Raw genomic sequence first — 56,638 nt, forward strand, 5'->3', positions numbered from 1 at the left:
ACCTCCTCTCGAAGCCGTCGATCAGACCGCCGTAGTTGGCCCAGTCACGCGGAAGCGCGATCGCGTTCAGCGCGCCTTCCTTCTTCGCCGCGGCGATCAGTTTGTCCATGCCTCCCGCCTCCTGCGCCGAGGTGGCGACCGACGGCTTCACCGGCGTGCTCTTCGGCGTCTCGGCGCAGCCGCCGAGCAGCACGAGGGTGAGGAGGCCTGTGGCGGCCGCCGTTCGGACACGGGGTGCGGTCACGGTTGCTCCAGGACGCGGGGGACGGGAACGAGCGGATCGGAACGAAGGAGACCGGGCACGAAGGGGACCGGGCACGAAGCGGTCCGGAAGCGAAGCGGTCCCCGGCGCGAGCGGTCGTCGCTGGGCGGGTCGGCCCCGCGCGGGACGGCAGGCACGTCCCCACCGGCAGGCACGGTACCGTCCGGGGGCAGGTCCTCGGCCCTCCGTACGCGGTGCCGGCGGCGGCGTCCGGGCGGGCGCGGGACGGCCGGGCACCGGCTGTTGCGATGCCCCTCACCGCGCCGGGCCGTCCTCTCCCGAGTCCTCGCCGGACAGCGGCTCCTCCTCAGCGAGCAGCAGCTCGGCGAGCCCTTCCACCGACGGGCCGGCGCCGCCGTGGAGGGAGAGTTCGGCCCAGATGACCTTCCCGGTGGGCGTGTAGCGGGTGCCCCAGCGTTCGGCGAACCGGGCCACCAGGAACAGGCCGCGGCCGCCCTCGTCGGTGACCTTCGCCCGCCGCAGTCGCGGCGAGGTGCTGCTGCCGTCGGACACCTCGCAGATCAGGGTCCGGTCGCGGACGAGCCGCACGGTGATGGGCTCGGTCCCGTAGTGGACGGCGTTGGTGACGAGTTCGCTGAGGACCAGTTCGGCGGCGAAGTCGATGTGCCCGAGGCCCCATTCCCGGATCCGGCGGACGCAGGCGGCGCGAACGGGGGAGACCGCCGCCGGATCGCGCGGCACCTGCCACTCGGCGATCCGGGTGGGGTCGAGCCGGTGCGTGCGGGCAACCAGCAGCGCGATGTCGTCGCGGGGCCGGTCGGGCATCAGGGCGTCGACGACCGCGGCGCAGGTGGCCTCCGGGGAGCGGTCGGGCCCGGACAGCGCGTCGCGCAGGGCCGCCAGGCCGACGTCCAGGTCGCGGTCGCGGTCCTCCACCAGCCCGTCGGTGTAGAGCACCAGCCGGGATCCCTCGGGCACGGTCAGTTCGGCGCTCTCGACGGGAAGTCCGGCTCCGAGGCCCAGCGGCGGGGAGACCGGCAGCTGGGGGAAGTGCACGGTGCCGTCGGGGTGGACCACCGCCGGCCCGGGATGGCCGGCGGTGGCGACCGCCAACTGCCCGGAGGCGGGGTCGTAGACGGCGTACAGGCAGGTCGCGCCGGTGATGCCCTGGCCTCCGTCGTCGGCTTCCTCGTCGCTGTCGATCTGGGCCACCAGTTCGTCCACGCGACTCAGCAGTTCCTCGGGCGGGGCGTCCAGGACGGAGAAGTTGTGCACGGCGGTACGCAGCCGGCCCATGGTGGCCGCCGCGTGCAGACCGTGGCCCACGACGTCACCGACGACCAGCGCGACCCGCGCACCGGACAGCGGGATCACGTCGAACCAGTCCCCGCCCACGCCTGCCCGGGCGGGGAGATAGCGGTAGGCCACGTCCAGGGCCGTCTGCTCGGGCACCCGGCTGGGCAGCAGGCTGCGCTGCAGGGCGACGGCCATCGTGTGCTCGCGGGTGTAGCGGCGGGCGTTGTCGATGCACACCGCCGCCCGGGCTCCCAGCTCCTCGGCGAAGGACACGTCCTCCTCCTCGAAGGGCTCGGAGTCGTCCGCCCGCCAGTAGTGGGCCGTTCCGAGCACCACCCCCCGGGCGCGGAGCGGCACCACGATCAGGGAGTGGATGCCGTGCTCCAGGACCCGGCGGGCGCGGTCGGGATCCTGGGCCTGCCAGCCCTCGGAGGCGCTCAGGTCCTCCACCCGTACCGCCCGGCCCTCGGCGGCGCCCGCGGCCGTCGGGTGGGCGGGGACGAAGCGGATCAGACTGCCGGCGGGGTAGAGGAGGTGGTCGCCCTCGAGGCCGACGACGGCGGTGCGGCGCATCTCGGTGCTCGCGCCCGAGGGTTCCTCGCCGTGCAGGACGGGGTCCAGGAGTTCGACGGTGACGACGTCGGCGAACCGGGGCACAGCGACCTCCGCGAGCTCCTCGGCGGTGCGCGTGACGTCCAGGGTGGTCCCGATCCGCACGCCCGCGTCGTAGAGCAGTTGCAGCCGCCGGCGGGCGGTCTCGGCCCTGCCGGAGAGGGCCTGCAGCTCGGTGGTGTCCCGAAGCGTCACCACCCGGCTCGCCGGCCCCTGGGCGGCGGTGAACCGCTTGTTGACGGCCAGCAGCCGGTCACCCGCCAGGTGTACCTCGTCGGTGGCCGGGCGACCGGACGTGAGCAACTCGGTGAGCTCGGCGTTCAGTCCCAGCGCGCCCACAGGGCGGCGCTCCGCGTCGTCCGGCAGGTCCAGCAGTCGGCGTGCCTCGTCGTTGGCCAGCAGCAGCCGGCCGTCGCCCCCGACGATCAGAACTCCCTCCCGCACGGCGTGGAGGACCGCGTCGTGGTGCTCGTACATGCGGGTCATCTCGGCCGGGCCCAGGCCGTGGGTCTGTCTCTGGAGGCGGCGGCTCACCAGTGCCGACCCGCCCGCGGCGAGGGCGAGCGACCCGGCCGCCACGCCGAACAGCACCGGCAGTTGCTGGTTCACCCGGTCCTGCACGTTCCCCACCGTGACGACGGACGAGACGATGGCGACGACCGAGCCGCCGGTGTCCTTGACGGGGACGGCCGAGATCACGGAGAGTCCCAGGGCGCCCTGGAAGGTCCTGGTGAACGTCTTTCCCGCCGCCGCCTCCGCGTACGGGCCGATGACGTGCTTTCCGATCTGCTTCGGGTCGCTGTGCGTGAGGGTGATCCCGTCCGGCCGGTACACGATGATGGCGTCGACCCCGGCGGCCCTGCGGACCGCCTCGGCGCCGGGCTGCAGCGACGCCGTGGGGTCGGGGCTCTCCAAGGCCTCGTGCAGTCCGGGGGAGTTCGCGAAGGTCTGGGCCGCGGTGAGCGTCCGGTGCCGGGCGTCCGCCATGCTGTCGCGGCGCGCCTGGACGACGAGGGCCACCAGCGCGGCGAGGACGACCAGCACGACGACCGCCAGTTGCAGGAGGAACACCTGGCCGGCGAGACTGCGCACGCTCAGCCGGGAACGCAGGCGCCGTAGCGGCCCCCGGGCGCTCCACCGACCGGACACATGATCACTTCCGGGCGACTTCGGCGATCTGCGCCTTTTCCGCCCAAAAAATTGCTGCATGGAGCATTTCTATCGGTTTATGCCGCCGGTGACGGGGTGATCGGCGAGTGGGCCGCTGACGGGCAAGCCGTCGGGCGTTTCGGCACGCCGGACCCGGACGGCCGTTCCGCTCCCGGACAGGGCCTGGGAGGCGGCGTCGGGACGGGGCGGGTGCCAGCGGGGTGCGCGTACGGTCCGGATCCGCGACCAACCCTGCCCGGGGAAGGGGCCGTTGACCGTCCCGGCAAGGCCGCCGCGCGCGGACCGGCCGGTTCCGGTCCTGATCGACGCCGGCGGCGGCCGCTCGCGTCGCGGACCTCCCGGGTGATCCGTGCCGCTGCGTCTGGTCGTGCGTTCGACCCTGCGCGGCGGGCCCCGCCGCCCGATCGGCCGCGGGGCCCGCCGCAAGGCTCTCTGGTACGGGCGCGGTCACGGGAGGAAGCCGGACACCGGTGCGCCCTGTGGCGCGGAACGTCAGTCCCGGTCGACCTCCTCCCTGCGGAACTCGCCGGTGACGGCGTCGACATCGACGGTCGTCCTGCTCCAGTCCTCCTGGTCGACGATGTCGACCGACCAGATGAGCGCGCCGTCGTCGCCGTCCAGGTGGACGTCGGTGACGGTGCCCTGCTTCTTCCCGGTAGCCGTCGCCACGGCCTGTTCCGGAGTCACCTTGGCGTTGCGCAGACGCTCGGCGACCTCCTGCTTGTCGTCGGCGTCCTGTCCGGATTCCTGACGGGACCTCAGTACCTTCCCGGTCACCGCGTCCACACGGACCCTGTGCACGGTGCCGTCGTCGGTGGCGACTTCGGTCTCCCATTCGGGGGTGCCCGGGCTCGGGGCGGGACTGGCACTGCCGCCCTCGTAGCGCGTGAGGCCGATCTCGAGCAGCCGGCTCCCGGCGACCTCGCCGGTCGCCGTGCCGGCGGCCTTGTCCCAGGTGACCTTGGCCGCGGGGACGAGCGCCCTGCGCTCGGCCTGGTCGTCGGTGAGTGCGCGCCCGGTGCCCGTGGGGCTCGGCGAGCCGGCGGCGTTCCCCGTACTCGTGGGGCTGACCTTGGGGTTCGCGGCCCCCGCCGAGACCTTGGTCCCCTCGCTGCCGCAGGCCGTGACCGACAGGGCCGAGCAGACGACGAGGCCGGCGGTCAGGGCCGCACGGACACGACGGAGAGCGTGAGTCGATACGTTCATGTCGCCACGCGTAACCCCTGGTCCGGGGACGCAGACCGACCGCCCGGAAGATCACCCGTTCGCGGGGTGTGCCGCCGCGACGGCAACGGTGCGACGAGCGGTGCACATGGCACGGGGCACATGCCGCCGGGGCGGGGGCGCCTCCCGGGGCCCGCGTACGCGGGTGGTTTGGTGGTGGACACGCCGACGCCACGGGGGCGGCAGCGGCCGCTCGTCGTGCGCCGTGCCGCGGTCGACGCGCGCCTGGCCCGCGGCCGACACGCCGTCGGGCCGGGCGCCTCGACCGACGGCCGCCGGAACCAGTGGTCGGTCGGCCGCAGAGGAGGAGTCTGAGCAGGGGTCGCCAGGACCCCGGCCAGGACCGCCGCCGGCACCGGGGCGCCGCAGAGCCGTGCGCCGGCCGCCACGGCCACGCCCGCCGGCAGGGTTCCGTCGAGGTCCGTCCAGCGGGGGCCGGTCGGGGCCACCACCAGGCCCGCGAGGAGCGAGGGCGCCGGCAGGGCGATGACCGACTCCGCCTGCTCCGGCAGCCGGCGATCGCCGAGCAGGGCCGGGCCGAGCGCCTTGTAGGAGAAGCTGACGGCAGCGGCGGCCAGAATCGCCCACCACACGGTGGTCATGTCATGGCTCGTTCCTCCCTGTACCGGGCCGCTTCGTCCGACGTCGCCTGTTCAGCCCGAGCAGTGCCCCGGCCGTCGAGCCGACCAGCGCCACGCCCGCGGGTACGGCGAGCACCAGCGCGGCCGCCAGCGCCGCACCGAGGGCCCGCGGCCGCACGCGCCCGGCGAAGGACGCGCCTCGTCGAGGAGCAGCAGGAGGAAGAAGGCGGGATGGACGACATCGAGGCCGAACGTCCCGACCAGCCCGGGTGACGGTGCCAGCGCGGCGCCTAGAGCGGTACCCGCCACCCCGCCGGGGCCGGTGCGAGGGTCGCGCCGAACAGCTTTCCGCGGTCGAACCGGCCCTCGCCCTCGTGTGCGATCACCCACGACGCGTCGATGACGGCCTGGCGGAGGACGATCCGCCGGGCGCGGAGAGCGTCCTGCGCCGGCTGCGTCGGGTACGGGAAGTCGTGCACGCACTCCTCGACGCCGCCGCCCATGGGCACCCACCCGCGGAGGAGGACCTCCGGTCCTTCCACCGCCTGTCACTCGACGCCGCCCGGCACACGCCGTACGCGCTCTCCCTGCCGCTGTCGCGGCGGCGCGCCCCGTCCACCTTCGGGGACCTGCTGGACCAACTCACGCTCGCAGCCGAGGAATTTGCTGGCCGCTGACGAGGTGCTCGGTGTCCGGCTCTGCCAAGGGCCGGGCTGCGGCCGGCTGTTCCTCGACCGCAGCCGCAGCCACTCGCGGCGCTGGTGCAGCTCCGGCGACTGCGGCAACCGCGTCCGTGCCCGGCGCCACTACGCCCGTACGAGGCGTGCGGCGGGTGCCACCGACGGGCAGGGAGCGGGCGCCTCTCCCGCCCGGGCAGGAGATGCGGCCGCGGGCGTCAGCCCGCGTCGGGCACGTCGATGATCCTGCCGTTCCCGTCGAGCGTGTGCGTACGCCAGTAGACGTCCCACTTGTCGTCGACCTGCTTCGGCACCTTGCCCTCGGGGTACCGCGCCCAGCCCTCCGGGGGCTGCTCCCCGTCCGGCACACAGGCGGAACCGGTGTTCCCCACCGCCAGGACGGGGTACTCGCCGTCGCTGCAGATGTCGTCCCGGATGGAGCATCCGGTGAGCGCGGCCGCTGCCGTCACGGCCGTGAGAGCGACGGCCGCGGCGGCGCGCCTCCTCCGGCGTGCGGTGGCGGTGCCGGCGGGCCGGCTGATCGTGCGGGACACGGGCATGTCGGTCTCCTGTCGTCGGTCTGCGCACCACTGTCGTCGAGGGCGATCGTCGTGCCTTGAGTACGCCTACTCAGGAACACGTCCGCGCATACTCAACGGACCCCGCATACCCAACCGGCCGTGCGTGCAGGGGACATGAGCGCGCTCGGCGCGGTGCACGCGCGACGGGGGCGCGTTCGCCTCGGTGGGAGGGACGGGCTCGGCGGAAGGTGCCGGGCTCGGCGGGACTCCCGGGGCCCGATGCGGGGCGCGCAGGGCCGACAGGCGGCGCGTCCACCGCGAGGAGCGCCTGCTCGACAGTTCGCGCTCCGCCCGCGCTCCACGGCAGGCCGGTGCAGATCGCGCCCGGGTCCGGAGGTGTTCCGGCGGCTCAGCCGCCGTGCGTCAGATCGCGTTTGGTCGCGGACACCAGGTGGTGCCGCGTCACACGGGCGCATTCGTGCCAGAACGGCACGGCGGTCAGATACGCGCCGAGCGCCGAGAGGATGCCGAGGGAGACGTCCACGCTGAGGCGCCCCTGCTTCGTCCAGTACACGTCCTGGAGATCGAGGAGCAGGGCGAACTCGTCGGCGATGAGGGCGGTTCCCGAGCCGTAGGCGGCGGCGACGGCCGGGTGGCCGACCGCGCGTTCGTCCCCGCGAACGGCGACGAGACCGACGCCCGCCAGCGTCCCGATCCCCAGGTTGTAGTGGTGGAGGTGCCGGCCGGCCGCGGTGATGTTCCCCCAGGGCAGCCACCCGTCGCGGATGCCGTGGGTGATGAGCCGGACCGCGCCCCACGTGGCGCCGAAGGCGATCCACGTCACGATCAGCGATCTCTTGGTGGGAGTCAGGTGCCGATCCCCCGACTCCCGCCAGCGTGCGATGAGGCCCGGCCGCGGCCCGCTCCGCCGTCGGATGGCGTCACTGCCCATGAGGACGCAATTCCGGATCCGGCGGGGCGAGATCGACGTGCTGCTGCACGGCTCCTCCTCCGGTGGCTCCTCGTCCGGCGGCGGCACGGCCACCGGGTGCACGGGGGCCGGGACGGAAGGCCATGGCGACGGCGTTCATGCAGTCGCGGCAGTACTCGTCGCGGTCGTTCCCGGTGTCCGGTGTCCACACCGCCGTACCGCTGACGATCCGGGCGCACAAGGCGTCCCCGTGGCGGTCGAGGGCGTGCCACAGGAGTGTGGTGCCGTCCTCCGTCGCTGTCCGCTCGGCGCACATGCTGTACATCGGCCACCTCCGCGCCGGACGCCGTTGGGTCCGGTTCCATGAGAGTCCCGGGCTCTACGGGCTGCCACTCAAACGCCACCGAACGGGTGAGGGGCGCGGTCGGGCCGGTACGGGCCGTCCGACGCGAGCGGAACTCACCCGGGCGGGCGCCGCTACCGCCGTCCCGAGCGCCGGGACCCTCGCTGAGCAGGCCGGATCCGGACGAGGGTCGGTGAACCTCCGGACTCCGCGCCGGGACGTCCCGCGCTCCTCCCTCCCCCCCGATCGGAGGATGCCGGTGCGACGGGTGTTTCAGCCGCCGATCGTCGGCGACCCGAAGGGGGACGGACGAACATCCGCGAACGGAGGAGGCGCTCCAAGTGGAGCACGAGAACTGGCGTCACGAAGCGGCCTGCCGCGACGAGGACCCCGATCTGTTCTTTCCCATCGGCAACACCGGACCCGCGTTGCTGCAGGTGGCCGAGGCCAAGGCCGTCTGTGCGCGCTGTCCCGTCCGGGAGCAGTGCCTCGAGTGGGCCATGGCCCACGGCCAGGACGCCGGGGTCTGGGGCGGTCTCGGCGAGGACGAGCGCCGCGCGCTCAAGCGCCGGACGACACGTCAGCGGCAGCGGGCGCAGCACGGATCCGCCTCGTAGCGGCGCGCGACACCCTCCCGTCCCGGTCGGGCACGGCGGCTCGGCGGCCGCCCGGCGCGCCGCCGCCCGGTCGGTTCGCCGGTCGTCCGGACACGCGCTACCGGTCCGGCCGGCCGGGCGCGCCGGCCGACAGCAGGAGCACGGCCGTCAGCAGGACGACCGGCAGCAGCGGCGCGGCCGCCCTGGCGGTGACGACGACGAGCGCGCCGAGCGCCGCCCCCACCGGGATCGCCGCGACCAGGGCCGCCCTGCTCCAGTCCGGTCGCCGGCGCGCCAGGACATCGGTCAGCAGGGTCGTGAGCAGCCCCGTCATGTACGTGGTGGACACGCCGGGTGCCGTCGCCCGGATCGTCGCGCTCTGGCACCCCATCGCCAGGGCCGCGGCCCCCAGGAGGACGGTCCGGAGGGGCGCGGCGGGACTGCCGTCCACCGGGAGCCAGCCCGCCAGGACCCCGCACAGCAGCAGCAACTCGCCGAAGAGCAGGGCCCGCACACCGGAGCGGTTCCCCCGGGCACAACGCTCGCAGTACCGGGCGCCCAGCAGCACACCGGCGATGTAACCGGCCAGTGCGACGGCGGAGTTCCCCGCCAGTTCGACGTCGGAGCCCCCGACGGCGATGCCCACCAGCGCGAGGTTGGCCGTCATCACACTGACGAAGACCCCGCCGAGGGCCAGGAAGCTGATCGCGTTCAGCGCCCCCGTCACCAGCGTCAACAGCAGGAACACGGCCCGGGAGCGCGGACTTTCCGGCCTCGCAGTCGACGTCGCGGACCCCTCCATCGCGGCACCTCCCTGGAATTCGCACGTGCCGCGCGGGCGCGGGATCCTGCTGCCGGCCCCCTCGGCACCGGCGCGTCTCGACGGTCAGCCTAAGGGCTGTCCCGTGATCCCCAGCGGGCGCACGACGACAGCTACGGCACCTCGCTGCGTTGTCGGATCGCCCGAATACACCCAGTATGAGGGCGGCCCTCCGCCTGACGATGCACCGCATCTGACGCCGCGCGCTGATCCACCGGTGATCACGGGACAGCCCTTGGGGACGATCGGCGGTGAGTCGGGGGACGGCGCATGGGCTGCCCGGAGGATTCCGGGCGGGCGAACGGGGGGCGCACCGGCGGGGCGTCGTACCGTTCGCTCCCGATTCGGCACCGAGCACCGTGCCTGCCGTCCCTGTCCCAGCGCGGTACCTCTGCCGGGAACGTCCCTCCGGGCGGACGAGCGGGGAGCACGACCACGAACTGCCCGGTACAACGGCGGCCCTCACCGGGGAGAGCCAGAAGGCGCAGAACCAGGGAGACCGGCCTCGTGGACGACCTCGGACGGGCAAGGGACCCCCCTGCGCTGATGCACGGGATCCGGAACGGGACGCAGCCCCGATGCGTCCGGGGAGGACAAGGGGCCCTGCTGACCACCCTGGCTCCCTCGCACCGGGCCGCCCTGAACCGCTTCTGGCCGCTGCCACCGGTCGCCCTGATGCTCGCCGCCGGGGTGCGCCTGGCCTCCTGGTGCAGCCGCCGCCTCTTCGCTCCCCCGGACGCAGCCGGCGAGGCAAGCGACCGGTCGCACAGGACGGCACCTGTCACGGCCGCTTGCCGGAGAATTGCGGGCCCGCATCCAGCGTGCCGCAGCGTGGCACCAGGCCCTCACGCGCCCAGGAACTCCGACAGCCCCGTCACCAGCCGGTCCACGTCCTCGGCGTTGCTGTACGGCGCCAGGCCGACGCGGAGGCCGCCCGTGTCGCCCAGGCCCAGCCGGCGGGAGGCCTCCACGGCGTAGAAGGAGCCGGAGGGTGCGTGAATGCCGCGTGCGGCCAGGAAGCGGTACGCGTCCGTCGTGCTGCGGCCGTCGAGCGTCATCAGGAGGGTGGGCGTGCGGTCCGCCGCGCGGGAGTGCACCGTGATGCCGTCCAGCGTGGCCAGTCCCTTGTCGAGCCGGGCGCGCAGCGTCTCCTCGTGTTCCTCGAGGGCCGCGAACGAGGCCGTCAGTCGCCGGCGGCGGGTCCCCGACGCGCCCGTGGCCAGGCCGGCCAGGAAGTCGACCGCCGCGCGTGTACCCGCGAGCAGTTCGTACGGCAGGGTGCCCAACTCGAAGCGCTCGGGGACGGCGTCCGAGGAGGGGAGGAGCTTGTCCGGGCGCAGGGTCTCCAGCAGCTCCGGCCGTGCGGTGAGGACGCCGTGGTGGGGGCCGAGGAACTTGTAGGGGGAGCAGACGAAGAAGTCCGTGCCGAGCTGTTCCACGTCGACCGCGGAGTGCGCGGTGTAGTGCACGCCGTCGACGTGGAGCAGCGCCCCGGCGTCGTGCACGAGGCGGGATATCTCCGCGATCGGCGGCCGGGTGCCGATCAGGTTGGAGGCCGCGGTGACGGCGACCAGGCGCGTGCGGTCGGACAGCACGGCGCGGATGTCGTCGGCGGTCAGCTCACCGGTCGCCGGGTCGAAGTCCGCCCACCGGACGGTGGCACCGGCCCGCTCGGCGGCGCGGATCCAGGGGCGGATGTGGGAGTCGTGGTCGAGGCGGGTGACGACCACCTCGTCCCCGGGCGACCACGTCGCGGCGAGGGTGCGGGAGAAGTCGTAAACGAGCTGGGTGGCGCTGCGGCCGAAGACGACGCCGGACGGCTCCGTGCCCAGCAGGTCCGCCATGGCCCGGCGGGCCTCGACGACGATGGCGTCCGCGTTGCGCTCGCCGGGCAGGAGCTGTCCGCGGTTCGACAGCGGGCGGGCGAGTGCGTCGGCGATGGCCTCGATGACGGGCAGCGGCGTCTGGGTGCCGCCGGGGCCGTCGAAGTGCGCGGTGCCGGTGGCGAGGGCGGGGAACTGCGCGCGGACCGCACTGACGTCGTACGTCACGAAAGGCTCCTGGGTGGCGTCGGGGCTCCTCGGGGCAAGTTAACGCCGCGGCCCCGAGAGTGCCGGCAGTGTTCCGGTATTCGGTCATGACGTGTGCGTCCGGCCATGTGCGGATCGCGCCCGGTGCCCGTGTCGACATTGCGACATGTCCCATCCCTGCCACGGCAACTCGGTGACAGGCGTTCCCCGCTCACCGGATTCTGTCCAGCGCGAGAACACCCTTTCGCGCTGAGAGGAAGGCTTGAGTCGGATGAGACGAATCCGCCTGCTGGCGGCGACGGCACTGGGGCTCGCGCTGAGCGCCGCAGCCGTCCCGCCGGTGTCGGCACGGACGACCGACGCCGACGCGGCCGCGTCCGGGGCCGCCGCCATGGGGAAGACCGCCACCGTGCGTCTGATCACCGGTGACCGGGTCACGGTCACCACGGACGCGGCCGGCAGACGCAGCGCCTCCGTGGAACCCGGCACCGGGCGGCGGGGAGTGCTGTTCCGCACCTACGAGCAGGACGGGCGGCTGTCCGTGATCCCGTCGGACGCATCGGACCTCGTCGCCACCGGGCGGCTGGACCGTGAACTGTTCGACGTGACCGCGCTCGTGGCCCAGCGCTACGACGAGGCGCACACCGACGCCCTCCCGCTGATCGTGGAGCAGGGCAGGGGTGCGGCGGAGGCCACGGTCCACCGGCTCACGGGCCTCGCCGAGGACGGCTCGGCCGCCCGGCCGCTGAAGAGCATCGGGGCGCAGTCGCTCCGCGTCGACGGCGACGACCTCGGCATGTTCTGGAAGCAGCTGACGTCCGGGTCCGGAACCTCGCGGCCGGGCGCCCGGGCCGCGGCCACACCGAAGGTGTGGCTCGACAGCCGCGTCCGGCCCTCACTGGACCGCAGCAACGCCCAGATCGGCACGCCCGCCGCCTGGGCGGCCGGGCTGCGGGGCGAGTCCGTCAAGGTCGCCGTCCTGGACACCGGCGCCGACGCGTCCCACCCCGACCTGGCGGGCCGGATCGCCAAGGCCGAGGACTTCTCCGGCAGTTCCGGCACCGGTGACGCCTTCGGCCACGGCACCCACGTGGCCTCGATCGTCGCCGGCAGCGGCGCCGCCTCCGAAGGCACCCGCAAGGGCGTGGCGCCCGCCGCCGACCTGCTCGTCGGCAAGGTGCTCGGCGACGACGGCTACGGCACCGAGTCCCAGGTGATCGCCGGCATGGAGTGGGCGGCGGCGCAGGGCGCCAAGGTCGTCAACATGAGCCTGGGCGCCGAGGGTTCGAGCGACGGCCAGGACGCGATGAGCCTGGCCCTGAACGAGCTGACCGAACGCACCGGCGCCCTCTTCGTGGTGGCGGCCGGCAACGCGGGTGAGCAGGGACAGAGCACCGTCGGCTCGCCCGGCGCCGCGGACGCGGCCCTCACCGTCGGCGCCGTGGACCGTGACGACTCCCTCGCCCCGTTCTCCAGCCGCGGCCCGCGCGCCGGGGACAAGGCCGTCAAGCCCGACATGACCGCACCGGGCGTCGGCATCGTGGCGGCCCGCGCCACCGGCACGACGATGGGCCACCCGGTCGACGCGCACTACGTGGCGGCTTCCGGTACGTCGATGGCCACCCCGCACGTCGCGGGCGTCGCCGCCCTCCTCGCCCAGCGGCACCCGGACTGGGGCCCGCAGCAGCTGAAGGACGCGCTGGTCAGCACCTCCCGCACCGTCTCCGGCCAGAAGGTCACCGAACAGGGCGGGGGCCGCGTCGACGTCGCCGCCGCCGTGCTGGGACCGCTGAGCGCCACCGGCACCGTCGCCCTCGGCACGTACGAGACCGGTGCGGGTGCCTCCGCCACGACGAAGCTCCGCTACACCAACCACTCCACGGAGGACCTCACGCTCGAGCTCGACGTCCGGCTGGCCACCACCGGCGGCCGTGAGGCGGCCGAGGGCGCGGTGCGGCCAGGCGCGGACTCCGTGCGCGTCGAGGCGGGCCGGACCGTCGAGGTGCCCGTGACGGTGGACCCCGCCCGTCTCGGGCGGGGCGCCTACTACGGCTATGCGACCGCCACCTCGGCCGACGGCCGGGCGAAGGTGCACACCACGCTGAGCCTGCTGGTCAAGGGCCCCGTCCACCGGCTGACAGTCACCTCGATCGACCGCGACGGCAAGCGCTCCGGCGCGCTGCCGTCGATCTGGGGGACCGACGGGTTCGTCCGCTACACCGACCCCGACAGGGGAGTCGCCGAGGTCGAGGAGGGCACCTACCAGCTCGACCTGCCCTCCATCCCGTCCGACGGCTCGGAGCTGCGCCATGTGATCCTGCCCGAGGTGAAGGTGACCAAGGACAGGACGGTCACCGTGGACGAGCGGAAGACCACGAAGGTGGAGATCCGCACCCCGCGTCCGGCGGAGCAGCGCGGCATCATGCACTACCAGGTGCACCGGGTGATCGACGGCGTCGGCATCACCCAGGGCGTCATGTACTTCGACAGCGTCCAGAGCGTCCACGTCAGCCCCACGGCCGAAGTCACGGACGGCACGTTCGAGTTCGCCTCACGCTGGCAGCTCGTCGCACCGCTCCTGCGGGCGGAGGTCCCCGGTTCGGACATCGACCTGCGGGGCTACTACATGCCCCAGTCCCCGCTCCTGCCCGAGCGCGGACAGCGCCTGACCGCCGTCGCCGCCGGTGACGTCTCCGCACCGCGGTTCGACCGCGCCCGCGGCAAGCTGGCCGTGCTCACGAACCGCGACAACGTCCCCGAGGCGTCGGTGCTCGCGACGGCCGCGAAGGCCGGTGTCGCGGCGGTGGCGCTCGTCCACTTCAGCGACCAGCCGTGGACCCGCTGGGAGCCCGACACCGAGCGCTGGGCGCTGCCCACCGTCCGGATCGGCGCCGACGCCGGTGCCAGGCTGCTGGAGCGCATCAAGGACCGCACGACCGAGGTGCACTTCACGGGCACGGCGCGCAGCCCCTACCTCTACGACGTCATGCAGGTCTCCCGGCAGCACATCCCCGCCAAGGTGGTGCACACCGTCTCGGAGGCCAACAGCGCCGTCATCCGCACGACGTACGCCGACAACGGCGGTCTTCCGTGGGCCTCGGAGCAGCGGTTCGCCCGCCGCCCCTACCAGGACTTCACGTGGCTGCAGTACGCGCGGTACGTGCCGACCGGCTTCGAGCGCACCGAGTACGTCTCGGCCGGCGACACCGCCTGGGAGCACAAGGTCCACCACGAGACCTTCAGCCAGGACCGCGAGCTGAACGTCGGCATGCGGAACGCACCGCGCACCTACCGCGCCGGTGAGCAGCTGACGGAGACCTGGCAGGGAGCGGTCGTCCGGCCGTCGATCCCGCGCGGTGCCGGGCTCGCCTCCGTCCGGGACGGCAACGTCCTCGCCCTGCGCATCCCGGAGTTCACCGACTCGGGCGCCGGCCACTGGTCGCCGAAGATCGAGGGTGCCTCGGAGGGCGGTCCCGGTGTCCGGAAGCCGGGCGCCGGCGCGGCCCAGTCGGGCGACACGGTCAAGGCGGTCCTCTTCCGCGACGGCACGCAGATCGCCGGCGCGGGCAGCTCCTGGACGAACTTCGAGGTGCCCGCCGAGGCGGCGGACTACCGGCTGGACGTGTCGACCGCCCGGGCCTCGGGCGAGTGGGCCTACGGCACCGCGACCGACACGTCCTGGTCCTTCCGGTCCGCGGCGGCCGGCGAGGCGAGGCTGCTGCCACTGCTCCAGCTCGACTACACCGTGCCGGTGGACCAGCACAACAAGGTCGGGCCCGGCCGTACCCACGGCGTCCGGCTGGCGGTCCGCGCGCAGGACGGGCTCGCCGCGCCGAAGGGCGTGGTCATGCAGGTCGAGGCGTCGTACGACGACGGCCGCACCTGGAGCAGGGCCCCGCTGCGCGACCGAGGGGCCAACGCGTTCGAGGCCGACGTCAAGCGGCCCTCCGGCGTGCGCGGCGACGCGTACGTGACGCTGCGGGTCAGCGCCCGGGACGCCGCGGGCAACAGCGTGCGGCAGACCGTGACGCGGGCCTACGTGCACCGGGGCTGACCGCGGGGCCCGGACGCCGGTGACCGTCCGCCCGCCCTGGTGCGGTGCGGGCAGACGGCCCGGCGTGCGGCCCGCGGTGACCCCGGGAACCGGGCGGTGTGGGTGACGTGATCGCCTTCCGTGGGGGTTGGGCATCACGGCACCGCCCGGAGGTGGTGCGGTCGGCAAGGTCAGCCGGCCGCACCACCGACGTCCTCGGCCGCCGCGCTCAGATCCAGTTGCGGCGAGCGGCCTGCCAGCCCAGCTGCATCCGGGTCGCCACCCCGGCGATGTTCATCATGTGCTGGATGCGGCGCTGCACGGTGCGTCTGCTGATGCCGAGCTGTCCCGCGATCGACTCGTCGGTGATGCCGGCGACCATCAGGGACAGCAGGTGCTGGTCGTCGGCCGTCAGCGCGTCGGCGTCGGCCTCCAGGCCCGGCCCGCCGATCTGCCCCTCCGCGGTCACCCGCAGCGGAGCCCCGATCTCCCAGTAGCGCTCGAACAGGGCGACGAGCGCCTCCACCAGACTGCTGCCGCGGACGACGGCCGCCGTCACCTCGCGCGGATCACCCGCCGGACCGGCCGCCGCCAGCGGGCAGATCGCGACAGACCGGTCGGCGATCGCCATCCGCAGCGGCAACGCCGGTACGGCGCGCGCCGCTTCGCCCGCCCGTACCGCCCTGACTACGTTGTCAACGGAGCCGGAGTCGTCGAAGAACGCCTGCTCGTACAGGACCCGGTAGCCGACGCCGCGCGCCAGGGCGTCGAACTCGGACCGGTTCGTACCGGACGGCATGGCGACGTACTGGGCCCTGCAGAACCACAGCAGCTCCTCGCGCGCGCTGTCCTGGACCTGCTGCAGCCGCTGGCGCAGCGCCCCGGCCCCGGTGATGAGTTCGATCACCTCGCTCGCGTCCCGGATCCAGGCGTTGCGCCGGTAGGTCTCCATGAGTTCGGACACGGCGGCACGGGCCTTGTCCAGCTCGTCGGCGTGACGCTCGATCGTGGGGCGCAGGGCGAGGTCGGGCGGGTTGGCCGCGAACCGTCCCGGCACCCCCTCCACTCCGCGGGCCAGGCCCTTGTCCTCCAGCGCGACCAGCAGCCGCCCGGCGGTCCCTGCGTCGAGGCCCGTCGTCGTGGCCACCTCGCCGGCCGACGCCGTGACGGCGGCGACGAGCGCGCGGTACACGTCGGTCTCGGCGGCCGACAGTCCCACCGCCTCCAGCATGTTGTTCCTCCCCAGCCCTTGCCGGCCTTGCCGGCGTCACACTGTCACTGCCCCCGCAGACTTCGACACCACTGGTCGGGTGTTGCCTTCCCCTCGCACCGTCCCCCTGCCGGATCCCTTGTGCGGGAGCCGGCGCGGGAGGTGTGCGGGTCGAGCATGGCATGGTGGCACGGGTTCCGGTTCAGCAGGCCCGGTCCGGTTCAGCGGGCCCGGTCCGCGGGCGGGATCGGGAAGTTGTTGCGGAAGACGTTCCCGGGGTCGTACGCCGCCTTGACGTCCCTCAGCCTCCGGAGCGTGTCCGGCGGGAAGGCCCTGCCCAGGACATGGGGCCCGGTGCGGGTGTCGAAGCTGAGGTAGAGGCCCTCGCCGAGGCCGTCCCAGAGCGCGTCGGCCCGTTCCTCGTGCGGCTCGCGGCGGAGGCCCGTGCGGGGAGGGCGACGGCCGGGCGGGCGCCGTCCGCCGGGCGGCCGTCGCGCTCCCTGGCGGCGGCTTGTGCGCCTTCACCGCGGCCGCCGACGAGCTGACGCTCCAGTGGCTGAAGGACGGCCGTGCCGTCGGGGCGGACGCCGTCGTCGCGGCGCTCGTCGAACTGCTGGAGGGCGCGCTCCGCAGTGCCCGTGCCCTCGCGCCGGAGCTCGAACTGGACGCGGTGCTGGGCCGGCTCCGGGGCTGAGCGGGCCGGGGCAGCGGGCGGAGTGAACCCGGCGGCGGCGTGGAGCCCCGGGGCTGCGACGGCCGTCGTCGCGCCTGGCCTCAGCCGGCCGCCGACGCGTTGCGGTAGTCGCGCGGCGATACGCCGACGACGCGTTTGAACGCCGTGCTGAGCGCGCTCTCGGAGCCGTAGCCCACCTCACGCGCGATGGACGCGACCGTGCCGCCGCCCTCCCGCAGGTACTTGGAGGCGAGTTCGAGACGCCAAGCCGTGAGGTACTCGAGCGGCCCGCGGCCGACCGTGCTCTTGAAGCGCGCGGCGAGGGTCGAACGGGACACGGCACCGCGGCGCGCGAGCTCCGCCACCGTCCACGGGTGCGCCGGCTCCGCGTGCATGGACGTCAGGGCGGCCGCCACCACGGGGTCGCCCAGCCCCGCCAGCCAGCCCGAGACACTGCGCGGCTCGCGGGCCAGGTGCAGCCGCAGCACATGGACGAGCATGACGACCGCCAGATGCTCGGCCACGAGCGTCGAGCCCATGCGCCCGTCCCGCACCTCCTCGTCGATCGTGGCGAGCGCCCAGCGCACGGTCCCCGCCTGGCTCGACGCGGCCGGTACGTGGACGACGGGGGGCAGCGCGTCGAGCAGGAGTTCCTGGGCCCGGGCGCCGAACGAGAAGCGGCCGCCGATCAGCAGCACGTCGTCCCCGTCACCGGTCCTGGCGACGCCGTCCTCGGCCCTCGCGAAAACGGGCCCGGCGTCGACCGGGACCACCCCGGGACCGCTGCGGAGGGTGAAACCCCTCGGGCGGGTGAGGAGATAGCAGTCGCCCTCCGACAGCCGCAGCGGCTCGTCCGCGCCGTCGACTTCCAGCAGACAGCGGCCGCGCCGGACGGCGTTGAACTTCACCCCGGAGGGGGCGGCGAACCTGACGGCCCATTCCCCGCCCGCCAGCAGGTTCGTGGACAGATGGCTCCGCGTCTCCAGCAGGGCCAGTACGTCCTCCAAGGGGTCCACGGGTGCTCCTCCCCGACGGGGGCGCCCCTACCCGAAGGCGCCGGCGAGGGCGTTCGGGGACGGAGACACCGAGACGGCTGGACGATGCGCAGAGAATGGGACGGTGTCCAGAGCGCTGGACGATGAGTAAAGAACAGCGGACGTCCAATTATAGAACGTCCGGGAATGGCGGCCTACGGTCGGACCCATGACCGCATCCTCTCGACCGGAGTCCCGTCCGGCGCACCCTCTCACCACCCCTTTCCCCGCCCACGCCACCGCCGCCGAGGTGATCGACGGCGTGGACCTCTCCGGCCGTCGCGCCGTCGTCACCGGAGGGGCCTCCGGCCTCGGATCCGAGACCGTACGGGCACTCGCCACCGCCGGGGCCGAGGTGACCGTCGCCACCCGCCGCCCGGCGAGCGCCGAGCGCCTGGTGGCGGAACTCGACGCCGTTCCCGGCGCGGGCCCCGTGCGGGTCGCGGCACTGGACCTCGCGGACCTGTCCTCGGTGGACGCGTTCGCGCGCGCCTGGCAGGGCCCGCTCGACATCCTCGTCGCCAACGCCGGGATCATGGCGCTCCCCGGCCGGATCCTCGGCGAAGCGGGCTGGGAGATGCAGCTCGCCACGAACTTCCTGGGGCACTACGCGCTGGCCCGCGCGCTGCACGGCGCCCTTCGCGCTTCCGGCGCGGCCCGTGTCGTCTCCGTCAGTTCCGGTGCCCACCTCCAGGCGCCCTTCGACTTCGACGATCCCCACTTCGCGCGGCGCCCGTACGATCCGTGGGCCGCGTACGGCCAGTCCAAGACCGCCGGTGTGCTGCTCGCGGTGGGCGCCCGCCGCTGGGCGGGCGACGGCATCACCGCCAACGCCCTCAACCCCGGGTACATCCTCACCAACCTCCAGCGGCACCTCGACGACGACACGATGCGTGCGTTCGGCGTGATGGACGACGAGGGGAACCTCACCCCGCTGCCGTACTACAAGACCCCGGCGCAGGGCGCGTCGACCTCGGTGCTGCTCGCAGCGTCGCCGCTGCTGGACGCGGTGACCGGCCGCTACTTCGAGGACAACCAGGAGGCGGCCGTCGTCGGGACGGCGGAGGGAGCCCGGGGCGGCGTCGCGCCGCACGCACTCGACCCGGAGGCGGCCGACCGCCTCTGGGAATACGCCGGGAACGCCGTCCGGGCCCGGACGGCGTGAGGTAGGGCGACGCCGCCGGATGCCGGATGCCGGCGCGGTCAGCCGGCGGCCGGTCCGCCGGGACGGCGGTACACGCCGTACCAGTAGCCGGTCGCCAGCTCACGGGCGACGGCCGCGTCGTCGCCGCTGTCGCCGCCGGACACCTGCTGGGCGACGACCTGGGCGCCGCCGTGGACGATGACGGTCGCGGCGAGCCGGGGATCGACGTCCTCGGGCGTCCGTCCCTCCCGCTGCTCCTCCTTCAGCACCGTCACCAGGTGCTCCACGAAGCGGTCCTGTTCCGCGGTCCAGGTCTCGCGCACGACCGGGTCGTACGCGGCCACTTCGTTGATCGCCGACAGCAGGGTCGCGTGCTCGCGGTAGTGCCGCATGATGAGCTCGTAGGTGCGGGCCAGCCCGTCGAGCCCGCCGCCGGGGCCGCACGGCCGCCACGCCGAGGCGATCGCGTGGCTCTCCGACTTGAGCGAGCCGCTCAGCCGGAGCAGCACGTCCACCTTGTCGCGGAAGTACAGGTAGAACGTGGAACGGGAGATGCCCGCGGCCTGGGCGATCTGTTCCACGCTCAGCTCGGTGTACGTCACCCCGTCGCGCAGCAGCTCCTCGATCACGGCGAGGATCCGCTTCTCGAGTGCGGCCCGCCGGTCGGCCGCGCCGGAGCGTCGTCGGGTGGTGGAGGCCATGGGGTCATCCTAGGGAACCGGCGCCGGAGGTCCGGTCCGCCCGTTCACCTCCGCGGACGTCCGCGGAGGTGAACGCGTACGGCACGCAGCCGCCCCCTCACACCATGAGGCTCACCCGCTCCCCGGTGCCCAGCAGGGACTTGCCGTAGACCTCCAGACCGACCGCCGGGACCAGGCCGGCGTGGCGGGCGGCCGTGTTCGCGTCGCGCCAGATGCGCTGCAGCGGGCTGGCGTCGGCGAACCCCGCCGAACCGTGGGCGTCCAGCAGGATGCCGATCGCCCCGACCACCTGCTGCGCCGCGAAACCGGCACGGGCCCTGACGCGGGCGCGGGCGTCGTAGTCCAGGGGCCGGCCCGCGGCCGCCGCCCGGTCCACCTCGTCCACCGCGTGACGGATGTGCAGCTCGGCCGTCTCCAGCTTCAGTGCCGCCTCGGCCACCTGTATCTGGACGCCGACCGAGTCCGCCTGGCGGGCGTGGACGGTGAACGACAGGGGCTTGGACGCCGCCGCCTCGACGACCACGTCCAGCGCCGCCCTGCCGAGACCGAGCAGCGGACCGGCCAGGCACAGCAGCAGCATCGGCCCGAACGTCGCGCCGTACAGCGTCTCGTCCGGGTTCGAACGCGGATAGAGCCCTTCGGTGGCCGCCGGCACCGACAGCACCCGGTGCTCGGGGACGAGGACGTTGTGCCCGATCAGGGTGTGGCTGGCGGTGGCCCGCATGCCACCCGCGTACCACGTGTCCTGGACGGTGAGTTCGGACGCGGGTACCAGGACGAGCGCCTGGTCCTCGACCGCCCCCGCCTCGTTCTGCAGCAGCGCCCCCACCGCGGCCCATGTCGCGTACGGGGCACCCGAGTTGTACGACCAGCGGCCGGTGACGCGCCAGCCGCCCGGAACCCGCTCGCCCATGCCCGTCGGCGCCGCGACACCGGTCACGCGTGCGTCCGGGTCGGTGCCGAAGACCTCCTCCTGGGCCTTCTCGGGGAAGAGGCAGGCCAGCCAGTTGGTCACGGCGATGATCATCCCCACCCACGCGGCCGAGCCGTCGCCCTTCCCGAGCGCCGCCGACACCTCGGTCAGCGTCCGCAGGTCCGTCTCGTGACCGCCGTACCGCCTGGGTGTCAGCAGCCGGAAGACCCCGGCCCCGGACAGGGCGTCGACGACCTCGGGCGGGACGGCGCGGTCCGCCTCTCCCCGTGCCGCCTGGTCCCGCAGCAGCGGCCGAAGGGCGGCGGCGCGCGAGACGAGGCGCTCCCTGAGCCGTTCGCGGGAGATCTCTTCGGGCGGGGACTCTTCTCGTGAGGTCTCCTCGGGCGAGGACCCTTCTCGGCGAATCTCTCCGGGAGAGGGCGTGGCCGGGTCGTGCTCTCTGTGTGCGGCGTTCAATGCGGTGTCCTTGTGCGTGGGTCGGTGGGCGGTGCGCGCGCGTCGGCGGCGGGTACGTGTCCGGGCGCGGTGGGGGAGAGGAACGGAAGGGGGTGAGGGGAGGGCCGGGTCAGCCGTCCGCCCCGAGGCCGATCCTCCCGAGGAGGGCGGCGAGTTCCGCCGGCCTCGACAGGAACGGCGAGTGGCCGCCCGCGATGCGGTGGACGGTGCCGGACCGGGCGGCCATCGCCTCCTGGTTCCGGGCCGGCAGCGCCTGGTCGTCCTCGCACACGACGTACGTCGAGGGCACGCCGCGCCAGGCCGCCCGGGTGAGCCGGTCACTGAAGGACCTGCGGCTCTGGGGCACCAGCCGCCGGGCGGCCGCACGGGCCTCGGACCGGGGGACGTCGCCGTAGAACATCGGGACCGGATCGCCCGGTACGGGCTCGAACCCCTGCGGTTCGTCCGGCTCGGGGGCGCCGTAGTGGCCGAGGAGGTTCTCCCCGACATCGAGCTGGAACGCCGACAGGTACACGATCCGCTCGACGTTCGGGGCCTCGGCCGCGGCCTGAGTCACCGGGATCCCCCCGTAGGAGTGGGCGACGACGACGACCGGGCCGTCGATCCGTGTGAGCGCGTCCAGCACCACTCCGGCGTCCTCGTGCATCCCGGCCTCGCGGCCCGCGCTCGGCAGGTCGACGGTCTCCGTACGCCGGCCCTCGGCCCGCAGCGCCGAGCTGAGCGGCGCCCAGCACCAGGAGCCGTGCCAGGCCCCGTGCACCAGGAGCAGTGTCGAACGGGAATTCCCCTCACCAGTCACGATGTGTGCCCTTTCAGGATCGGTGTGCGGGGCGCCCGGGTGGCGCTCCCGCACGAGCCCCGAACTTTATCGGACACAGTGTCCAACGTAGTGTCCTGTGATGATGCTCAGCGCTCGACGTCGACGAACAGGGCGACGTCCCGCCAGGCGGCGAGGATGTCCGCCGTGCCGGCGAGCTTGGCCTCGATGTCCTGCACGGTGACGGCGCCGAGCGGGAGCCGGACGGGCAGGTGCGGCCCTCCGACCGCGGTGACCACCGCCTCGGCAGCCTTGACCGGGTCCCCGGGCTGGGCGTGGTTCGACGAGTCGGCCCAGGCGCGGGAGGCGCCGGCCGTGTCCGCGTAGTCGTCGATGAGGGCGGCGGCGCGGTGCAGCGACGAGCCGTCGAGGAAGTCGGTCCGCAGCGGGCCGGGCTCGAGGGCGCTGACCCGGATGCCCAGGGGAGCGAGCTCCAGGGCCATGGCTTCGGTGAGGCCCTCCACGGCGAACTTGGTGGCGCAGTACACGCCCCAGCCGGCCCAGCCGACGAACCCGCCGACGGAGCTGACGTTCAGCACGCTGCCCGCACGGGCGGCGCGCATGGCCGGGAGCACGGCCCGGGTGACGGTCAGCAGACCGAAGACATTGGTGTCGAAGACGGCACGGGCCTCGCGGTCGGAGGTCTCCTCGACCGCTCCGACGAGCCCCCGGCCGGCGTTGTTGACGAGTACGTCGATCCGGCCGAAGCGGGCGAGGGCCGCGGCGACCGCCGCGTCGGCCTGCTCGGCGGACGTCACGTCCAGGGCGAGGGCCAGCAGCGCGCTGCCGTGACCGGGCAGGGCCTCCTCGACCGCCTTCGGGTCGCGGGCGGTGGCCACGACGCGGTCGCCGCTCTCCAGGGCCTGCCGGGCGATTTCCAGGCCGAAGCCCCGGGAGGCACCGGTGATGAACCAGGTACGCATGAGAAGAACTCCAGGTACGAAGGGGATTCCGACCGTCGGTCGCGGCCGGGGGACGCCGTCCATTCGACCGGCGGGAGCCCGGCCGTCCCAGGCCCTGCCCGGCCCTGACGTTCCTGGTTCCGGCAGACCCCCCTTCGGCCTGGCACCCCCGGGAGCGCGGGCGAATACTCGGGGTATGGCCGACCACACCGAACTGCGGGACTTCCTCACGTCACGGCGGGCACGACTGACCCCGCCGGACGTGGGTCTGCCGTGGCACACGGACGGTCGGCGGGTCGCCGGGCTGCGCCGCGAGGAGATCGCCGTCCTCGCCGGGGTGAGCGTGGACTACTACACGCGCCTCGAACAGGGGCGCGCCCGCAATGTCTCCGACCAGGTGCTCGACGCCGTCGCCGCGGCCCTGAGGCTCGACGACCTGGAACGGCGCCATCTGTTCGACCTGGTACGGACGACGGGCCGGACGTCCGGGCCCTCCTCCCCGCCGCCCGCCGCCGCGGCGGGCCGACTCAGGGCGAGGCCGGGGCTCCACGCCCTGCTGCGGTCGCTGGACCCGACGCCGGCCGTGCTGCACGGCCCCCGTCTGGAGGTCGTGGCGATCAACAGAATGGGCCGGGTGCTCCTGGACGACTTCGACGCCCTGCCGGTCGCCGAGCGCAACCTGGCGCGCTGGATGTTCCTCGACCCGAAGGCCCGGGAGGTCTACCCGGACTGGGAGGAGATCGCGGAGCAGACGGTGGCGATCCTGCGGGTGACCGCGGGGCGCGACACCCGTGATCCGGCGCTCTCCGCACTGGTCGGCGAACTGAGCACCCGTTCGGACGAGTTCGCCCGCTACTGGGCCAACTACCGCGTCTTCCAGCACACGTACGGGTCCAAGCGCTTCCGGCACCCGGCCGTGGGCGAGATGACGCTCGCGTACGAGACGCTGCACCCGGCCGCCGACTCCGAGGTGTACCTGACCGTCTACACCGCGGCGGAGGGCTCCCCGTCCGAGGAGAGGCTGCGCATCCTGTCCAGCTGGAGCGCCACGCCCGCGGACTCGCCGGCCGGTCCGGCAGGCGGCGACGGAGAGGCCGCGGATGCGCCACGGCCCGCCGGCCCGGACCGCTCGCGCCCGGGCACGCCCGACGAGCCGCGCCGCCGGCCGGGAGGCTGAGACCGGGAGCCGGTCCGGTCCGATGGCGCTCTCGGCCGCTCCCGAGACGCACACCCCCCGCTCCCGAGACGCACACCCCCCGCTCCCGAGACGCACACCCGCCGGACCCGAGACGCTCGGGGCAACCGTCGAGTCCGGCCGCCGCACCCGGCACGCGCGTCCGGCCAGGGCTACGCGTCGGGGACGCAACGACATCGACCGGCGCCGAGACGCCGGGTGCTCGGGCCCGGCGGTTCCGCCCGCCGGGCCCGACGCTCGCCTGTGCGCCGGTGGGTGGACCGCCCGGACCGCTCAGAGCAGTTGGTCGATGGTGATCGGCAGGGAGCGGATGCGGCGCCCCGTCGCGTGGTGCACGGCGTTGGCGACGGCCGCCGCGACGCCGACCAGTCCGACCTCGCCGACGCCCTTGGTGCCGATGGGCGTCGCCCGGTCGGGACCGCCGACGAAGATCACTTCCATGTCGGGGACATCGGCGTTGACGGCCACCAGGTAGTCGCCGAACGTGGCGTTGGCGATGCGCCCGGTCCCGGGGTCTGTCGCGGTCTCCTCGAACATCGCCTGGCCGATACCGCCGACGGTGCCGCCGACGATCTGGCTCGTGGCGGTCTTCTCGTTGAGGATGCGCCCGCCGTCGATGGCCGAGACGACCCGCGCCACCCGCAGCAGCCCCAGGTCGGGGTCGATGCGCACCTCGACGAACTTCGCCCCGAACGCTCCGGCGGTCGCCATGCCCGCCCCGTCCGGCTGGGGAGGCGTGCTCCGGCCGTCGGCGCTCAGCTCCTCCAGGCCGTGGCGGATGAGGATGTCGGTGTACGACTCGCCCCGGCCCGGGGCCCCGGTGAGGTGGATGCGCCCGTCGCTGACGGACACCCCGTCCGGGGTCGCCCCGCGCAGCGACGAGTCGGCGTCGTCCTTCACCACGTCGAGGAACTCCCCCAGGAGGTTGCGGCAGGCGGCCCCGACCGCGTTGCCCAGGGCGCTGGTGAGGCCGGACCCGCCCGCCTGCGGGGCGTAGGGCATGTCGGAGTCGCCCAGGTCGAAGTGCACCCGGGAGACGTCCAGGCCCAGCAGCTCGGCGGAGAGCTGCGTCATGATCGTGTACGTGCCGGTACCGATGTCGGTCGCTGCGCTGCGCACATCGGCGGACCCGTCGCGGTGGACGGACGCCCGGGCCTGGCACGGGACCTGGTAATGCGGGTAGGAGACGCCGGCCATCCCGTACCCGACGAGCCAGCGGCCGTCCCGCATCGAGCCCGGCCTCGGGTCGCGGCGGGACCAGCCGAACCGCTCGGCCCCCTGGAGGTAGCAGTCCCGCAGGGCCTTGCTCGACCAGGGAAGTCCGAGCAGCGGGTGCTCCTCGCAGTAGTTGCGCAGACGCAACTCCACCGGGTCCATGCCGAGTTCGTGGGCTAGCTCGTCGAGGGCCGACTCCAGGGCGAAGTTGCCCTGGCCCTCCGCGGGCGCCCGCATCGAGCCGGGGCACGGGATGTTCAGCCGTACCTGCCGGTCCTGCGTCCTGACGTTCGGGCAGGCGTAGGAGACTGCCGAGCAGGCGGACACGGGCTCGTAGTCGTCGTCCTCCATGGCGACCGACGAAAGGCCCTCGTGCGTGATGGCCGTCAGGTCCCCGGCGCGGGTCGCGCCGATCCTGATCTGCTGGACGCTGTCGGGCCGGTGGCCGACGGACGTGAACATCTCGGGCCTGGTGAGCACGAGTTTCACGGGCTTGCCGACCTGGCGCGCGGCGAGCACGGTGAGGATCACATGGGGCCACACGCGGAGTCCGGCCCCGAATCCGCCCCCGACGTAGGGGGCGAGGACGCGGATCCCGCTCTCGGGGACCTTGAAGACCGCGGCGAGTGTGGCCCGGACGTTGTGGGGCCACTGGGTGGAGTCGTGGACGGTGAGCGAGTCGCCGTTCCACGAGGCGACGGTCGACATCAGGCCCAGCGGGTTGTTGGTGTTGTCCGGTGTGGTGAAGGTGCCGCCGACGACGACGTCCGCGGCGGCGAACCCGGCCTCGACGTCCCCCCGGTCGGAGTCCAGCCCCCAGGGGTTCTCGACGACGGGCGCCCGGGGGTCGTGGACGTCGAGCAGCGGCTCGGTCCGCTCGTAGTCGGCGCGCACCAGCGACGCGGCGTGCCGGGCCTGTTCCGGACTGGAGGCGACCACGATCGCGATGTGCTGCCCGTGGTGGAGGATGCGGTCGTCCTGCAGCGGGGTCGGCGGCGAGGCGCCGAGGAGCGTCATCGGCCCGGGCTCCAGCCGGGGGGCGGTGAGGTGGGTGATGACGGCCTGGACCCCGGGCGCGGTCTCCGCGGCGGAGGTGTCGATCGCACGGATGCGTCCTGCGGCGACGGTGCTGTGCACCAGGGCGGCGTGGACGAGACCCGGGTAGGTGAAGTCGTTGGGGTAGGGGGCCTTGCCGGTGACCTTCATGGGTGCGTCGACCCGGTCCAGGCCCGGACCCACGGCCCTGGCGGCTTCGAGGGTGGTCATGACTCGGCTCCTGCCACTGTCTCGAGGGTGCGGATGAGCGTGCGCTGGGCCAGTTCGACCTTGAACGCGGTGCCGGGCAGCGGGCGGGCGCCGCCGAGGGCGGCCCGGGCGGCGGCCAGGAAGGTGCCGGGGTCGGCGGGCGCGTCGCGCAGCACGTCCTCGGCGTCCCACGCCCGCCACGGAACGGTGCCGACGCCGCCGAGCGCCACGCGCGCCTCGCGGATGACGCCGTCCTCCTGGACCAGCGCCACGCCGGCCGAGGTGAGCGCGAACTCGTACGAGACCCGGTCGCGGACCTTGATGTAGTGGGACCGCGCCGTCGTGGGGAGCAGCGGGATCTCGACCGCCGTGATCAGCTCCCCGTGCTTCAGCACGTTCTCGATGTGCGGGGTGTCGCCGGGCGGCAGGTAGAACTGCGTCAGGGGTACGGCACGGGTGCCGTCCGCACTCCGGATGTGGACCACGGCGTCGAGGGCCGTCAGGGGAACGGCCACGTCCGAGGCGTGCAGGGCGATGCAGTGGTCGCTGGTGCCGAGGATGGCGTGCATGCGCTGGACACCGGCGATCGCGGCGCACCCGGAGCCCGGACTGCGCTTGTTGCAGGCGGCCACGGTCGGGTCCCTGAAGTACCGGCACCGGGCGCGTTGCAGCAGGTTCCCGCCGATGGTGGCCATGTTGCGCAGCTGCGTCGACGCACCGAGCAGAAGGGCCTCGCGTACGAAGGGCAGCCGCTCCCTCACCACCGGGTCGGCGGCGAGCTCTTCCATGGTCGTCAGCGCCCCGACGCGGACCGCGGAGTCGGTGTGGGAGATGCCGCCGAGCGGCAGCCGGGTGATGTCGACGAGCCGGTCCGGATCCAGCACGCCGTCCTTCATGAGGTCCAACTGCGTGGTCCCGCCCGCCAGATAGGAGGCGCCGGGGTCGTCGGTGACCGTGGCCACGGCCTGGTCGGAGTCGGTCGCGCGCACGTAGGCGAAAGGATGCATCGTCACCCCTCCGCCAGCGCGTCGCGGATCGCCGCGCGGATGTTGGGGTACGCGCCGCAGCGGCAGATGTTGCCGCTCATGAACTCGCGGACGTCCTCGTCGGAACCGGCCCGGCCCTCGGCGACGAGCGACACCGCCGACATGATCTGGCCCGGTGTGCAGTACCCGCACTGGAAGGCGTCGTGCCGGGCGAACGCCGCCTGCATCGGGTGCAGTTCGCCGTTCGGGGCGAGGCCCTCGATCGTCGTGATCCGGCGTCCCTCGTACTGGGCGGCCAGCGCCAGGCACGCCACCACCCGCTTGCCGTCGGCCATCACCGTGCAGGCCCCGCAGGCTCCCTGGTCGCACCCCTTCTTCGCGCCTGTCAGGCCGAGGTGGTCGCGCAGTGCGTCGAGGAGGGTGACGCGGCTGTCCAACCGCAGGTGGTGTTCCGTGTCATTGACGGTGAGGGTGACCTCTACCTGGGGAACTTCGGGAGCGGCACCGGTGGACGTGGTTCCCGCGGCGTCGAGCTGGGTCATGGCACCTCGATTCCGGGGCAGGAAATCGGCCCCCTGGTCTGGAGAACGAGGAGCCCCTGACATTGCCGTATGGGCCGATGCTATTCCCGGAACATTTCCTATGCCACATAAGTTGCGTTTTCTCCCATTTGCCGCCGGCCGGGTCCGGCCGGGGTGATCACTCGCCGGCGAGGTGGAGGATCACGAGGGCGGCCGCCACGACGGCCGAGGCGAGGGCCGGGACGGCGGCGGTGAACGGGTCCTTGACGCGCAGGTGCGCCAGGACCCCGCCCGCCATGAGGACGGCGAGGCCGCCGGCCGCCGCGATGCCCAGCCCGGACAGGGCGAGTCCGGCGATCAGCCCGATCGCGGCGGCGACCTCGGCCAGGCCGATGAGTCGGAGCAGTTCCGGCGGCACCCTCAGATGCTCGGCCATGAGTCGCGTCTTGGGTCCGCCGGCGAGCTTGGGTGCTCCGGCGAAGGTCATGAACGCGGCCAGCGCGCAGGACAGTAGGGCGGTGGTGAGGGTCATTGAGGCTCCAGGGTGTGTCGTCGTCGGGTGTCGTGTGCTGCGGCTGGATGCCGCAGCGCGATGGAAACATTGTTGAGCGATACAAATAATGGAAACTATTCAATGATCTGAGATCTGTGATGGTTATCTCCTTGATAGGGTGGGGGTATGGCAGTGGACGAGCCCATGGCTGAAGTGACCGAAAGCGACCCGCTGGACCGGCTGGGATTCCTGTTGGCCCGGAACGGCGCCATCGCGAACAGCCGGGTTCACCATGCCTTCGAGTCGTGCGGGCTCGCCGCGCGTCAGGGCACGACGCTGATGCTGCTGGGCAAGTCGGGATTCATGAGCCAGCAGGCCCTGGCGGCGGCCCTCTCGGTCGACCCGAGCGTCATGGTGGCGATCCTCAACGATCTGGAGTCCGCCCGGCTCGTGGAGCGCCGTCGCGATCCCTCCGACCGCCGCCGCCACATCGTGGCGATCACCGAGGCCGGTCGTCGTCAGCTCGCCAGGGCCCAGGAGGCCGTGGCCGAGGTCGAGCAGGGGCTCTTCGCCGATCTCACGCCCGAGGAGGTCGCGGCGCTCCGCGGTCTGCTGGCCCGGGTTCGCACGTCGCCGGACGACGAGGTCTGCTCCGAGCAGTAGCGGGCCCTCGGCGTCCGCACGGACCCCGCCTCCTGTGGCAGGGGGCGGTCGAGAGGGCGGTGTCCACGCTCCCCGGAGCTTTCGTGGACACCGCCCCCGCGGGCCGCGGCGACCGCCGCTGCCCGCCGGCCGCTCTCACCCTGTCCCTTGGGTGCGGCCTCCTGCACCGTCACACCCCTGAGCCCGGTGCAGGCGTGTGTGCCCGGGGCCCGTCTCGGGGCCTCCGGCGGTCCCCGGGCGGGGTGTCAGCGACCGATCTCCTGTGCGAGGAGCCGCGCCCGCTTCTCGGCGTCACTGTGCGCGTTCGCCCGGTTCGTGTCCGCCAGCTCCCTGAGGTCGGCCATGGCGGGGGAGTGGTGCGCCATGGTCAGCTCGACCTGGATCGTGTGCACGTCCAGCCCGAGTCCCTGACCGAGCACCTGCCGCAGATAGGGCGTCGCGAAGTCCCAGCCCTCGCGCGGAGTGCCCGGCCCGTACCCCCCGCCCGCGCTGATGATCACGGTGGCCGGGCGGCCCTTCACCGACTCCGGCTCGTCACCGAAGGCCGTGGTGCGTCCCGCGATCAGGATCTGGTCCAGCCATGCCTTGAACGGCGAGGGGACGGTCCAGTTGTACATCGGCACGCTGAAGAGGTACGCGTCGGCGGCGCGGAGCTCGGAGACGAGCCGGTCCTGGAGCGCGGCGGCCGCGGCCTCCTCGGCGGACATGTCGCCCGCGGTCTTCGCGCGGGCCGAGATGCCGGCCGGCGTCAGATGGGGGACCGGATGCGTCGCCAGGTCGAGATGGGTCACGGTGCCCGATGCGTGCTCCTGCTCCCAGGCGTTGCGGAAGGTCGTGGCCACCTCCCGGGACACGGAGCCGGCCGGAGCCGCGGAGGAGTCGATGTGCAGCAGGTGAGCCATGGTGGTGCGGTTTCCGTTCGGTCGGAGTCTGAGGCCGCAGCCGGCCGGGGTGTTCGGCCTCGGGCCGGGCGGCCGCTGCGAGATTGAAATTACCCGATGATTGAAGAGCATCAATGATTTTGGGTGTGTGACTATCGTCTCTCTCGGAGTGAATCGGCTGCCGTTCCGAGGGCAGGGCGTCCGGTCCGGAGTACGGAACGAGGGCGCGGCGGCGGGCCCGCGGATCGAGGACGGCCGACGGCGTGGAGCGATCCGGCCACGCCCCGGGAGGTGAGCCGGGTCCGTCCATCCGTCCGATCCGGCCACGCGACGCGTCCGTGCCGCCGGCTCCCCGCTCGTTCCGCGAACCCCCGCCGTCGTGGACCGAGTCGGCCGAGCCGTACCGCAACTACGCGCGTCCTGCTGCGTTGACACAAAGCTGTCGTGGCCCCTGCATCAAGCTGACAGACTTCCGCCCGTTGTAAGCGCCCCCGCACTGGCAAGGTCGCACGTGGCGAACATCCCCCATCCGTAAGCCACAACAGGGAGCACACGTGTACCTGATGTCACTTGCGAAGAGACCCCTCCGAGCCACGCGGGCCGGCCTCGTCGCCGGTCTCGCGGCCCTCACCCTCGTCACGACAGCCGGCACCGCCGCAGCCGCACCGACCGCCGCCGCCACCTCGCGCGTCCCCGCCGCGACCGCGACCCCATCCCCCGCCGCCACTGCCGCCGCCGTCCGCAACGGGACCGGGCTCGGACATCTGCCCGAGGACCTCACCCCCGCCGAACGGGCGGCCGAGATCTTCTGCCGCCACCTCGAGCACGCTGCCCGCCACGGCGCCGTCCCCGAGGAAGCCCTCGCCTTCTGCAAGCACGTCAACGGCTGGGACTAGGCGGTCGCGCCGCGATGCGGTTTCAGCTGCTCGGACCGCTGAGCATCACCGACGGTTCCGACACCGTCGTCCTCCCGCCCTCCAAACCGACCATCCTCCTCGCCTCCCTGCTCCTGCACGCGAACACCGTCGTCTCCGTCGAGTACCTCCAGCGGACCATGTGGGGCGAGGAGCAGCCCGCGACCGCGCGAGCGGCCCTGCAGACGTGCGTCCTGCGGCTGCGGCGGCTGTTCGTCAAGCACGGGGTGACGGGTGCGCCGATCGAGGCCGTACCCGGCGGCTACCGCATCTCCGCGGGGCCTGACTCCCTCGACCTGATCGGCTTCCGGGAGCGGGTGCGTCTGGCCGCCGCCCACGCCCACGACCCGGGGCTGGAACTGCACACCCTGGAGGACGCGCTGTCGCTGTGGCAGGGGCCGCTGCTCGCGAACGTGCGCTCCGACGTGCTGCGGCGCGACGAGGTGCCACGGCTCGCGGAGGAGCGGCTGCGCACCGTCGAGAAGGTCTGCGACCTCCAACTCGCCCTGGGGCGCTGCGGTGAGGCACTGGTCGCCCTGTGGGGTGCCACTCGCGCCCATCCGGGCCACGAGCGCTTCCGCGAGCAGCTGATCGAGGCGCTGTACCGGAGCGGACGGCAGACGGAGGCGCTGGCCGAGTACCGCAGGGTGAAGGCGTACCTCCGGGCCGAGCTGGGCGTCGACCCGTCGCCCGCGCTGAGGGAACTGGAACTGGCCATCCTGCGGGGCGACGACCTCGGGCGAGCCGTTCCCGCTCCGGCGACCCGGGCGCCGTCACGGCCCCGGCTCCCGGTCGCGGCAGGGCCGGGGGGCGCGCGGCCGGCCGCGGCGCTCCCTCCGTCCACCGTGACGGCGGCACCGGTGCCGGCCGTCCTCGTGGAGCCGCTCCCGCGCCGGGCGACGATGTCCGACGCGGACGGGGCCGGCGACCGGCGCCCGGTGTCCGATGCGTTCCCGGTGGCGGCACCGGCGCCCGGGCCGGGAGACGCGCCACGGCATCCGCTCTCCCGGACGCTGCCCCCGGACGCCGTGCCGTCCCAGGGCCTCGCCGCCGCCCCCGTCCGGGATCCCGCCCGCGACGCTCGGGGCGGTGCCGAGACGGGCCGGTGTCCCGTGGGTGCGCCGCTCGACCCGGCAGTCCCCGGCATGTCCGCCGACGGCCCCGGTACCGGGCATCCGACGACCATCGGCACCGCCGTACCACGCGTCCGGTCGGCGAGCGGCCCCGCCGCCGCGCCTGCCGGGACCCTTCCCCCGGAGGGGACGTCCCTGCCCGGGGCGGTGCCCGCCGGTGCGGGGGTGCCCTTGCCCGCCGGGATGCCCGCGCCCGCCGGGGACGCCGCGCCCGACGGAGGATCCGTGGCCGCGGGGCCGCCGGGCGGCGCGCTCCCGATGACGGCGTCGGCAGGCGCCGGAACGCGTCGGCCCCCCTCCGCCCGGAGTGCGTCCGGGCCCTCGGGGCACACCGTTGCCGAGGCCGGTGCCGTGCTCGTCGTCCCCGTACCGCCCGTGCCGGCGTTCACAGGCCGGCGCGCCGAGACCGCGGCGCTGAGCGGACGCCTCACCGGGCGCGAGGGACACGACGCGGCGACCGTCGTGGTGTCCGGAGCACCCGGGACGGGGAAGACCGCGCTCGCCCGGCACGCGGCCCACCTCGCGGGAGACGGCTTCCCCGGCGGCCGGTACCTCCTCCGTATGGTCCGCCCCGACGGGGTGCCGCTCACCGCCGGCGAGGTCGCCGCGGAGGTGACGGCCGCCCTGGGGCCTCCGCACGCCCGGGGCCGGATCCTGCTCGTCCTCGACGACGTGCTCGACGCCGACCAGGTGCTGCCCCTGCTGCACACGCGTCCCGATGTCTCCGCCCTCGTCACCAGCAGGAGGGGACTCGCCGGGCTGATCGCCGCGCACGGCGGCTGGGTCCAGCGCCTCGGCCCGCTCGCCGAGGACGAGTCGTACGAGCTGCTGACGGCCGCACTCGGCGGCGAGCGGGTCGCCGGGGAACCCGACGCCGCCCGTGCGCTGGCCGACGCCTGCTGCCACCATCCGCTCGCCCTCAGGATCGTGACGGCACGTCTGCTCACCCGCCCTGCACTGCGGCTCGCCGACTGCGCGGAGTGGCTCGCCGAGGACCCGCTGGCCCGCCTCTCCCTGCCCGGCTCGCCGCACATGTCCCTCCGTCAGGTGCTCGACGCGGCGCTCGGCCGGCTCGACGGGGGAGCGGCCCGTGCCTTCCTGCGCATCGGTGCGCACACGTCCGGCGAAGTGCACGCCGCCGAGGGCGCCGCCCTGCTCGGCCTGCCCCTGCCCGACACCGAGGACCTGCTCGAACGACTGGCGGACGCCGGGCTGCTCGAAGAGGGCCCGCCCGGCCCGTACCGCATGCACGACCTCCTGCGCCTCTACGCGCGTGGCCACGACTCGCCATCCGTCCGTCCCCCACAGAAGGTGTGACGCCATGCCCACCGACGTCATCGAAGCAGACGACGCGAGAGAAGCCGGTCCCACGAGGAAGCGCGAAGGCCGGGCGGAGAGCGCCGGCGCGCCGGTCGGGCCGGGGTCTCCCGAGGCAGCCGGGTCCGGGTCCGCGGCGGGCGGACCGGGGTCACCCGAGGCAGCCGGGCCCGGGTCCGCGGCGGGCGCCCCCGGCTCGGCCGGCGCTCCCGGAGTCGCCGGCGCGGGCCGCACGTCGTTCGACACCCTCGCAGCGACGCGTCCCCGGATCCGCCGTGACGTGCTGTTCACCGAGACCCCGGGCGGCGTCCTCTTCCACAACGCCGACGGGGGCTTCCATCTCACCGGCCGCACCGCGTACCGCTTCGCGTCGCTGATGGTCCCCCACCTCACCGGCCGGCACAGCCTCGCCGAACTCTGCTCCGGCTTCGGCGCACCGCAGCGCGGGATGGCGGCCGAACTCGTACGGACCCTGTACGAGCGTGACTTCGCACGCGACGTACCGGCCACCGAGGACGACCCGGCGACCGGTCCGGGCGAGGCGCCCGCCCGCCGGTACGCGACGCAGATCGCGTACGTCGACCACTACACCGACCGTGCGCCCGAGCGATTCCGCCGCTTCCGGGACACCGCCGTCGCGGTGCTCGGCGACGACGCGGTGGCCCGCTGGTGCGCCCTGAGCCTGGTCCGCAACGGCTGCGCCAGGATCGCCCTCGCCGCCGACTTCCCCGAGGTGACCGCCGAAGCGGCCGAGGCCGCCGACGACGGCTGTCCCGTGCGGACCGACCGGCTCCCCGCCGACACCGAATGGCCGGAACTCGCCGACTACGACACGGTCGTGGTGACCGGAGCCGGCGCCGCGCGCCGCGTCCACCGGTTGCTCGCCGCGGGCGTCCCCGAGGGCAAGACCCTCATCCCCGCGTGGACCTTCGGCGAACTGGCCGTCACCGGCCCGCTCGCCTCCGCCGGCTCCACCGGCTGCTGGTCCTGCGCCCTGCTCAGGCTCGGCGCCAACCACGACGCCGGCGCGGCCGCCGCACTGTGGAGCGAGGTGGCGGGCGCAGCCGCCGAACCGGGCCGTCCCGCGGGCGAGGGGCCACTCGGCGGACCCGTCGCCGCCATGACGGGCAATCTGCTCGCCTACGAGATATTCCGCGTCGCCACCGGAGCCCTGCCAGCCGAGACGGACCGGCAGGTACTGCTGCAGAACCTCCAGTCCCTCGACGTCGTCGCCGAGCCGCTGCTTCCCCACCCCCGCTGCTCGCTCTGCGGCCCGGAGTCCGTACGGGCCGGCACCCGGGCCGGTGGGGAGGGCACTCGCAAAGCGGGGGAGCGCGTCCTCGAAGCCAACCCCGGTGGCCGGGCGGAGGCCGGGGCAGGGTTGCCCGGCCCGCCGGCCGTCCCCACCACCGCGAGCGTGGAGACCGCGCGCGACGCCGAGGAAACCGTCGACGCGCTCAACCGCACCAGCACCGCCCTCGTCGGCGCCTTCGCCGGGGTGTTCGTCCGTTTCGACGACGAGACGCTCACCCAGACCCCGCTGAAGGCCGCCCGTCTCGAGCTGGCCCTCGCACCCGGAGCGCGGCGGACGATCGCCGCCTTCGACGTGCACCATCTCGCAGGGGCCCGGACGCGGGCGCTGCACCGGGCGGCCGAGACGTACGTCGAACACGTCGTACCGGTAAGGGTCCTGGCCGGCGCGGGGGCGGACCTGCCCGCCGTGGCGCCCGCCGCACTCACCACCGGCGCGGGCGCCGCGACGGCGGCCGATGTCGCCGCCTGGGTCGCGGCCACGTCGCTGCTCACCGGGGAACGCGTGAAGGTTCCGGCCGCGGCCGTACGGCCGTTCGGTTCGTACAACCGTGAGCGCATCGTCCTCGCGACCTCCGCCGGCGCGGGATCCGGCGGCAGCGAGGAAGAGGCCGCGGGAAGCGGTCTGCTGTCGGCCCTCGCCCACGACGCGCTGCTGCACGCCCTGCGCGGAGAGACGCGGACGGCTCCGGTCGCGCCCGACGACGACCCCGAACTCGTCTTCCTGCTCAAGTCCGCGGTCAACCTGGGGATCGAGGCGGACCTGCTCGACCTCGGCGAGGACGCGCGTACGGGCGCCGCCGCCGTGCTCGCCCGCGAGTCAGGAGGGCCGGAGGCGCGCTGGGCGGTCGCCGCCGCGCTCTCCCGCAGGGAGGCGGCCTGCGCCGCCCTGCGGGACCTGCTGGGCGTCGTCCAGCTGACCGCCGACGATCCGGGGTCCGCCGTGGACACCGGTGATCCGCTCGTGCCCGAACTGGCGGCGGGAACCGTCACCGCCACGGACGGGCCCGTACCGGCCGACGCGCCCGGCACCTCCTTCGACGCCGTCCTCGACCGGCTGCGCCGGAGCGGCCGGGAGGCGGTGTACGTGCCGACGACCCCGGCCGATCTGCCCGCCGGGGGCATCGCCACCGCACGTGTCCTGCTCACTCGGAGCGGCCGGGGGAACGGCACCGATGCCCGCTGACGCGACGACGACGGGATCCGCCACGGCGACGAAGGGATCCGCCACGGCGACGACCGGGACCGCGGCCCGGGACCGGTCCTGCGCGGAACTGGCGTACCTGCTCGGTCCCGCGCTCACCCGGCACGGCATCCGCGCCCGGCTCGACGTCGCGGCCCTGGGCGTACGCGACGCCTTCGCGGCCGCGGCCCCGGGACCGGGCGCATCAGATGAACCGGGCACCCGCCGTGCGTCGGCCGGACGACCCGGCACCCCCCGTGCGGCGGCCGGACCGGCGACTCCCGGTACGGCGGCCGGACGACCGGGCACCCCCGGTGCGGCGGCCGGAGCGGACACCCCGTGCGCGTCCGCGTCCGAACACCCCGTGCCCGTCCGGCTCTACGGCCACCACGCGGTCGTCGGGCCTCTCACCCCCGGTCGCGACGGGGAGAGCCGCCCGTGCGCGCACTGCCTGGAGCGGCGCTGGCAGGCCGTGCGGTCGGTGGCGCTGCGGGAGGCGCTGGAGCTGGGCTCCGGGACCCGGTCCGCCGGCCGGCTTCCTCACGTCACACCGTTCACCGCGGACGCGCTCGCCGCGCTGATCGCCGCCCTCGTCACCGGCGCGGGCCCCCGCACCGGCGCCTTCCCACCCGTCCACCTCGTCGACCTGCGTTCCCTGACGGTCCGCCACTACCCGCTGGTGCCCGACCCGGAGTGCCCACGCTGCGCCGTTCCGGAGGAGGACACGCCGGAGGCCGCCGTGCTCACCCTGCTCCCCGCGCCCAAGGTCCGGCCGGGCAGCTTCCGGGTCCGCGACATCGGCGACTACGACCTGGCCGTCGAGCCGTTCGCCAACCCGCTGTGCGGGGCGCTCGGGCCCTCCGTCGTCCACGACGTGTCGTCCACGTCCACCTCCGCCACCATCGGCTGCTTCTCCATGCGGTCCGGCGACTACCTCCGCGAGACGTTCTGGGGCGGTCACGCCGACAGCTTCGGCCACAGCGTCCGCATCGGCGTGCTCGAAGGGCTGGAGCGCTACGCCGGCATGCGCCCGCGTGCCAAGCGCGCCCGGGTGTCGGACTCGCTCGACGGGCTGCGGGCCCGCGGCGTCCCCACCGTCGACCCGCGTGTGTGCGGGCTGTACTCCGAGGACTTCCACCGGGACAACCCGAGGGTCAGGCCCTTCACCTCCGACCGGGAGATCCCCTGGGTGTGGGGGTGGTCGCTGCGCGACGAACGCCCCGTCCTCGTGCCCGAGGTGCTGACCTACTACCACGCCCCGGGCCTGGAGAACCGCTTCGTCCAGGAGAGCTCCAACGGCTGCGCGTCCGGCGGCTGTCTGGAGGAGGCCGTCTACTTCGGGCTCATGGAGATCGTCGAACGGGACGCCTTCCTCGTCACCTGGTACGGGCGGGCACGCCTCCCCGAACTGGACCCCCGCACCAGCACCCGGCCCGCCACCCGCCACATGGTCGAGCGGCTGGAGATGTACGGCTACGAGGCCCGGTTCTTCGACACCCGCATCTCCTTCCCCGTCCCCGTCGTCACCGGCGTCGCCGTGCGCCACGACGGCGGACCCGGCCGGATGTGCTTCGGCGCGGGCGCCGGGCTCGATCCCGAGACGGCGCTGGCCGGAGCGCTGTGCGAGATCGCCACCGACGCCGTCAACCTCCAGGGCCGCACCGAACGCGACGAACCCCGGCTGCGCGCCATGGCCGAGGACTTCCACCAGGTCACCGCCCTCCACGACCACCCGCTCGCCTACGGCGTCCCCGAGATGGGCCGCCACGCCCACTTCCTCCTCGGCGAGCCCGGCGAACCGCGCCCGCCCCGGATCCCGATGTCCGAACTGTACGGCGACGGCTCCGTGCCGCCCGTCTCCGACGACCTGCGCGACGACCTGGTGCGCTGCCTCGACGCCGTCACCGGGGCCGGCTTCGACGTGGTCGTCGTGGACCAGACGATGCCCGAGCAGCGCCGGCTCGGACTGCGCACCGTCAGCGTGCTCGTACCCGGTCTGCTGCCCATCGACTTCGGCTGGAGCCGCCAACGCGCCCTCGGCATGCCACGGCTGCGCACCGCACTGCGGGAGGCCGGGCTGCGGACGCGGGACCTCACCTCCGCCGACCTCAACCCCGCGCCGCACCCCTTCCCCTGACCGCGTCCCTCCCTTCCCTGACCGGGCCCGGCCCGGCACCCCACGGACAAGGAGCACACCCATGGGGTACGCCCATGACTACGCCGCCGCGATCATGCGGCGGGGCAGGGTCCCGATGCCTCCGGCGGACTTCGTCCCGAACTGGGCGGACGGCCCCCGGAAGACCAAGTTCTATCCCGGTGCCGACACCGTGCCGCTGCCCGGCCACACCGTGCCGCCGGGTGCGACGGTCGGCCGCGGGCTGCGGCCGGCGGTCGAAGGTCCCGAGCGGGCGTTCGACCTGCCCGCCCTGTCCGGCATGCTGCGGGACTCCTACGGCCTCACGGGCCGCAGGCTCGGCGTCCAGGCCAACACCGACCTCGACGCGCTGCCGTTCCATCCGCTCGCCAACTGGTCCCGCGGCACCGCCTCCGGCGGCGGCCTCTACCCCGTCAGCATCTACTGGGTGTCCGGTCCCAGCGGCCCCCTGCCGCCCGGTGTGCACTACTACGCGACCCGGCACCACGCCATGCAGCGCCTCCTCACCGGGGACGTCTCCGGCGAGGTGCGCGAGGCCCTCGGCGAACCGGTGCCCGCCGCGCCGGGGGAGCCCGCAGCGCCTACGGCGCCCGACGTGCCGGAGGACCTCGCCGGGCCCGGCGCTTCCGGCGAACCGGACTCCGCCGCCGGACGAGCGGCCGGCACCGACCAGTTCCTCGTCCTCGGGATCAAGTACTGGCAGAACGCGTTCAAGTACAACTCCTTCTCCTTCCACGCCGTCACCATGGACATCGGCACCGTGGTGCAGACGTGGCGGATCTGGGCCAGGGCGCAGGGGCTCCGCGTCGAGCCGCTGATGTGGTTCGACGAGCGGCGGCTCGCCCGGCTGCTCGGGATCCGCACCGAGGAGGAAGGCGTGTTCGCCGTCGTCCCGCTGCGCTGGCAGGGCGCGGAGCCGAGGCCCGCGCCGCCGGCGGGCACGGCAGCCGTCCGCCGTCGTGACGTCGAACGCTCGCGCACCGTCCTCACCTTCGACGCCGTGACCGGGATGCAGAGGGCCACGGAGGAGCACGCCGCACGACGGCCCGCGGCCGGGGCGCTCGCCCCGGCGGCCGCTCCCGTACCCGACCCCGGCCTGCCGGCCGTCCCGCTGCCCGCGCCGCTGCCGCTGGACGCCGACGTCCGCACCGCACTGCGCAACCGCCGCAGCAGCTTCGGCCGCTTCGACGCCGGGCGGCCCCTGGGCGCCGGACACCTGGCGTCCTGCCTGGCGGCCGCGACCGCCGGCGCCTCCCTGGGCGGTGACACCGGCACCGACACCACGCCGGTCGCCGGACTGTACGCCTTCGTCGGCCACACCGAGGGCATCCCACCCGGCACGTACGCCTACGACGCCGCCGCACACACCCTGAGGCTGGTCAAGGCCGGACCTCCCGGCACCTTCCTCCAGAAGAACTACTTCCTGGCCAACTACAACCTGGAGCAGACCGGCGCGGTCCTCGTGCCGACCGTCCGCACCCGCGCCGTGCTCGACAGCGTCGGCGACCGCGGCTACCGGGTCGTCAACGCCGTGGTCGGCGCGATCTCGCAGAGCGTCTACACCGCCGCCTCGGCCCTCGGCGTCGGCTGCGGCGTCGCGCTCGGCTTCGACAACGTCTCGTACACCGAGGAACTCGGTCTCGAACGCACCGGAGAGGCACCCCTGCTGATCATGATGCTGGGCAACGAACGGTCCGCCCCCGCCGACTTCCGTCACGAGATCGCCTGACCGATGAGCACCGGAAGGGTGGAGACCACGATGCCGTTCATGCTCCGCGTCGCCGGGCTTCCCGTCGACTGCGTGCGCGAACTCCGCTGCCCGGCGAGCCGCCGCTGGGCCGACGACGTGCTCGCCGAGACCGAGCGGCTCGCCGCCGAGGGCGCCCGCGTCGGCGATGTGCTGCACGGGCTGATCGGCCGCAACGAGGACGAGTCCTCCCGGCGGATGCTGCTCGCCGTGCGCCGCGCGGTGTTCAACAACCGGCTGCCCAGGGACGCGGAACCCGCGCTCGCACGGGTCCGCGCACACGACCCCGCCGCCGGGCGGACGTTGGAACGCTGGCTCGCCGACCGCCGCGCTCTCGACGGCCGCCGGGCCGAGGGCGCCGCGCTCCTCGCCCGTGAGACGGGCCGCGCCAGGGCCGCCCTCGGCCGGCTGGCGGGCGAGCCGCGGCTGCGCGGCGGCCTGCTGCTGGCGTCCCCCACGCTGGACGCCCAACTCGACGACTGGCAGCGGCGGCTGGCCGCCGGCCCCGACCGCGCTCCGGGCAAGAGGGACCGCAAGATCGAGCGCTCCCTGCTGGCGTACCTGTACCGCACGGCGTGCAAGACGAGCCCGTTCAGCACGTTCACCGGTGTGGTGCCGGGGGAGTTCGCGCCCGACGGGCCGGGACGGGGCGGGGCCCCGGTGCACAGCGGTGACGCCGTGCACCACCAGGCCCCGAGCCCGGGTCCGGGTCCGGGTCAGGGCCCGTCCGTCCGTGACCGCGACGACGCGGGGAGGCGGGCCGGTCGTGCCGACGGGCCCCTGGACGTCCGTGTCGACGACGAGTGGACCGGCCGTGCCCGGCTGAACGTGGCCGCGCTCGGCCGGCTCGCCGAGGCGGTCACCGGTGATCCCGCACGGCGCGCCGACCTTCCGCTGGCCCTCGCGCCCGGCTGGGGACGCGTCGACGACCGGGTGCGCTACGTGCGCCGCTGGATCACGTCCGGCGACGAGGACACCGCCGTCACCTTCGACGCCGTCCAGGACCGGCTGTTCTTCCTGCGGAGCAGCGGCACCCTGGAGCGGCTCATCGCACTGCTCGAGGAGCGCGGCAGCCTCCGCCACGGCGATCTCGCCGCTTGGCTGGCCGCCGACCGCGGTGCCACCGCGGCCGAGGCGGAGCGGTATCTGAGCGCCCTGCTCGACATCGGCATGGTCCAGGTCCCGGGACTGCGCACCGCGGTCCACGACACCGATCCGCTGCGCGCCTTCCAGGGATCGCTCCGTGCCCTCGGCAGCGACTGGGCCACCGAACTCGCCGGCCGTCTCGACCGACCGCTGTCCCGCGTGGACCGCTTCGCCGACGCCGCACCCCGCGAACGCCGCGCACTGCTCGACGGGCTCCGGGAGGACCTGCGCACCGTCCAGACCGAACTGGGAGCCGAGCACGGCCGGGTGCCGCAGACGGTGCTGTACGAGGACGTCGCCGCGGGCCGTGACGTACGGCTGCCCCTCGACGCCTGGACGCGGTCGGTCGCCGCGTCGCTGAGCGCGGTCGAGCGCGTGCTGCCCGCCTTCGACCTCACCCTGCCGCAGCGCATCACCTTCAAGGGGTTCTTCCTCGCCCGCCACGGCCGCGGCGGACGCTGCGACGACCTGCTCAAACTCGTCCACGACTTCCACGAGGACTTCTTCGACCAGTACATCTCGTTCACGTCCCGTCGCACCCCCTTCGACTCCGAGGGCCGGTACGTGCCGGAGGAGAACTGGCTTGGCCTGCCCCAGCTCAAGGCCCTCGACACCGCGCGGCAGACGTTCGCCGACGGGATGCGCGCGCTGTGGGAGTCCCACGACGGCGGCGCGGAACTGGTCGTCGGCGAGTCCCTCCTCGCCGAGGTCGCCGCCGAACTCGACCCGATCACACCGCCGTTCGCGCCCCTCAGCCACCACGTCCAGCTCGCCGTCCCGCCCGGTGGTGCGCCGCTCGCGGTCCTCAACCGCTCCTACGGCGGGGTCTCGTTCCCGTTCAGCCGCTTCGCCCACTGCTTCGACGGCCTGGAGGAGCGGCTGCTGCACCGCGCCGGTGGGCTCTGCCCCGACGGAGCCGTCCTCGCCGAGGTCACCGGCGGCCCGGTCACCAGCAACCTCAACCTGCACGGGCGGCTGACCGAGTACGAGATCGTCTGCCCCGGCGAGAGCGCGACCCTGCCCGAGCCGTACAGCCTCCACCTCGACGATCTGCATCTCGTCCACGACGACGAGGAGGACCGCCTCGTGCTGCGGTCGGCCCGGCTCGGCCGCGAGGTCGTTCCCGTCTACCTCGGCTACCTCGTACCGCTCGCCCTGCCGGAACTGCCCCGCACCCTGCTGCTGCTCTCACCGAGCTCCATGGCCCCGCTGAACGTGTGGGGAGGCGTCCCCGAGGGCGATCCCACCGGTGGTTCCGAGGGCGGTGCCGGCGGTGTTCCCGGAAACGATCCCCACGGCGGGGTCACCCGCAGACCCCGGGTCCGGCACGGCGACGTCGTGCTCAGCAGGCGGAGCTGGCGCGCCCCCGCGTCCGCCCTTCCGCCGCACGGCGGGGCCGGGACACAGGAGGAGTGGTTCCTGGGCTGGCACGCCTTCCGGCGCCACCACGGACTGCCCGACCGGGTCTTCGCCACGGTGACGGACGGCGCGGCGCGCGGCGCCACCGGGGCCAAGCCCCAGTACGTCGACTTCGACAGCCCTCTGTCCCTCGCGGCGTTCGAGGGGACGCTCAGAACCGCGGAGGCCCGTGTGGTCTTCCGCGAGATGCTGCCCGACGAGGGCGGACTGCACGTCTCGTCGGCGCGGGGCCGCCATGTCGCCGAACTGGCCGTGGAGACCACGGCCGTCCCCACCCGACCGAAGGGACGACGATGACCACGACCGCCGCCGGCCCGCCCCCTGCCGACAGCGCCCAGCCCGTCCCCGGCGCAGCGAACGCACCCGACCCGGGCACCACACCCGCACCCGCTCCGGGCACCGGACCCGCACCCGGGTCCGCATCCGGACCCGCATCCACGACCGGGTCCGGACCCGCATCCGGACCCCTGTCCGCGCCCGTGTCCGCCCCCCTGTCCGCCCCCGCCGAGTCCCGTGACTGGCAGGCCACCCACGTCTTCTACGCCGCCAACCCGCGGCCGATGCTCCTGCAGTGCATCCGGCCCCTGGTGGCCGAACTGGAGGCCGACGGGCTGATATCCGGCTGGTTCTTCATCAACTACTGGCTCGGGGGACCCCACGTCCGGCTGCGCCTGAAGCCCTCCTCGGCGCGGGACGCGGCGGAGGTACGGCGCCGCACCGAGGAGGCCGTGGACGCGTTCCTCGCCGAACGCCCCGCCCTCTACGAGGTCGACTCCGGCTTCCTCAACGACTTCTACAACACGCTGTTCGACATCGAGTTCCCCGGCGCCGAGCGCGGCCACTACACCGACGCCCAGGGCCGGATGCGCCTGCGCCCGAACAACTCGCGCAGCGCCGAGCCGTACGAGCCCGAGTACGGCAAGTACGGCGGTCCCGCAGGCGTGGCCCTCGCCGAATGGCACTTCCGCCACTCCAGCGACCTCGTCGTCGACGCCTTCCGCACCAAGAACCTCCACCTGCGCACGGTCCTGCTCGGCACCTCCGCCCAGCTGATGATGGTCATGTCCGGCACGTTCCTCCACGGGGACACCGAACTCGCCGACTACCTGGACAGCTACTACACCTTCTGGCACCGGGCCTTCCCCGGCACGGGGTTCATCGGCAGCGAGGAGTACGACCGCAACTACGCCGCCATGGCACCCTCGCTCGCGGCCCACTTCTCGCGCGTCCGTGCCGCCACCCGCGACGGGGCACCGGGCAGGCTCCCGTCGTTCCTGGCCGGCTGGGCCGAGCACTGCGCCGAGTTGCGGAGCCGTGCCGAGAAGCTGGCCGGCGACGGCGACCTGGTGTTCCGCTCCTGGGACGGCGAACGCGACGAACGGGTCACCGACCCGGCCACGGCGCTCCCGCTGCTCCTTTCCCCGTACATGCACATGACCAACAACCGGCTGCACGTGACCATCAGGGACGAGGCGTACCTCGCGCACGTCCTGAGCCGTGCCCTGCGCGAACCGGCCGACGGGGAGGCGCCGTGACCGCCCCGGCCGTCCCGGCGCGCCACCGTCCCGCGCTCCGCCCCGGGGTGCTGCTCAGCGGACCGCTCCTCCACGGACCCGACCTCGTCCACCTGATCAAGGACACCGGAAGCGGGCAGTCGTTCAAGGTCGGCCCCCGGGAACACTTCCTGATCTCCCGGATGGACGGCACCCGGACCCTGGAGGAGATAGGGGCCGACTACGCGGGCCGGTTCGGGCGGCGCCTGGGCGACTCCCACTGGCGCTCCCTGCTGGCGCTGCTCGGCACCCGCGATCTCCTCGCGGGCCGCGCCGGGACGACCACCGTGCCCGGCGGTCCCGCTTCTCCCCCGGCCGCAACCACCGCCACCCGTACACCCGCTGCGCAGCCTGCGGCCGCCACCTCCCCGGCGCCGCCCGTGCCGGCCGCCGAACCAGCCGACGCACCCCGTGGGCTGATGCGCGGCAGCGTCCGCCTCGTCGCCGACGCGGACGCGACCGCGACCCGGCTGCACCGCCTCACCCGCTACCTGCTCTCCCCGGCCGCGGTGCTGCCCCTGCTGGCGCTCACCGTCCTCATGGAGGCCACACTGGCGCTGCGTCTCGGGGAACTGCTCGACGACACCACCGCCCTGTTCACCGCGCCGGCCCTCCTCCTCGCGGTCGCCACCCTGCTGTGGCTGAGCACGGCCCTGCACGAACTCGCCCACGGAGTGCTCGCGCACCACCACGGCGGACGTGTCTCCGAGATCGGGCTGCGCTGGCGACTCCCGGTGGTCATCATGTACTGCACCGTGGACGACTTCCTCCATCTGCCCGGCAGGCGCGGCAGAATCGCCACCGCCGGCGCGGGTGCCGCGGCGAACCTGCTGTTCCTCCTGCCGTTCTTCGCCGTCTGGGCACTCGCCCCGCTCGACGACACCACCCGGCAGGCGCTCGGCGCGCTGCTCCTGCTGGGCAGCGTGCAGGCCTTCACGATGCTCCTCCCGCTGCCGCCCCTCGACGGGTACAGGATCGCCGCACAACTCCTGGGCGCCACCGGACTCGCGGCCTCGACGGCCGTTTACCTGGGGCTCCTGCTCCGGCGCGATCCGGCCGCCGCGCGCTATCCACGGCGCGCCCGGCGCGCCTACGCCGCCTACGGGGCGACCGTCGCACTGACCCTCGTCCTGCTCGCGGCCGCCGCGTCGGGTGTCGCCCACCACTACCTGACCACCGCGCCATGACGGCCGTCCGGCCGTGATCCCGCAACCACCGAAGGAGAGTTCCATGCCCCCCACCGCCGGCCGGCAGGACGGCCCGGCCGTCGTCCTGGACGACGTGCACAAGCGCTACGGTGCCGTGCGGGCCGTCGACGGCGTGTCCCTGACCGTGCCACGCGGCGAGTTCTTCGGGCTGCTCGGACCCAACGGTGCCGGGAAGACCACCCTCGTGGAGATCATGGAGGGCCAGCGACGCGCCGACTCGGGCAGAGTCACCGTCCTCGGCCACGCGCCCTGGCCCCGGAACCCGGCACTCCTCACGCGTGTCGGCGTTCAGACCCAGTCGTCCGCGTTCTTCGTCCGGCTCACCGCGCGCGAGCATCTGCGCACCGTGGCCGCCCTGTACCGCGTGGACGACGCCGCCGCCGAGCGGGCACTGGCCTCCGTCGCCCTCACCGAGCAGGGCGGCACTCGCGTCGACGACCTCTCCGGCGGGCAGCGGCAGCGTCTCGCCATCGCCTCCGCGCTCGTCCACGAACCCGAGCTGATCTTCCTCGACGAGCCGACGGCGGCCCTCGACCCGCAGGCCCGAAGGGCCCTGTGGCAGGTACTGCGCGACCTCAAGGGCGAAGGCCGCACCATCATCCACACCACCCACCACCTGGACGAGGCGGAGGAGTTGTGCGACCGGGTCGCGATCCTCGTCGACGGCCGGGTCGCCGCGCTCGACAGCCCGGGCCGGCTCATCGAACAGGGCAGCCCCACGACGCGGCTGCTCGTGCCCGCCGCACGGCTGGACCTGGAGACGGCCCAGGGCATCCCGGGTGTCGAACGCGCCACTCTCGAAGGCGACTCGGTCGTCCTGGAGACCCTCGACGCCGGCAGTGTCCTCGCCGCCGTGGACGCGCTCGCCGGACTCCGCGGCGTCCGGACCCGCACCGCCGGCCTGGAGGACGTCTACCTCCAGCTGACCGGCGCACCCGACCCCCGCGCGTAGCCCCGCGCCCGGCCTCCCGCCACCGCCACCTCCCGCCGGACCGCCCTCACCGCCGCCCACTCCCGCCCCCTACGCCCCGCCGGCGCCGACCGCCGGCCACGAACCACGGAGACCTCCGCCATGAGCGCCTACGCCGCGCTGACCACGGCCGGATACCGGGCCTACACCCGGGACCGGACCACGATCTTCTTCACCTTCGCCTTCCCCCTGCTGTTCCTCGTCGTCTTCGGCCTGATCTTCAGCGGCCAGGACGTCGAACAGAGCGGCCGGCCGTACATCGACCACATCGCCCCCGGCGTGCTGGCCTGGGGCGTCGGCAACGCCGCCGTCTTCGGGGTCGCGTTCGTGCTGATGCAGTGGCGCCGCGACGACATCCTGCGCCTCATCCGGATGACGCCGACGCCCGTCTCCGCGGTCATCGCCTCCCGCTATGTGCTGGCGGTCGCCGTCGGTGTCGTCCAGGCCGTCCTGTTCGTCGCCGTGGCCATGCTGCCGTTCTTCGGGCTGGGCGTCTCCGGGAGCTGGCCGCTGGCGCTGCCCGTGCTCGTCCTCGGCATCACGGCGTTCCTCATGCTGGGAGTGATCGTCGGCTCGTACGCGAAGACCCCCGAGGCCGTCGCCGCCGTCGCCAACTGCCTGATGATCCCGATGGCTTTCCTGTCCGGTTCGTTCCTCCCGCTCGACATGATGCCGGACTGGATGCAGACCCTGTCCCGGGCGCTGCCGCTGCGCTACCTCAACGACGGTGTCTCCGGGGCGCTCACGGGAGGGAGCACCGGCGGAGTCCTCCTCGACTGCGGTGTGCTCGCCGGCTTCGCCGTGGTGCTCGGCGCTGTCGCCCTCCGTACGTTCCGCTGGAGCGACAGGACATGACGACCACCGCCGGGGCCCCCGCCGCGCCGCCGCTGGGACGGGCCACCGCCCGCCTCCAGGAGGCACTCACCGCACTCCGCACGGCACTCGGGGATGCCGCCCTCCCCGCACCGCTCGTCGCCCCCCTCGGTGCCGCGGACGTCCTCGGCACCGGCGCCCCCGATCCTCACGCGGACGCACGCCCCCGGGCGAACGTCCAACTGACCGCGCGCGCCGTCCTGATCGGCCCCTGGGGCGGCGCCGGCGAACCGGTGTGCGGGCAGTGCCTCGCCATGCGCTGGCAACGCCTGCGCAGCCGCTCCGAACGCGAGGCACTCGAACGCGGCCGCACCCCGCACGGAGCCGCGGCCTGGCCGCTGCTCACCCCGTACGCCCTCGACGCCGTGTGGGCCGTCTACCGGGCAGTCCTGGGCGGGGACGTCTCCCCGCCGGCCGCGGCACCGGCCGACCGCGCCCTGCCCCAGGTGACCCGGGTCGACCTGGGGACCCTCGCCACCGTGACCTTCCCGCTGCTGCCCGAACCCCTCTGCCCGGCCTGCGTCACGACCGTCCCCGAGACCGCGGACGCCGCCCGGCTCCGGCTGCTGTCCGCCCCCAAACCGGACCCCGGCCGCTACCGGCTCCGCCCCGCCTCGTCGTACGCGCTCCCCGAACAGGCGCTCGCCAACCCCGTCTGCGGCGCAATCGGCGCCCGCACCTGGATCAATCCCGCCTCGACCACCACCGCGCCCGTCGCCGGAACCAACTTCGTCCGCGGCTACGCCGGCCTCAACGACGTCACCTGGAGCGGCCAGGCCAACAGCTACGCCGCCAGCCGTACGCTCGCCCAACTGGAGGGCCTGGAGCGCTACGCGGGCACCCACCGCCGCCGCGGCACCACCCCCGTGACGGCCTCGTACGACTCCCTCGTCGCACGGGGCACCCCCGCCGTGGACCCCGCGGTGCGCGGTCTGTACGCCCCGGAGACCTATGCGAACGACCCGCTCGTCAGCCCCTTCGACCCGGCCCGGGAGATCCCCTGGGTCTGGGGCCATTCGCTGCGTGACGACCGGCCGGTGCTCGTCCCCGCCCGCCTCGCCCACTACAGCGCCGGGGTGGACGCCGACAACTTCGTCTTCGAGTGCTCCAACGGCTGTGCGACCGGCGGCAGTCCGGAGGAAGCGATCCTCTTCGCCCTGCTGGAGCTCGTGGAACGGGACGCCTTCCTGCTCGCCTGGTACGGGCGCGCCCCGCTCACCGCGATCGACCTCGGCACCTGCCGGCGCGCCTCGATCCGCGCCATGATCGACCGGGCGGCGCTGCACGGCTACGACGTCCTTGCCCACGACACCACCATGGACCTGGCCGTACCCGTCGTCACCGCCCTCGCCGTCCGCCGCGACGGCGGCCCCGGGACCCTGTCCTTCGGTGCCGCGGCCGGGTTCGACCCCGAGGAGACCGTCGAGTCCGCGCTCTCGGAGGTGCTCACGTACATCCCGCACCTGCCGCACCAGGTGGCCGAGCGCCGCGGTGAACTCCTCGACATGTCCCGCGACTACACCAAGGTGCTCCATCTGAAGGACCACGCCCAGCTGTTCGGCCTGCCGGAAATGGCGCACCACGCACGGGAGTTCCTGGAACCCGTGGACGTGCGGCCGCTCGACGGGGCGTTCCGCGAGTGGACGGCCTCCGTACGGCCGCGCACCGGCGACCTCCGCGACGACGTGCGCTTCCTGGCCGGGCGGATCTGCGACGCCGGCCACGACGTCGTCGTCGTGGACCAGACGACACCGGAGCAGCGCCGGATGGGGCTGTACACGGTCGCCATGGTCGTCCCGGGCATCCTGCCGCTCGACTTCGGCTGGTCGCGGCAGCGGGCGCTGCTGATGCCCCGGCTGCGGACCGGGCTGCGGGACGCGGGACGGCGGCCGGACACGCTGCCCGACGCGGAGATCAAGGCCGTGCCGCACCCGTTCCCGTGACGGCCCGTCCCGCCGGTGTGCCACGGCATGTCCGGGCGGCCCGGGCCGGCGGAACGGCCGGGGTGTGCCCGGCCCGCACGAGGGCCGCCGGGTGACGCGGACGGCCGGCGGCACGCCGACAGCGGTTCGCGCTCCCACGGCCGGCGGTACATCGACAGCGGTTCGCGCTCCGACGGCCGTCCGCACGCCCGTCGCCCTCGGCGGACCGGCCGGCGCGTTCGCGCCCGCGGTCCGCGGCACGCGAACGGCCTCCCGTCCGGCCGAAGGGCCGCAGGACGGGAGGCCGTGGTCCGTCCGCGGACGGGCGGCGCCCCTGGGTTCAGGCGCTGCAGGAGGTGGTGCTGGTGGTGCTGGAGCAGGTCGACGTGGAGGAACACGACGTCGAACCGGCCAGGACGACCTCGGCGGCGTCCGAGTAGTCCGAGATCTCGAAGGTCTCGGACTCCAGCTCCAGGATCTCGTCGGCGAGCGTGGCGAGTTCGGGCTTCGGGGTCATGGGCGTCTCCCTCGGTGTGCGGGGCCGGCCGGCGGGTCCGGCGGTCCCCCTCGCGCTTCCCATTGCAGCCGAACGCCCTTTCACCTCACCTCGACTGTCACTGACACTTCACTGACACCCCGTGTCAGCGGAACGCCGGATGTCTGGCGTGCCTGCCGGGGACGCCGGCGGGGGAGCCGCCTTCCGGCCCGTCACCTCCGTACGGAGGGGCAAGGAGACCCGATGACCGCACCTGACGTCCCCCGGGACGTGCTGAGGGACGCGACCGCGCTGTACGTCGACCTGCACGCCCATCCCGAACTGTCGGGCGCGGAGGCGCGCACCGCCGGGGTGCTCGCCGCCCGGCTCGAACGCGACGGCTGCACGGTCACCCGCCGCGTCGGCGGGCACGGCGTCGTCGGTGTGCTCCGCAACGGCCCCGGCCCGACCGTGATGGTCCGCGCCGAACTCGACGCCCTTCCGGTACCCGAGCGCACCGGCCTGCCGTACGCCAGCACCGTCCCCGGCGTCATGCACGCCTGCGGACACGACCTGCACACCGCTGCGGCCGCCGGCGCCGTCGCTCTCCTCGCCCGCACCCGGGACTCCTGGCGGGGCACCCTCCTCGTCGTCGGACAGCCCGCCGAGGAGACCCTCGGCGGCGCCCGGGCGATGCTCGACGACGGACTCTACGACCGCTTCGGAACCCCGGACGCGGTGCTCGCCCAGCACTGCGTCCCGATGCCCGCCGGGTCGGTGGCCCACGGGCGGGGCCCGCTGATGTCCGCCGGTGTCACCCTCGACGTGGTCGTCCACGGCCGCGGCGGACACGCGGGCACCCCGCACCTCGCCGTCGACCCCGTCGTCACCGCCGCCGCCGTCGTCATGCGGCTCCAGACGGTGGTGTCCCGCGAGACCGCGCCGGGCGAACGGGTCGTCCTCACCGTCGGCTCGCTGCACGCCGGGGACCGGGCCAACGTGATCCCCTCCGAAGCCCGGCTGTCCGTCTCCGTCAGGGCGTTCACCGACGCCTCCCTGACCAGGGTGACCGAGTCCGTCCGGCGGGTCGTCCGGGCCGAGTGCACCGCCTCCGGCTGCCACCGCGAGCCGGAGATCACGGTCACCGCCGCCTCTCCCGTGCTCGTGTCCGACCCGGACACCGCCCACCGGGTGCGCCGTGCCCACGAGGACGCCTTCGGGGCGCATCGCGTGACCGGCTGGCCCGGATCGAGCGCCACCGAGGACTTCCCGCACTACGCCGTCGGCGGAGTGCCCGTCGCCTACTGGATGCTCGGTGCCACCGGCGCCCGGCAGTGGCGTGCCGCCAGGGACGGCGGCGAACCGGTCCCGGCCAACCACTCGGGCACGTTCGCCCCCGACGTACGCACGGCGCTCCCGGCCGGCGTCACCGCGATGGCCACGGCCGCACGGAGCCTGCTCGGTGCGCCCGGCCGGGGGCGGGGCGCGCCCGGGACGCGTGACGACGGGGACGGCGCGCCGGGTGCTCCCGACCACGGCGAGGGCCTTCCCGGGACTCGCGAACGCCCGGAGGGCGTGCCGCGATGACCCCCGGCCGGCCGGAGTACGTCGACGTCGTCGCCGTGCGCGACGACCGGTCCGCGCCCGCGGGCGAGACCACCGTCATCCGGCTGCTGGGCCTCCTGCCCGCGCACTGGCCCTGCCGGCCCGAGGTCCGTGCCGACCGCATCCGGCTGCGCATCGCCCTCGACGCGGCCACCGACCCGCACACGGTCAGCAGCGCCGTCAGCCGCGCCCTCGCCGACGCGGGGCTGCGCGGCTGGTCGCGACACCGGGGCTGATCACCTGCGGCACGGAGCACCGGCGGGGGCGGACCCGCCCGACGCCGATGCCGATGCATCGCGGATGCGGATGCCGGTACCTGTCCCGAACCCGATCCCGAACCCGATACCGACACCTGCGCCTGCCGACAGCTGTGCCCTCGCCGGCCGCGGCCCACCGGTCCGGCCGCGGCCCACCGGCGGTCCGGTCACGACCGGGCGGCGGGGGCGGACCCGCCGCGTTCAGACCCAGCCGCGCTCCCGTGCGAGCAGCGCCGCATGGGCCCGGTTCGCCGCTCCCAGCTTCTGCATGATGTCCGCGACATGACGACGGTACGTCCGTACCGACACCCCCAACTCCCGTGCCCCCACCTCGTCCTTGCCCGCCGAGCACATCGACAGCAGCACCCGCCGTTCGGTACCGGTCAAACGCTCTTCCGCCCCCTCCGGCCCGGCCACGGCGGTCAGTTGCTCGGCCTGGGACCAGATCTTCTCGAACAGGGCGATGATGTTCGCCACCAGCCCGTTGCTGCGGGCGAGCAACGCACCCCGCGCCGTGTTGCGCGGATCCACGGGCACCAGCGCCGTATGGCCGTCGTACACGAGGATCCGCTCGGTTATGTTCTCCGCCACCCTGATCAGGGCGCCCTCCGCGACCAACTCCCGCAGGTAGCCGGCGGTCGGCGGATTGTCGAGCGCGGCACGGAGTACGACGTTCCGGATGCGCACTCCCCTGCGCAGACAGCGCATGTCCAGGGGTCTCGACCGGGCGATGTTCTCCGCCGACAGCTTGGTGTAGGGCTCGACGGACAGGATCTCGTCACGGGCGAAGAAGGCGAGGTCCTCGATACGGTTGCGGATGTCGTCCAGCCCGTGCAACTGCTCGATGCCCTGCGGTGCCATCCACTCGCCCTGCTCGGCGCGCAGCCCCTGGATGACGTGCCGGGCCTGCGTCACCCGCTGCAACTCCTGGTGCAGGGCGTGCAGTCGGGCGTCCGTCAGCCGGGCCACGGCGACCTCGGGATCCGCCGGTGTGATACGGCCGTCGGCGCCCGTGGGGTGGATCAGCCCGAGTCGGCGCAGCCGCTCCAGGCACTGCTCCGGGTTCTGCTCCCGGCTGGGCCCGTCCTTGAGGGCGAGCGCCTGGAGGTCCTCGATCGTGGTGTCAGGGTTGCGGAGAAAGTGCCGGTAGAGCTCTTCCTCCGCGGCGGACACGCCGAACACGGCCATCTCGTTCTCACGCAACGCGCCCTCGGTGTATGAGTTCGGTCCGCCGGGAAGGGGGTTGGCCCCCGGCTTCGTACCACCGAAGGTTATCCCGCATACCAGGCATCCGGCCGTCCTCCTCCCGCACCCGTCGCCCCACCGCCCGGAGGCCCGTTGCGGACCGCTCGACTCCGGTTCGCGACCCGCGCGAGAGCCGACGGTTCTCGTCGGCGCGTCAGTACGGTGGTGCCGGGCCCTTCCAGGAGCCGGACGGGGCGCCCCGGCATCCCGCCGCCGCCACGCGCACGAGAGGAACACCCATGCGGTATCGCACCCTCGGCAGTTCGGACCTCGAAGTCTCGGAGATCTCGCTGGGATCCTGGCTCACCTACTCCGGAGGCGTGGAGGCGGACACCGCCCGCGCGTGCACCGAGGCGGCGTTCGACGCGGGCATCAACTTCTTCGACACCGCGAACGTCTACGGACGGGGTGCGGCCGAGACGGCGTGGGGCGAGATCCTGTCGGCCCACCCGCGCGACTCGTACGTCCTGGCCACCAAGGTATGGGGCCGGATGTCCGACGACCCGGCCGACCAGGGCCTGTCACCCGCACAGATCGCCAAGCAGATCGACGCCTCCCTCACCCGCCTGAGGACCGACCACGTGGACCTCTACCAGGCCCACCGGTTCGACCCCACGGTGCCGGTCGAGGACACCGTCGAGGCGCTCCAGAAGGTCGTCGAACAGGGCAAGGCCCGGTACCTCGGCTTCAGCGAGTGGACCCCCGAACAGATCCGGGCCGCCGTCGACATCGCGGGGCCCGGGTTGTTCGCGTCCTCCCAGCCGCAGTACTCCATGCTGTGGCAGGCCCCCGAGGCCGAGGTGTTCGGCCTGTGCGCCGCCCACGGCATCTCACAGATCGTCTGGTCCCCGCTGGCTCAGGGAGTTCTCACGGGCAAGTACCGGCCGGGCCGGCCCGTTCCCGAGGGAAGCCGCTTCGCCAGCGACACCATGGCGGTCTCCCGCGACCTCGTCTACAGCGACGCCGCACTCGAAGCGGTCGAGCGGCTCGTTCCCGTCGCCGAGGGGGCGGGAACGAGCCTGGCGACCCTGGCACTGGCCTGGGTCCTGCGCCGCACCGAGGTCGCCTCCGCCATCACCGGGGCCTCCCGCCCCGAGCAGGTCCACAGCAACGCGGCCGCCTCCGGTGTCGAGCTGTCCGACGACGTGCTGACGGCCGTCGACGCGGCACTCGGCGACGCGCCGGTCACCGAGCCGACCCTGGCCCCGTCCGCCGAGCCGGGCGTCCGGCACCGCTGACGCGCGAGCGAGGAACCTCCTCGTCCGCCCAGTCCCCTCGGGGGTCGTCAATCGCGTTTCGCCGGGTACACGCGCGGGCGAGGGGGCCGACAGCCCCCGCCGCCCGGCCGGTCCACGGATCCGGCACGACGAGAGGAGACGATGATGTCGCAGGTCGAGGAATCCATCGAGGTCGACGTCCCGGTGCGTACGGCGTACAACCAGTGGACGCAGTTCGAGACGTTCCCGGAGTTCATGGACGGTGTCGAGCGGATCGACCAGCTCTCCGACACCCTGACCCACTGGACCACCTCCGTCGACGGCGTCCAACGGCAGTTCGACGCGAAGATCACCGAGCAGATCCCGGACGAGCGCGTGGCCTGGACGACCGTCGAGGGCGAACGGCAGGCCGGAGTGGTGACGTTCCACCGTCTGGCGGACGCCAGGACCAAGATCATGCTGCAGATGGAATTCGATCCGCAGGGCGTGGCGGAGACCGTCGGCGACAGGCTCGGCTTCGTCAGGCGTCAGGTCACCGGCGACCTCGAGCGCTTCAAGCGCTTCATCGAGTCCAGGGGTACGGAGACCGGAGCGTGGCGCGGCGAGGTCTGAACCGGCGGGAGGCGCACCGCCGCTCCCGCCCGGCCCGGCAGCCGGGTCACCGGCCGCCGTCGGCGGCGGGGGCGGTGCCGCAGGGGCGGGATCCGGACGAAGGGGCCTCGGCCCGGTCCGGGTGCCGTACCACTCGGAAGCGCTCGGCCACCACCACGGTCGTGCGTCGACGGTGAAGCCGGGGACACCCAGCACCTCGGGCATCTGCGCCCCGGCCCGAAACGTGCGTGGGCCGTGCCCGTTCGGCCACGGACCGGTGGCCCTCGCCCTCGTCGAGGGCGTGCCGCAGGTCGACCTCGCCCAGCGGCAGCACACGTACCTCCGTCACCTCCGGCTCGGCCGTCGTGCGGCCCGCCGACTCGATCAGCGCGTCGCGCTCACCGGGGCTCGGCAGGTCCTCGCCCTCCGCCTCGTCCTCGGCCAACAGCCCGGTCGTGGACACCTTCTCGCCGGAGAGCACGGCGGACACCTGCAAGTCCCGCAGCGGCCCGGGCCTGACGAGCAGATACGGCTTCAGCGTCGAAGACGCCTCGCTCGTCGTCGCGTCGGCAGTGCCGCTCGTCGCACCGGGCCGTGTGCCGGTCCTCGTGCCGGTCGTCGAGGCGTGCGTCGAGGTGGCGTCGCGTCGGTCGTCGACGACGGACGGACCGACGCGACGCGCGCACCGGATCGCGGTCGTCGACCGCTCCCACCGCCTCCCGGCGACTGTCACGGTTCGATCAGCCCCGCGCGGATCGCGTAGCGGGTGAGCTCCGTACGGTCCCGCAGACCCAGCTTCTGGAGGAGGTTCGCCCGGTGCCGTTGGACCGTCTTGACGCTGATCGAGAGGAGCGCCGCGATCTCCTTGGACGAATGGCCCTCGGCGACGAGCTTCAGCACCTCCTCCTCGCGGGGCGTGAGGATCTGGTCCGGGGCCTCGTCGCCGTAGCGCACCCGGTCGAGGTAGTGGCGGATGAGGGCGCTCACCGCACCGGGGTAGAGGAAGGGCTCGTCGTTCATCGCGGCCCGACAGGCGGCGACCAGATCGCGGTCGGCCACGGACTTCAGGACGTACCCGCAGGCCCCGGCCTTCAACGCCTGGAAGAAGTACTGCTCGTTGTCGTGCATCGTCAGCATCAGCACGCGCAGACCGGGCCTGAGCGCGGCCAGTTCGCGCGCGGCCTGCAGCCCGGTCATGCGCGGCATGGCGATGTCCAGGACGGCGAGGTCGACTTCATGGCTGCGGGCCATGCCGACGGCCTCCGCACCGTCACCGGCCTCGGCGACGACCTCCAGGTCCGGTTCCCGGTCGAGAATGAGCCGCACCCCGCGGCGCACCAGTGCGTGGTCGTCGGCGAGGAGGATACGGATCGGCTCTGCTGCGGACACGGTCACGGCTCCTCCCCCCGCCCGGGAAGCGTCAGCCGGACTCGGGTGCCGGACCGCGCCGCGGGGACCACCTCCAGCGCCGCCCCGATGAGCAGGGCCCGTTCACGCATACCGCGGATGCCGGCGCCCTCACGGGCGAGGCCGATGCCCCGGCCGTCGTCGGTGACGTCGAGGACGACGGTGCCACCGGCGCGGCGCAGGCTGACCTCGACGCGTCCGGCCTCCGCGTGGCGGGCGGCGTTGGTCAGGCTCTCCTGTGTGACGCGGTAGAGCACGAGCTCCGTCTCGTGGTCCAGTTCCGGCAGGTCGGAGTCGAAGCCGCGGGACACCCTGAGCCCCGAATGGGCGGCGAACTCGCCGGTGAGCGAGGTGAGCGCGCTGATCAGGCCGAGGTCGTCCAGGACCCCCGGCCGCAGCCTGCGCACCAGACGACGGACCTCGTCCAGGCTCTCGCGGGTGATCTCCTGCACCAGTTGCAGCTCGCCGCGCAGCGGCTCGGAGGCGTCGTCCGCCGCCTGCTTCAGCGCCAGCAGGATCGCGGTCATGCTCTGGCCGACCTCGTCGTGGAGCTCCTGCGCGATACGGCGCCGCTCCGACTCCTGTGCGAGAAGGGCCCGGGCACTGCTGGCGGCCCGCTCGCCCTCCAGGCGTTCCAGCATGGCGTTGAACGTGCTGATCAGATCCGCCACCTCGCCGCGCCCCTGGACGGGCAGCCGCTGGCCGGGGCGCAGCAGATCGACTGTGGTCATGACACGGGTGAGCCGTCCCAGCGGCGCCAGACCGACCCGCAGCAACGCCGCGTTGGCGACCAGCATCACGGCCAGTCCGCCCACCAGGATGACCGCTTCGGTCAGCAGCACCGGCACCGAGACGGTCACCGG

General features: G+C 73.8%; 49 protein-coding genes and 1 pseudogene (2 of these 50 cut by a window edge). 23 read left to right on the top strand and 27 right to left on the bottom strand.

Annotated elements, in window-relative coordinates; translation table 11 throughout:
• The 5 genes from QRN89_RS32125 to QRN89_RS32145 all read right to left on the bottom strand — a co-directional run.
• Positions 1-244 carry the beginning of an ABC transporter substrate-binding protein gene (locus tag QRN89_RS32125; RefSeq protein WP_390702310.1) on the bottom strand. The gene continues 890 nt to the left of window position 1, outside the view, so 244 of the gene's 1,134 nt are visible here — the first part of the coding sequence; its start codon is at positions 242-244; the stop codon falls past the left edge of the window.
• A gap of 273 nt (positions 245-517) precedes the next feature.
• Positions 518-3,340, bottom strand: a complete 2,823-nt coding sequence (locus QRN89_RS32130; RefSeq protein ID WP_290352920.1) for a SpoIIE family protein phosphatase — start codon at positions 3,338-3,340, stop codon at positions 518-520.
• 453 nt (positions 3,341-3,793) lie between these two features.
• Complete coding sequence (locus QRN89_RS32135) at positions 3,794-4,507, bottom strand: PepSY domain-containing protein (RefSeq protein ID WP_290352921.1); 714 nt, start codon at positions 4,505-4,507, stop codon at positions 3,794-3,796.
• Positions 4,504-5,127, bottom strand: coding sequence for a hypothetical protein (locus tag QRN89_RS32140; RefSeq protein ID WP_290352922.1), 624 nt, complete (start codon positions 5,125-5,127; stop codon positions 4,504-4,506). The genes QRN89_RS32135 and QRN89_RS32140 overlap by 4 nt, the downstream gene beginning before the upstream one ends.
• A 269-nt stretch (positions 5,128-5,396) precedes the next feature.
• Positions 5,397-5,585 carry a hypothetical protein gene (locus QRN89_RS32145; protein ID WP_290352923.1) on the bottom strand — a complete coding sequence of 63 codons (189 nt, stop codon included), beginning with the start codon at positions 5,583-5,585 and terminating at the stop codon, positions 5,397-5,399.
• On the opposite strand from QRN89_RS32145, the gene QRN89_RS32150 reads away from it, so the two are divergent.
• Complete coding sequence (locus tag QRN89_RS32150; protein WP_290352924.1) at positions 5,580-5,783, top strand: hypothetical protein; 204 nt, start codon at positions 5,580-5,582, stop codon at positions 5,781-5,783. The two genes, QRN89_RS32145 and QRN89_RS32150, sit on opposite strands and share 6 nt — an antisense overlap.
• A gap of 4 nt (positions 5,784-5,787) precedes the next feature.
• Positions 5,788-6,027 (top strand): CGNR zinc finger domain-containing protein, encoded by a 240-nt coding sequence (locus QRN89_RS32155; protein ID WP_290353944.1) that lies wholly within the window; start codon positions 5,788-5,790, stop codon positions 6,025-6,027.
• Here QRN89_RS32155 and QRN89_RS32160 read toward each other — a convergent pair.
• The 3 genes from QRN89_RS32160 to QRN89_RS32170 all read right to left on the bottom strand — a co-directional run bounded on the left by QRN89_RS32160 (position 6,002) and on the right by QRN89_RS32170 (position 7,560).
• Positions 6,002-6,343: an SCO0607 family lipoprotein gene (locus tag QRN89_RS32160; protein WP_290352925.1), complete on the bottom strand. Its 342-nt coding sequence runs from the start codon at positions 6,341-6,343 to the stop codon at positions 6,002-6,004. The genes QRN89_RS32155 and QRN89_RS32160 overlap by 26 nt on opposite strands.
• Positions 6,344-6,713: 370 nt before the next feature.
• Positions 6,714-7,148: a hypothetical protein gene (locus QRN89_RS32165; protein WP_290352926.1), complete on the bottom strand. Its 435-nt coding sequence runs from the start codon at positions 7,146-7,148 to the stop codon at positions 6,714-6,716.
• Positions 7,149-7,245: 97 nt separating this feature from the next.
• A complete protein-coding gene (locus QRN89_RS32170; RefSeq protein WP_290352927.1) occupies positions 7,246-7,560 on the bottom strand; it encodes a hypothetical protein in 315 nt (104 codons plus the stop codon).
• Between the two features lie 359 nt (positions 7,561-7,919).
• Between QRN89_RS32170 and QRN89_RS32175 the strand changes: the two genes are divergently transcribed.
• Entirely contained in the window at positions 7,920-8,195 is a 276-nt protein-coding gene (locus tag QRN89_RS32175) for a WhiB family transcriptional regulator (protein ID WP_290352928.1), read from the top strand.
• Between the two features lie 97 nt (positions 8,196-8,292).
• Here QRN89_RS32175 and QRN89_RS32180 read toward each other — a convergent pair whose 3' ends face one another.
• Positions 8,293-8,922, bottom strand: coding sequence for a DUF1275 family protein (locus tag QRN89_RS32180; RefSeq protein ID WP_290352929.1), 630 nt, complete (start codon positions 8,920-8,922; stop codon positions 8,293-8,295).
• A gap of 917 nt (positions 8,923-9,839) precedes the next feature.
• Complete coding sequence (locus QRN89_RS32185; RefSeq protein WP_290352930.1) at positions 9,840-11,045, bottom strand: cysteine desulfurase-like protein; 1,206 nt, start codon at positions 11,043-11,045, stop codon at positions 9,840-9,842.
• 250 nt (positions 11,046-11,295) lie between these two features.
• Between QRN89_RS32185 and QRN89_RS32190 the strand changes: the two genes are divergently transcribed.
• Positions 11,296-15,078 (top strand): S8 family peptidase, encoded by a 3,783-nt coding sequence (locus tag QRN89_RS32190; protein WP_290352931.1) that lies wholly within the window; start codon positions 11,296-11,298, stop codon positions 15,076-15,078.
• A 208-nt stretch (positions 15,079-15,286) separates the two neighbouring features.
• Here QRN89_RS32190 and QRN89_RS32195 read toward each other — a convergent pair whose 3' ends face one another.
• The gene (locus QRN89_RS32195; protein ID WP_290352932.1) at positions 15,287-16,288 is read right to left on the bottom strand and encodes a helix-turn-helix domain-containing protein; all 1,002 of its coding nucleotides are present in this window, start codon (positions 16,286-16,288) and stop codon (positions 15,287-15,289) included.
• Positions 16,289-16,488: 200 nt separating this feature from the next.
• Positions 16,489-16,608 carry a BBE domain-containing protein gene (locus tag QRN89_RS35670; protein ID WP_356948702.1) on the bottom strand — a complete coding sequence of 40 codons (120 nt, stop codon included), beginning with the start codon at positions 16,606-16,608 and terminating at the stop codon, positions 16,489-16,491.
• A 170-nt stretch (positions 16,609-16,778) separates the two neighbouring features.
• Here QRN89_RS35670 and QRN89_RS32200 point away from each other — a divergent pair, with 170 nt between their 5' ends.
• The gene (locus QRN89_RS32200; protein ID WP_290352933.1) at positions 16,779-16,961 is read left to right on the top strand and encodes a hypothetical protein; all 183 of its coding nucleotides are present in this window, start codon (positions 16,779-16,781) and stop codon (positions 16,959-16,961) included.
• 80 nt (positions 16,962-17,041) lie between these two features.
• On the opposite strand, the gene QRN89_RS32205 is transcribed toward QRN89_RS32200, so the two are convergent.
• Positions 17,042-17,956 carry an AraC family transcriptional regulator gene (locus QRN89_RS32205; protein ID WP_290352934.1) on the bottom strand — a complete coding sequence of 305 codons (915 nt, stop codon included), beginning with the start codon at positions 17,954-17,956 and terminating at the stop codon, positions 17,042-17,044.
• A 187-nt stretch (positions 17,957-18,143) separates the two neighbouring features.
• Here QRN89_RS32205 and QRN89_RS32210 point away from each other — a divergent pair, with 187 nt between their 5' ends.
• Complete coding sequence (locus QRN89_RS32210) at positions 18,144-19,139, top strand: SDR family NAD(P)-dependent oxidoreductase (protein ID WP_290352935.1); 996 nt, start codon at positions 18,144-18,146, stop codon at positions 19,137-19,139.
• Positions 19,140-19,177: 38 nt separating this feature from the next.
• Here QRN89_RS32210 and QRN89_RS32215 read toward each other — a convergent pair whose 3' ends face one another.
• The 4 genes from QRN89_RS32215 to QRN89_RS32230 form a co-directional block, all read right to left on the bottom strand.
• Positions 19,178-19,819, bottom strand: coding sequence for a TetR/AcrR family transcriptional regulator (locus QRN89_RS32215; RefSeq protein WP_290352936.1), 642 nt, complete (start codon positions 19,817-19,819; stop codon positions 19,178-19,180).
• Positions 19,820-19,916: 97 nt separating this feature from the next.
• On the bottom strand, positions 19,917-21,209 hold the full coding sequence (locus QRN89_RS32220) for an acyl-CoA dehydrogenase family protein (protein ID WP_290352937.1): 1,293 nt from the start codon (positions 21,207-21,209) through the stop codon (positions 19,917-19,919).
• 109 nt (positions 21,210-21,318) lie between these two features.
• Entirely contained in the window at positions 21,319-22,008 is a 690-nt protein-coding gene (locus tag QRN89_RS32225; RefSeq protein ID WP_290352938.1) for an alpha/beta fold hydrolase, read from the bottom strand.
• A 107-nt stretch (positions 22,009-22,115) separates the two neighbouring features.
• Positions 22,116-22,949 carry an oxidoreductase gene (locus QRN89_RS32230; RefSeq protein ID WP_290352939.1) on the bottom strand — a complete coding sequence of 278 codons (834 nt, stop codon included), beginning with the start codon at positions 22,947-22,949 and terminating at the stop codon, positions 22,116-22,118.
• Between the two features lie 175 nt (positions 22,950-23,124).
• Between QRN89_RS32230 and QRN89_RS32235 the strand changes: the two genes are divergently transcribed.
• Positions 23,125-24,105: a helix-turn-helix transcriptional regulator gene (locus QRN89_RS32235; RefSeq protein WP_290352940.1), complete on the top strand. Its 981-nt coding sequence runs from the start codon at positions 23,125-23,127 to the stop codon at positions 24,103-24,105.
• Positions 24,106-24,396: 291 nt separating this feature from the next.
• Here the strand turns inward: QRN89_RS32235 and QRN89_RS32240 are convergent, their stop codons facing one another.
• The 4 genes from QRN89_RS32240 to QRN89_RS32255 all read right to left on the bottom strand — a co-directional run bounded on the left by QRN89_RS32240 (position 24,397) and on the right by QRN89_RS32255 (position 28,622).
• Positions 24,397-26,604: a xanthine dehydrogenase family protein molybdopterin-binding subunit gene (locus QRN89_RS32240; RefSeq protein WP_290352941.1), complete on the bottom strand. Its 2,208-nt coding sequence runs from the start codon at positions 26,602-26,604 to the stop codon at positions 24,397-24,399.
• Positions 26,601-27,590, bottom strand: coding sequence for an FAD binding domain-containing protein (locus QRN89_RS32245; RefSeq protein ID WP_290353945.1), 990 nt, complete (start codon positions 27,588-27,590; stop codon positions 26,601-26,603). Before QRN89_RS32245 ends, QRN89_RS32240 begins: the two co-directional genes overlap by 4 nt.
• A 2-nt stretch (positions 27,591-27,592) precedes the next feature.
• Positions 27,593-28,111, bottom strand: coding sequence for a (2Fe-2S)-binding protein (locus tag QRN89_RS32250; RefSeq protein ID WP_290352942.1), 519 nt, complete (start codon positions 28,109-28,111; stop codon positions 27,593-27,595).
• Between the two features lie 157 nt (positions 28,112-28,268).
• Positions 28,269-28,622 carry a DoxX family protein gene (locus tag QRN89_RS32255; RefSeq protein WP_290352943.1) on the bottom strand — a complete coding sequence of 118 codons (354 nt, stop codon included), beginning with the start codon at positions 28,620-28,622 and terminating at the stop codon, positions 28,269-28,271.
• Between the two features lie 147 nt (positions 28,623-28,769).
• Between QRN89_RS32255 and QRN89_RS32260 the strand changes: the two genes are divergently transcribed.
• Positions 28,770-29,246: a MarR family winged helix-turn-helix transcriptional regulator gene (locus QRN89_RS32260; protein WP_290352944.1), complete on the top strand. Its 477-nt coding sequence runs from the start codon at positions 28,770-28,772 to the stop codon at positions 29,244-29,246.
• 245 nt (positions 29,247-29,491) lie between these two features.
• On the opposite strand, the gene QRN89_RS32265 is transcribed toward QRN89_RS32260, so the two are convergent.
• The gene (locus QRN89_RS32265) at positions 29,492-30,148 is read right to left on the bottom strand and encodes an FMN-dependent NADH-azoreductase (protein ID WP_290352945.1); all 657 of its coding nucleotides are present in this window, start codon (positions 30,146-30,148) and stop codon (positions 29,492-29,494) included.
• 542 nt (positions 30,149-30,690) lie between these two features.
• Between QRN89_RS32265 and QRN89_RS32270 the strand changes: the two genes are divergently transcribed.
• The 11 genes from QRN89_RS32270 to QRN89_RS32320 all read left to right on the top strand — a co-directional run bounded on the left by QRN89_RS32270 (position 30,691) and on the right by QRN89_RS32320 (position 48,999).
• Positions 30,691-31,023, top strand: coding sequence for a hypothetical protein (locus tag QRN89_RS32270; RefSeq protein ID WP_290352946.1), 333 nt, complete (start codon positions 30,691-30,693; stop codon positions 31,021-31,023).
• Positions 31,024-31,037: 14 nt separating this feature from the next.
• A complete protein-coding gene (locus tag QRN89_RS35890; protein WP_390702308.1) occupies positions 31,038-33,491 on the top strand; it encodes an AfsR/SARP family transcriptional regulator in 2,454 nt (817 codons plus the stop codon).
• Between the two features lie 4 nt (positions 33,492-33,495).
• Complete coding sequence (locus QRN89_RS32280; RefSeq protein ID WP_290352947.1) at positions 33,496-35,988, top strand: TOMM precursor leader peptide-binding protein; 2,493 nt, start codon at positions 33,496-33,498, stop codon at positions 35,986-35,988.
• Entirely contained in the window at positions 35,978-38,122 is a 2,145-nt protein-coding gene (locus QRN89_RS32285; protein ID WP_290352948.1) for a TOMM precursor leader peptide-binding protein, read from the top strand. Before QRN89_RS32280 ends, QRN89_RS32285 begins: the two co-directional genes overlap by 11 nt.
• Before the next feature lie 61 nt (positions 38,123-38,183).
• On the top strand, positions 38,184-39,869 hold the full coding sequence (locus QRN89_RS32290) for a nitroreductase family protein (protein WP_290352949.1): 1,686 nt from the start codon (positions 38,184-38,186) through the stop codon (positions 39,867-39,869).
• Between the two features lie 3 nt (positions 39,870-39,872).
• Complete coding sequence (locus QRN89_RS32295; protein WP_290352950.1) at positions 39,873-42,749, top strand: lantibiotic dehydratase; 2,877 nt, start codon at positions 39,873-39,875, stop codon at positions 42,747-42,749.
• Positions 42,746-43,987: a lantibiotic dehydratase C-terminal domain-containing protein gene (locus QRN89_RS32300; RefSeq protein WP_390702307.1), complete on the top strand. Its 1,242-nt coding sequence runs from the start codon at positions 42,746-42,748 to the stop codon at positions 43,985-43,987. Before QRN89_RS32295 ends, QRN89_RS32300 begins: the two co-directional genes overlap by 4 nt.
• On the top strand, positions 43,984-45,192 hold the full coding sequence (locus QRN89_RS32305) for a peptidase M50 (protein WP_290352951.1): 1,209 nt from the start codon (positions 43,984-43,986) through the stop codon (positions 45,190-45,192). The genes QRN89_RS32300 and QRN89_RS32305 overlap by 4 nt, the downstream gene beginning before the upstream one ends.
• Before the next feature lie 43 nt (positions 45,193-45,235).
• On the top strand, positions 45,236-46,165 hold the full coding sequence (locus QRN89_RS32310) for an ABC transporter ATP-binding protein (RefSeq protein ID WP_290352952.1): 930 nt from the start codon (positions 45,236-45,238) through the stop codon (positions 46,163-46,165).
• Positions 46,166-46,285: 120 nt separating this feature from the next.
• Positions 46,286-47,038, top strand: coding sequence for an ABC transporter permease (locus tag QRN89_RS32315; protein ID WP_290352953.1), 753 nt, complete (start codon positions 46,286-46,288; stop codon positions 47,036-47,038).
• Positions 47,035-48,999 (top strand): TOMM precursor leader peptide-binding protein, encoded by a 1,965-nt coding sequence (locus QRN89_RS32320; protein ID WP_290352954.1) that lies wholly within the window; start codon positions 47,035-47,037, stop codon positions 48,997-48,999. Before QRN89_RS32315 ends, QRN89_RS32320 begins: the two co-directional genes overlap by 4 nt.
• 319 nt (positions 49,000-49,318) lie before the next feature.
• Here QRN89_RS32320 and QRN89_RS32325 read toward each other — a convergent pair whose 3' ends face one another.
• Positions 49,319-49,495 (bottom strand): thiazolylpeptide-type bacteriocin, encoded by a 177-nt coding sequence (locus QRN89_RS32325; protein WP_017948544.1) that lies wholly within the window; start codon positions 49,493-49,495, stop codon positions 49,319-49,321.
• 222 nt (positions 49,496-49,717) lie between these two features.
• On the opposite strand from QRN89_RS32325, the gene QRN89_RS32330 reads away from it, so the two are divergent.
• Positions 49,718-51,040, top strand: a complete 1,323-nt coding sequence (locus QRN89_RS32330) for an amidohydrolase (protein WP_290352955.1) — start codon at positions 49,718-49,720, stop codon at positions 51,038-51,040.
• Entirely contained in the window at positions 51,037-51,294 is a 258-nt protein-coding gene (locus tag QRN89_RS32335) for a hypothetical protein (RefSeq protein ID WP_290352956.1), read from the top strand. The genes QRN89_RS32330 and QRN89_RS32335 overlap by 4 nt, the downstream gene beginning before the upstream one ends.
• Before the next feature lie 222 nt (positions 51,295-51,516).
• On the opposite strand, the gene QRN89_RS32340 is transcribed toward QRN89_RS32335, so the two are convergent.
• The gene (locus QRN89_RS32340) at positions 51,517-52,503 is read right to left on the bottom strand and encodes a helix-turn-helix transcriptional regulator (protein WP_290353947.1); all 987 of its coding nucleotides are present in this window, start codon (positions 52,501-52,503) and stop codon (positions 51,517-51,519) included.
• A gap of 296 nt (positions 52,504-52,799) precedes the next feature.
• On the opposite strand from QRN89_RS32340, the gene QRN89_RS32345 reads away from it, so the two are divergent.
• On the top strand, positions 52,800-53,798 hold the full coding sequence (locus QRN89_RS32345; protein WP_290352957.1) for an aldo/keto reductase family protein: 999 nt from the start codon (positions 52,800-52,802) through the stop codon (positions 53,796-53,798).
• 144 nt (positions 53,799-53,942) lie between these two features.
• Positions 53,943-54,389 carry an SRPBCC family protein gene (locus tag QRN89_RS32350; RefSeq protein WP_290352958.1) on the top strand — a complete coding sequence of 149 codons (447 nt, stop codon included), beginning with the start codon at positions 53,943-53,945 and terminating at the stop codon, positions 54,387-54,389.
• A 46-nt stretch (positions 54,390-54,435) separates the two neighbouring features.
• On the opposite strand, the pseudogene QRN89_RS32355 reads toward QRN89_RS32350, so the two are convergent.
• The 3 genes and pseudogenes from QRN89_RS32355 to QRN89_RS32365 form a co-directional block, all read right to left on the bottom strand.
• Positions 54,436-54,906, bottom strand: a pseudogene (locus tag QRN89_RS32355) (ASCH domain-containing protein).
• A gap of 191 nt (positions 54,907-55,097) precedes the next feature.
• The gene (locus tag QRN89_RS32360) at positions 55,098-55,757 is read right to left on the bottom strand and encodes a response regulator (RefSeq protein ID WP_290352959.1); all 660 of its coding nucleotides are present in this window, start codon (positions 55,755-55,757) and stop codon (positions 55,098-55,100) included.
• A gap of 2 nt (positions 55,758-55,759) precedes the next feature.
• Positions 55,760-56,638, bottom strand: partial view of a HAMP domain-containing sensor histidine kinase gene (locus QRN89_RS32365; protein ID WP_290353948.1) — the 3' portion only. The gene runs 75 nt beyond the window's last position; only the last 879 of its 954 coding nucleotides appear in the window; its start codon lies off the right edge, out of view; it ends in the stop codon at positions 55,760-55,762.

This window comes from Streptomyces sp. HUAS CB01, assembly GCF_030406905.1.
GTDB classification, from domain to species: Bacteria; Actinomycetota; Actinomycetes; order Streptomycetales; family Streptomycetaceae; genus Streptomyces; species Streptomyces chengbuensis.

What these genes read in the sequence shown, in the direction of transcription:
- QRN89_RS32315 (WP_290352953.1), top strand. Translation starts at nt 46,286, where the DNA reads ATGAGCGCCTACGCCGCGCTGACCACGGCCGGATACCGGGCCTACACC.
- QRN89_RS32285 (WP_290352948.1), top strand. Translation starts at nt 35,978, where the DNA reads ATGCCCGCTGACGCGACGACGACGGGATCCGCCACGGCGACGAAGGGA.
- QRN89_RS32300 (WP_390702307.1), top strand. Translation starts at nt 42,746, where the DNA reads ATGACCACGACCGCCGCCGGCCCGCCCCCTGCCGACAGCGCCCAGCCC.
- QRN89_RS32135 (WP_290352921.1), bottom strand. Translation starts at nt 4,507, where the DNA reads ATGAACGTATCGACTCACGCTCTCCGTCGTGTCCGTGCGGCCCTGACC.
- QRN89_RS32340 (WP_290353947.1), bottom strand. Translation starts at nt 52,503, where the DNA reads ATGGCCGTGTTCGGCGTGTCCGCCGCGGAGGAAGAGCTCTACCGGCAC.
- QRN89_RS32230 (WP_290352939.1), bottom strand. Translation starts at nt 22,949, where the DNA reads ATGCGTACCTGGTTCATCACCGGTGCCTCCCGGGGCTTCGGCCTGGAA.
- QRN89_RS32280 (WP_290352947.1), top strand. Translation starts at nt 33,496, where the DNA reads ATGCCCACCGACGTCATCGAAGCAGACGACGCGAGAGAAGCCGGTCCC.
- QRN89_RS32265 (WP_290352945.1), bottom strand. Translation starts at nt 30,148, where the DNA reads ATGGCTCACCTGCTGCACATCGACTCCTCCGCGGCTCCGGCCGGCTCC.
- QRN89_RS32130 (WP_290352920.1), bottom strand. Translation starts at nt 3,340, where the DNA reads ATGCAGCAATTTTTTGGGCGGAAAAGGCGCAGATCGCCGAAGTCGCCC.
- QRN89_RS32255 (WP_290352943.1), bottom strand. Translation starts at nt 28,622, where the DNA reads ATGACCCTCACCACCGCCCTACTGTCCTGCGCGCTGGCCGCGTTCATG.
- QRN89_RS32330 (WP_290352955.1), top strand. Translation starts at nt 49,718, where the DNA reads ATGACCGCACCTGACGTCCCCCGGGACGTGCTGAGGGACGCGACCGCG.
- QRN89_RS32345 (WP_290352957.1), top strand. Translation starts at nt 52,800, where the DNA reads ATGCGGTATCGCACCCTCGGCAGTTCGGACCTCGAAGTCTCGGAGATC.
- QRN89_RS32310 (WP_290352952.1), top strand. Translation starts at nt 45,236, where the DNA reads ATGCCCCCCACCGCCGGCCGGCAGGACGGCCCGGCCGTCGTCCTGGAC.
- QRN89_RS32190 (WP_290352931.1), top strand. Translation starts at nt 11,296, where the DNA reads ATGAGACGAATCCGCCTGCTGGCGGCGACGGCACTGGGGCTCGCGCTG.
- QRN89_RS32245 (WP_290353945.1), bottom strand. Translation starts at nt 27,590, where the DNA reads ATGCATCCTTTCGCCTACGTGCGCGCGACCGACTCCGACCAGGCCGTG.
- QRN89_RS32240 (WP_290352941.1), bottom strand. Translation starts at nt 26,604, where the DNA reads ATGACCACCCTCGAAGCCGCCAGGGCCGTGGGTCCGGGCCTGGACCGG.
- QRN89_RS32235 (WP_290352940.1), top strand. Translation starts at nt 23,125, where the DNA reads ATGGCCGACCACACCGAACTGCGGGACTTCCTCACGTCACGGCGGGCA.
- QRN89_RS32160 (WP_290352925.1), bottom strand. Translation starts at nt 6,343, where the DNA reads ATGCCCGTGTCCCGCACGATCAGCCGGCCCGCCGGCACCGCCACCGCA.
- QRN89_RS32215 (WP_290352936.1), bottom strand. Translation starts at nt 19,819, where the DNA reads ATGGCCTCCACCACCCGACGACGCTCCGGCGCGGCCGACCGGCGGGCC.
- QRN89_RS32250 (WP_290352942.1), bottom strand. Translation starts at nt 28,111, where the DNA reads ATGACCCAGCTCGACGCCGCGGGAACCACGTCCACCGGTGCCGCTCCC.
- QRN89_RS32195 (WP_290352932.1), bottom strand. Translation starts at nt 16,288, where the DNA reads ATGCTGGAGGCGGTGGGACTGTCGGCCGCCGAGACCGACGTGTACCGC.
- QRN89_RS32290 (WP_290352949.1), top strand. Translation starts at nt 38,184, where the DNA reads ATGGGGTACGCCCATGACTACGCCGCCGCGATCATGCGGCGGGGCAGG.
- QRN89_RS32140 (WP_290352922.1), bottom strand. Translation starts at nt 5,127, where the DNA reads ATGACCACCGTGTGGTGGGCGATTCTGGCCGCCGCTGCCGTCAGCTTC.
- QRN89_RS32170 (WP_290352927.1), bottom strand. Translation starts at nt 7,560, where the DNA reads ATGTACAGCATGTGCGCCGAGCGGACAGCGACGGAGGACGGCACCACA.
- QRN89_RS32270 (WP_290352946.1), top strand. Translation starts at nt 30,691, where the DNA reads ATGTCACTTGCGAAGAGACCCCTCCGAGCCACGCGGGCCGGCCTCGTC.
- QRN89_RS32210 (WP_290352935.1), top strand. Translation starts at nt 18,144, where the DNA reads ATGACCGCATCCTCTCGACCGGAGTCCCGTCCGGCGCACCCTCTCACC.
- QRN89_RS32335 (WP_290352956.1), top strand. Translation starts at nt 51,037, where the DNA reads ATGACCCCCGGCCGGCCGGAGTACGTCGACGTCGTCGCCGTGCGCGAC.
- QRN89_RS32325 (WP_017948544.1), bottom strand. Translation starts at nt 49,495, where the DNA reads ATGACCCCGAAGCCCGAACTCGCCACGCTCGCCGACGAGATCCTGGAG.
- QRN89_RS32295 (WP_290352950.1), top strand. Translation starts at nt 39,873, where the DNA reads ATGAGCACCGGAAGGGTGGAGACCACGATGCCGTTCATGCTCCGCGTC.
- QRN89_RS32350 (WP_290352958.1), top strand. Translation starts at nt 53,943, where the DNA reads ATGTCGCAGGTCGAGGAATCCATCGAGGTCGACGTCCCGGTGCGTACG.
- QRN89_RS32320 (WP_290352954.1), top strand. Translation starts at nt 47,035, where the DNA reads ATGACGACCACCGCCGGGGCCCCCGCCGCGCCGCCGCTGGGACGGGCC.
- QRN89_RS32260 (WP_290352944.1), top strand. Translation starts at nt 28,770, where the DNA reads ATGGCAGTGGACGAGCCCATGGCTGAAGTGACCGAAAGCGACCCGCTG.
- QRN89_RS35890 (WP_390702308.1), top strand. Translation starts at nt 31,038, where the DNA reads ATGCGGTTTCAGCTGCTCGGACCGCTGAGCATCACCGACGGTTCCGAC.